The sequence below is a fragment of the Aeromonas sp. 62-46 genome, from assembly GCF_001898585.1.
GTDB classification, from domain to species: Bacteria; Pseudomonadota; Gammaproteobacteria; order Enterobacterales; family Aeromonadaceae; genus Aeromonas; species Aeromonas caviae.
Window position 1 is genome coordinate 56,510 of record NZ_MKUI01000019.1, and the last position, 55,716, is coordinate 112,225.

The window sequence follows — 55,716 nt, forward strand, 5'->3', positions numbered from 1 at the left end:
GCAGGTTGATAGACCGGCAGATCGTGGGCCAGCGCCAGTTCCTTGACCGGGCTGGCAGTGAGCTTCTGGCCGCGACCGGCGGGCTTGTCCGGCTGGGTATAAACGGCGACGACCTCGTGGCCGGAAGACAACAACGCCGCCAGATGACGGGCGGCGAAGTCGGGGGTACCGGCAAAAATCAGTTTCAGCTTGTTCAATGGAGCGGATCCTCAGAGGACTTTGCGATCTTCACGGGCCATCTTTTCCAGCTTCTGACGAATACGCTGGCGCTTGAGCGGGGACAAGTAATCCACAAACAGCTTGCCGACCAGATGATCCATCTCATGTTGTATGCAGATGGCGAGCAGATCGTCCGCTTCCAGCTCGAAGGTGTTGCCGTGGCGATCTTGCGCCCTGACCTTGACCCACTCGGCGCGCGGAACCAGAGCACGGTTGCCGGGCACGGAGAGGCAGCCCTCTTCGATGCCGGTGCTGCCGGACTGCTCCAGGATCTCCGGGTTGATCAACACCAGCTGTTCTTCGCGGTTCTCGGAGACATCGATGACGATGATGCGCTGATGAATGTCGACCTGGGTCGCGGCCAGGCCGATGCCTTCCTCCGCGTACATGGTTTCGAACATATCATCTACAATGTGTTGTAACTCGGGTGTAAAGGCTTCGACAGGGGCCGCGACTGTGCGCAGACGCTCATCGGGGAAACGCAATACATCTAGAATGGCCATAATTTTTTCTTTAGTTTCATATAAACGCAGTCAATATTGACGTAATTCTAGTCATTTACGCCGACAAAAAACAGCAACACTTTGCGTGCAGAAGTAACAGGGAGTGTTATGTATCTGAAGCAAATCGTCGTCGCCTGCCTGGCGACAGCCCTGGCCGGTGGCGCCATGGCACAGCAGTTGACGCTCAAATCCGGTTACCCCGAGACTTATGTGGTGCAAAAAGGGGACACCCTCTGGGATATCTCGGGCCAGTATCTGGCCGAACCCTGGCTCTGGCCACGCCTCTGGAACATCAATCCGCAGATCGCCAATCCCCACTGGATCTATCCCGGTGACGTGCTGCACCTGAGCTGGGTCAATGGTGAGCCTCGGCTCGGCAAAGCCAGTCAGGGGGGCAAGCAGGTTATCCGTCTTTCGCCCAAGAACCGCTATGAAAACAAGGCCAATCCCATACCGACTCTGCCTCTGAGCGAGATAGCGCCCTTCCTGCAGACCGACCACATTCTGGCCAACAGCCAGCAGAGCAAGGACCTGCCCTATGTGCTCGGCAACAATGACAAGCATGTCGGGATGCTGGAGGGCGACATTCTCTATGTGAAAGGAGCCCTGAACCCGGGCCAGAGTTATGGCCTCTATCGCCCGGGGGTGGCATACAAGGACAAGCATACCGGCGAGTCGCTCGGTCAGGAGGCGATTTTTGTCGGCACGGTGCGGGCAGAGGAGTACCTTGCCCACGACACCACCAAAGTGACGCTGACCCATAACCGGCGTGAGGTGTATCAGGGCGACAAGGTGATGCCGCTGCCATCGCAGGAGAGCATTTCTGCCGTGTTCATGCCAAAGGCGGCACCCTCCATTTCCCCCGGCTATGTGATCGAGCTGCCGAGCAAGGTACATGGTGGGGGCAAATTTGATGTGGTACTCATCAACAAGGGGGCGCGTGATCAGGTGGCCCCGGGCGATGTGCTCGAGATCCTGCGCCCGGGAGCCGAGATGGTGGACAAGAATGGCAAGGTGTCATACCGGGAATATTCATCCGTCTATGACAAGGCGTTCTATTCTGCCGGCAAGTCATCGCTGCCTGCCGAGGCCGTTGCCAGAGTCATGTTGTTCAAGGTCTACGACAAATTGAGTTACGGTCTTATCCTGCAGAGTCAGGATCTGGTCGGCTCTGGTTATCAGGTCAGTAATTTCTGACGTGTCCTTGCCACTGGAGCGGTTGTCGCTATGGCTGACGCTGGATGCCGTTACAGGCATAGGCCCGGTCACCGCCGCTCGCCTGCTGGCTCATGTGGGTGGTGACATCACAACTCTGTTTGACTCAGATGATGGCGCCCTGCGAGTTCTTGGTCTGCAGAGTGCCCAGATTCAGCAGATGAGATGGCCTCTTCCTGTCGTGGAGCAGGGATTGAGCTGGGCCGCCGAGCCCGGCAATCACCTCCTCTGTCCCGATGACCCCGCATATCCTGCCCTGCTCAAAGAGATCCCCGGCGCCCCGCTCTTGCTCTACTGCCGCGGGAACGTCTCATCCCTCTCCCTGCCACAGTTGGCGATGGTGGGTACCCGCCATCCCACCTATGCCGGCAAAGACAATGCGACACGCTTGTGTGCCGAGTTGGTGGGCTGTGGTCTGGCGATCACCTCCGGCCTCGCGTTGGGCATCGATGGAGTCTGCCATCAGCAGGCGCTGGCATCGGGCGGAATCACCCTGGCGGTGCTGGGATCCGGTCTGGATTGTCTCTACCCCAAGCGTCATCAGGGGTTGGCGATGCAGATCCTCGAGCAGGAAGGTCTGCTTGTCTCCGAGTTGGCGCCCCAGCAAGGCCCCCTGGCTGAACACTTCCCTCGCCGCAACCGTATCATCAGTGGTCTGTCGCTGGGGACACTGGTGGTGGAAGCGGCAGAACAGAGTGGTTCGCTCATCACGGCCCGTTATGCGCTGGAGCAGGGCCGCGAGGTCTTTGCCGTTCCCGGCGCCCCGCAAAATGCACAGGCAGCAGGGTGCAACCGTCTGCTTCAACAGGGTGCCAAGCTGGTCTTGAATGCCGCCGATATCCTGGAAGAGTTTCCAAGGCTGGTCTTGCCCCCCGGACCCGCCAACGGTTCTTCCGAGGCGCAGCATAATAGCGAATTGCCTTATGCCGATTTGTTGGATAACGTAGATTATGAGACCACGAGCGTGGATACCGTTGCCGAACGGGCCCGGCTTCCTGTCGATGTCGTACTGGGCAGGTTGGTAGAGCTGGAGCTGGTTGGTGCAGTGATGGCGGTAGCCGGTGGATACGTCAGAGCGAGGAGGGCGAATCATGTTTGATGTATTGATGTACCTTTTCGAGACCTACATCCACAGCGATGCAGATGTGATGGTCGAGCAGGATGAACTCACCGACGAACTGAGCCGGGCCGGTTTCGACAAGGACGAGATCGAGAAAGCGCTCAACTGGCTGGAGCGACTGGCCAACCTGCACGACAGCGAGCGGGAAGTCTATGTCACCGCAAGCCAGCAGGGCTCTATGCGGATCTATGCGCCGCAGGAGCTTGTTCGCCTCAGTACTGAATGTCGCGGTTTCCTGCTGTTCCTGGAGCAGGCGCAAGTGCTGAATGCCGAAACCCGTGAAATCTGCATCGAACGGTTGCTCGAGCTGGACAAGCCGGACATCGAGCTGGACGATCTGAAGTGGGTCGTCATGATGGTGCTGTTCAATGTGCCAGGCAGCGAAAACGCCTACCAGCAGATGGAAGAGCTGGTGTTTGACGAGTCGGACGGCGTCATCCACTGACAGCCCGGTGCCGCGCTGGTAGAATTCAGGCCATCTGGATTTCAAGGCGCGGCCCATGTCAAAGATCGATCACCACCTCTTCTCTGCCCACGAACATGCCTTCGAGCGCGAGCCGTGCCCGCAGTGTGGTGCTGAACTGGTGATCCGCCAGGGCAAACACGGTCCCTTCCTTGGTTGTTCAGCCTATCCCGCTTGCGATTACATTCGCTCCCTCACCCCCTCTGGCCGCGATATAGAGAAAGTGCTCGAGGGGTCGTCCTGTCCGGATTGTGGCCATCCACTGGCCATCAAGAAGGGTCGTTACGGTCTGTTTGTGGGATGTACCCAGTACCCGGCCTGTCAGCATATCGAATCCCTTCAGGAGAGTGACGATACCCAAATCCTCTGCCCGGAGTGTGGCAAAGGTCATCTGGTGAGCCGCACGTCCCGTTATGGCAAACAGTTCTACTCGTGTGACGCCTATCCTAACTGCAAGTATGTGGTGAATGACAAGCCGGTTCCCATGCCCTGTCCCGAGTGTGGCTGGGGCATCATGATCGAGAAGAAGGTGCGGGGAAACCTGCGCTGGGTCTGCCCGCAAAAGAAATGCTCCCACCAGATTGAGCGGGTATAATCTCGCCGCCCATGATCAGGCAGGCGGATTGCTGGTCAGCGTGAGGTTGTGAGCCGATGCACATCGCCCAACTTGCCCTGATCCTGACCTGGTCGCCATCTCAAGCTCCCTGCGGTTGCTCGGTTCACTGATGCACTCAAGCGTTGAACCGAAATGCATGACTGAAGAGGAGCAGGGATATAGCCCATATCGCAGCAGTGATGGCCCCGATGCCGTCATGTCGGTTCAACATACAATCCAGTGATGAGAGGCGGCAGCGTGGCTGTCGCATGTGCTTATGCCAAATGAATTTGAACAAGCGGTTGCCGCCCTTCAAGGAGAAGGGGTTATCGCCTATGCCACCGAAGCCGTGTTTGGTCTGGGGTGTGATCCTGATTCCGAAGCCGCCGTGCAGCGGCTGCTGGCCATCAAGCAGCGGCCGGTGGAGAAGGGATTGATCCTGATCGCGGCAGATCTGGCGCAATTGCAGGACTACATCGACCTGAGCCAGCTCAGCGATGAGCAGCTTGCTCGCGTGCAGGCGAGCTGGCCTGGTCCCTTCACCTGGATCATGCCCGCTCGCGCGACGACGCCGTCCTGGTTGACCGGTCAGTTCGAGACCCTGGCGGTGCGGGTCACAGGCCATCCCCAGGTGCAAGGGCTTTGCCGGGCATTTGGCAAACCGCTGGTGTCCACCAGTGCCAATCTCACCGGTGAGGAACCCGCTCGCCGGGTGGCTGATATTGGCGATCTGCTGGCAAGCCAGCTGGCTTACATTCTGCCCGGCGAAGTCGGGGGGCAAGCCAACCCGTCCGAAATCAAGGACGCCCGCACCGGGGCCATCATTCGCCCATCCTGAGTTGGGCACGACCCTGTTTCATGCAGGTTGTGCGATGAGGTCATGACAATACGAGAAGTGCAGGCAGTGCATGCATGATGCCTGTCTGACAGGAGATAAAATGAGCAAACCGGATGTGGCCCAGGTAAAAGCCTTCCTGCTGCAATTGCAGGATGATATCTGCCGTGGCCTGGAGCAGGCCGATGGATGCGGGCGCTTTGTGGAAGATGCCTGGAGTCGCGAAGGTGGTGGTGGCGGTAGAACACGTGTGCTGCGTCAGGGGGCGGTGATCGAGCAAGGTGGGGTCAACTTCTCCCATGTCTATGGCGATGCCATGCCGGCATCCGCGACCGCACATCGTCCTGAACTGGCTGGCCGCAGGTTTGAGGCCATGGGGGTATCGCTGGTGATCCACCCGCATAATCCCTATGTACCGACCAGCCATGCGAATGTGCGGTTCTTCATCGCCGAGAAAGAGGGGGAGGAGCCGATCTGGTGGTTTGGTGGCGGCTTCGACCTGACGCCCTTCTATCCGTTCGAAGAGGACGTGAGGCATTGGCACCAAGTCTCCCATGAGCTCTGTCAGCCGTTCGGCACCGACATTTATCCCGAGTTCAAATCCTGGTGCGATCGTTACTTCTTCCTCAAGCATCGGGGCGAGACGCGCGGGGTGGGTGGTCTTTTCTTCGATGACCTGAACCGCTGGCCATTTGCCGACTGCTTTGCCTTCATGCGTGCAGTGGGTGAGGGTTACCTGGCGGCCTACTTGCCGATTGTCGAGCGACGCAAGGAGCTTGCTTATGGGGAGCGGGAACGGGCATTCCAGCTTTATCGCCGTGGCCGCTACGTGGAATTCAATCTGGTCTACGACCGCGGGACCCTGTTCGGACTGCAGACGGGGGGGCGCACCGAATCCATTCTGATGTCGATGCCGCCGCTGGCGCGCTGGGAGTACGACTGGCAGCCGGAGGCTGGCAGCCCGGAGGCATTGCTCCACAGCGACTACCTCAAACCGCGCGAGTGGCTGTGACCAGAGGGGCCATGATGGCCTCTTCTTATTGGCCGATATTCGGCTTGTTCCTTCATGAGAAAACCCGTTAAATCGGGATATTGCTCTCAAAAGGAACGCCTTGATGGATCGTTATCTGGTTTTTGGCCACCCCGTGCGCCACAGCAAATCTCCCTTCATTCATACCCTGTTTGCCAGGCAGACCCAGCAAGCGCTGGAGTATGGTCTGGCAGAACCTGCAGTCGATGAGTTTGCCAGCGCTCTGAACCACTTCTTCGCCGAAGGAGGGAAGGGGTGCAACGTGACCGTGCCTTTCAAGGAGCAAGCCTTCGTGCTGGTGGAGCGGCTGAGCCCCAGGGCCAAGCGGGCGGGAGCGGTCAACACCATCAAACTGACTGATGATGGTGTGCTGCTGGGTGACAATACCGACGGCGCCGGGCTGGTCGCCGATCTCAAGGCTCACGGAGTGAACCTTGCCGGTAGCAGGATCCTGCTTCTGGGGGCCGGTGGCGCAGCTCGTGGTGCCCTGGCCCCCCTGCTGGCGGAAGCGCCGGGCGAGATCGTCGTGGTCAACCGTACCCATGCCAAGGCGGAACAGCTGGCTGTGGAGTTCAGGGATCTGGGCAGCATCACTGCTCAACCCTATGAACAGCTGGTGGGGCCGTTCGATCTCATCATCAATTCCACCTCAGCGAGTCTGCAAGGAGAGTTGCCACCTTTGGCGCCAACCCTCATCCACCCGGACATCGCGATCTACGACATGATGTATGGCGCAACGGATACAGCCTTCATCGGCTGGGCCAAACAACATGGCGCGCGCCATACCATGGATGGATTGGGCATGCTGGTCGAGCAGGCTGCTGAGGCCTTTACCGTATGGCGAGGGATCCGGCCCGGCACCAAGCAGGTATTGAGAGAGTTGCAGCGCAATCTGGGCGTCGTGTGAACCAGCTTGTGCGTTCTATTGGGCTGTCGGCAGGTCTGATGTAGAGATTCTGCATCTCTGGATAAGGGCTCCCTCGTGATGCGGCACGGCACGTGTGATGTGAAACGGTCGTTCTGCGGTGGGTGTGTGGCAGAACAGGTAACATTTTTATAAAACCATTGCATAACAATAAGTTACTTTTACTTTGCCGTCACTCGCAGAATTTTTTTGAGTTTTTTCTCAAAGCAGCGGAACTTCTGTAACGGACTGCTGACTAACTGGATAGTTGAGGAAGTGCTAGCTAGTCACCTTTATAACTCCCCGGTATTCGTACTGGGGATTTTTTTATCTGCATGAAAATTATGAATATTTTTTTCCTTCCCTATCTTTGAAACTAAATTACATAAATTACTTTCACTTTCTGCTGCTTTGCTGTACAGTTGTCGGCGTAGGGTACAGAGGTAAGATGTTCTATCTTTCAGACCTTTTATTTCACGTAATTGAATGTGGCTGAATAGCAGCCCCGATGAGTCATCGTCGGGGCGTTTTTTTATGCGCAACATTTAGAGTAAATGCTTTAATCGTTGCCGTTCTTTGTTAGAATGAAGGCGTTTCTTGAGAAAAACCAATCGTCTTTGTTCTCGAGAACTCGCTTTTTCCCAAATTTTTGAACTCTTTTCTTCAGGCCGGTTTGCAATGGCAAGACCGGCCTCATTTTTATCCCTATATTGCCTCATCGTGTAATTAAATTTCAGTTTCGTTTGTTACAGCCTTCAATTCTGATTTTTTACTCGATATCCATGAAAACGGTATCATGTTGATGATTAGTTAATTCTTTTCGCGTCGAAATATGCTATCAGTATGATTTAAATATATTTTTTGAGGTTATTCTTCAGAGATGGCGAAGGCGGGGAGGAAGGGCTCGGAGATGGGGGGATCATGAAAGCCTTTCAATCAGCGGAGGTCCAACTCCGCCAATTGCAGCCAGGGAGAGGAGTCGTTTATTCCTCGTTCTGATGATCTTCGTCGTTTGCCTGGGCGTTGTCTGCTTCGGACAGGTACCAGCCGCTCAGGGTCTGGGCCAGCTTCTCGACGCCGATATTGGTCAGAGAAGAGAATGCTTCAACCTGGATCTGCGGGCCCAGTTCTGCCACCGCCTGACGAACCTTGATCACCTGGTTGTTGCGGGGCCCCGGGCTTAACTTGTCCGCCTTGGTCAGCAACAGCATCACCGGCAGCTCACGGTGTGAACTCCATTCCAGCATGTTCATGTCGGTTTCCTTGAGCGGATGGCGGATGTCCATCAGGATTACCAGCCCTTTCAGGGACTCCCGTCGCTGCAGGTATTCAGCCAGTGACTTTTGCCACTTGAGCTTCATTTCCAGCGGAACCTGGGCATATCCATAGCCAGGCAAGTCAACCAGGCGTTTGCCCGGTTCCAGCTCAAACAGGTTGATCAGCTGAGTACGGCCAGGGGTCTTACTGGTACGCGCCAGGTTCTTGTGTTTGGTCAAGGTATTCAATGCAGACGATTTGCCAGCGTTGGAACGACCGGCAAACGCAATCTCGACACCCCCATCATTTGGCAGGTGGCGGATGTCGGGTGCGCTGGTCACAAAATGCACCTTATTGAAATTCAGAGTTTGTGTATCCAACGTAAATTCCCCATAGAGATAGAGGGTTATAGAGTTACTTTTTTGTGAAATAGTGTAAAATGGCGTCGCTTGAACGCGTTTATTTTAACATGCCTTCAGCGGCATGGGATCTGGAAGCCTAATAACGAGAAAGTTGGAACGCCATGAAGAACCTAGTCATTACACTTGCTCTGATGGTTGGCGTAACTGGGATGGCACAAGCCAAGGGCGATGCCGCTGCGGGACAAACCAAGGCTGCCGTCTGTGCGGCCTGTCATGGACCGGACGGCAACAGCCCAGTCGACATGTATCCCAAGATTGCTGGTCAGCACGCATCATATATCAAAAAACAATTAGTTGAACTGAAGGCTGCAGCTTCTGGCCAAACTGGTCGGGTTGCGCCCGTCATGGGACCCATGGCGTTGCCGTTGTCCGAGCAGGATATGGACGATCTTGCCGCCTATTTCTCCAGCCAGAAGGTGACGCCGGTTGCCGTGCCCGATGAGGTGGTTGCCGCAGGCAAGGCGCTTTATATGGGGGGAGACATAGGGCGAGGCCTGGCCGCCTGTACCGCCTGTCATGGCCCACGGGGTTCCGGCGTCGAGCAAGCGAAGTACCCCAGCCTGTCAGGGCAGCATCCCGCCTATATCAAGGCCCAGCTCACCGCTTTTCGTTCGGCGACCCGCGACAACGATCCCAATGGCATGATGCGGGATGTGGCCAAGAAGCTGACGGATCAGGACATCGAGGCGCTCTCCAAGTATGTGGCGGGACTTCACTGATATAGCCTGTTAGTTATCTTGTTGAAAAGAACAGGGAACCATTGTGTTCCCTGTTCTTTTTTGAGGTTGTCGCGATCGCCCGTAAACAGCCTGCATTGCTGTAAGAGATCTTCTATATACGGGGCTGGTTGTGTCTGAAAAATTGCTCACATACATTTTTTTATGTTTTGTTTTTCAATGAATTAAGAAATAGAACATCACTTTGTACCAGTTCGAAATGTGCTTTGGTTGATTGAGTCATCCAGCGAAGAAGTTACAGTAGGCAATCAGGATTGGCCGGAGAGAGGGGGCAAGACCCGTTTTCGGTTTGACAGGATGTCGGCTCGGAGCATGCGATGAGCAACAGATGCAAAAAGCCAGGATGGTGACCGCCAAGGATGAGCGGGGCTGCGGGAGGCAACCACCCCGATGGGAGGCAGGATGTCGCCGGTTTGGGTTAGACAAACAAACACACGCACACTCAGGACTGGTCAATAAGGATCAGGATGATCCAACGAAATGATGCGCCGTGGTTCGCCCAGGGATAAGGCGATTGGCTACCAGGGAATGGCACTCGCATGATGGAAAAAGGCAGCTTCGGCTGCCTTTTTTCTATTGGGTCATTAACCCGCCAAGACATTCTGTGTCAAAATACCAGCAACATGCCCAGAGGATGCCGATCCTGCGGTGTTCAGCGACCCAAAGTGGTCGAATTGGTGCGGGATCCCACTCTTGTTCCATATTTACTGTTCCCCGCTTCAGCATCCTCCCCGGACGACACGCTCCGGGGGTTTCCATTCAGTTATTTGTCGGAGTCATTCATGTCGGCCAAACAACCCAACCGCAAGCCTACCGGCAAGCGCAAAGAATCAGATGCCAGTGCCCAGGAAGGTCGTGAGCGCAAGCGCGCCGCCAAGCGCAAGGGCCTGAAGGCGGGCTCCCGCCAACAGGTCGAGCAGGCGGGCAAAAAGAGCGGCTCCAAGCAGGCCAAGGATCCACGCATCGGCTCTCGCAAGCCCATCGCGCTGATTGCCGACGAGAAGGGCAGCAAGCCGGTGGCGACCAAGCCTGCGAAAGAGAAGCGGGTGGTGATGACCCCCGAGCAGGAGCTTGCGTCCATCGAAAATGATGATCGCCTCAATGCCTTGCTGGATCGTCTGGATGCCGGTGAAACCCTGGAGGCCGCAGAGCAGGCATGGGTCGATCAGCGGGTTGACCGTTATCAGGAGCTGATGGACGAGCTCGGCATCATCGACAACGACGATGACGAAGATGGCGACATGGATTTTGATGATGCCGATTTTGACGAGCCGAGTCAGCCTGCCTCCGAAGAGGAGCTGTGGGAGCGTTTCTCTCAGGCAGACTACCAGCCTGAAGCCAAACCCGAGCCGAAGAAAAAGTGATGAGTGGATGGATGCTGGCCGCCCTGTTGGGTGGCCTGATTTTGCTGGGGCTGGCCGTCTATGCCGGCACCCTGATGGCGCGTCTCAAACGCCAGCAAGAGATGCAGCAGCACGCCATTACGGCCCGCAACGAGCGGATCCTGGAGAGTGTCAGGGTGATCGCCCACGCGGTACGAGATGGTCAGTGCGACTACTCAGAAGGTGCCATCCGGCTGACCAATCTGCTGGATGCCTTGCAAATAAAGGGGGGCCGCGCCTTTGCCACCGAGTTCCCGGGGCTCTACGGCCTCTATGAGAAGGTGAAGGAGATGCCGACCCATGAGGCGAGGCGGGCACTCAAGCGCAATGAAGTGATGAAGATGGATCTCGAACGCAGCGGCTACGAGGCCGAGCTGGAGGCGCAGATCCTTGAGGATGTCGCCAGACTGAAGGATTTTCAGTTAAGCCGGTGAGCCCATAACAAAGACAGAGGAAGCAAGCGTGCAAGCAGAACAGATTGTGTGGGATCAGGCCCTGATCGAAAAATACAACTACAGTGGTCCGCGTTACACCTCCTATCCCACTGCGCTGGAGTTCAACGAGGGGTTCGGCTATCCGGACTTTGTCCAGGCAGCGGGCCAGTATCCTGCACGCAATCTGTCGCTCTACGTGCATATCCCCTTCTGTCACAAGCTCTGCTACTACTGCGGTTGCAACAAGGTCATTACCCGGCACCAGCACAAGGCAGATCAATACCTCGACTACCTCGAACAGGAGATCAAGGCCCAGGCCCCCCTGTTCAAGGAGAGACTGGTCACCCAGCTGCACTGGGGTGGCGGCACACCCACCTATCTGAGCGAACCCCAGACTCGTCGCCTGATGGCCATGTTGCGGGAGCACTTCCACTTCGCCGAGGAGGGGGAGATCAGCATCGAGGTGGATCCCCGCGAGATCGAATTGTCCATGCTGGATGTGCTGCGGGAGCTCGGTTTCAACCGCATCAGCCTTGGCGTTCAGGACTTCAACAAGGCGGTCCAGGTCGCGGTCAATCGGGAGCAGGACAACGACTTCATCCGCGCCATGCTGGTCCGTGCCCGCGAGTTGGGGTTCCGCTCCACCAATCTGGATCTCATCTACGGTCTGCCGCACCAGAACCGGGAGAGCTTCCATCACACCCTGGAAGAGGTGCTCAAGACCGACCCGGCTCGCCTCTCCATCTTCAACTATGCCCACCTGCCGAGCCGTTTTGCCGCCCAGCACAAGCTGAAAGAAGCGGACATGCCGGCGCCGCAGGAGAAGCTGGCCATGCTGCAGGACACCATTGCCTTCCTGACCGGCCAGGGTTATCAGTTCATCGGCATGGACCACTTTGCCAAGCCCGATGACGAGCTGGCCGTCGCCCAGCGCGAGGGCAAGCTGCATCGCAACTTCCAGGGCTATACCACCCAGGGGGATTGCGATCTGCTGGGGCTGGGGGTCTCTTCCATCAGCATGATGGGGGATGCCTATTCCCAGAACCAGAAGGATCTCAAAACCTACTACGCCCAGGTCGAGTCACTGGGCCATGCCCAGTGGAAGGGGTGCTCCCTCAATCGGGACGATCTGATCCGCCGTGAGGTGATCAAGCGCCTCATCTGCGATTTTTCCCTGAACTTCGCTGCCGTCGAGCAGGCCCACGGTCTGGTGTTCAAGGAGTATTTTGCCGAGGATCTCAAGCTGTTGCAGACCTTCATCGATGACGGCCTGGTGCGCATGACCGAAGAGGGGCTGGAGGTGGTCTCCACCGGTCAGCTGCTGATCCGCAACATCTGCATGTGCTTCGATGTCTACCTGCGCAACAAGGCACGCCAGCAGCAGTTCTCCCGGGTGATCTAGGCCGGGCAATGTCGTTGGACAATAAAAAACCGCCTTTCGGCGGTTTTTTATTGGGTTTTACCCCTGCTCAGCGTTGAGCCGCGCGGGCACTCAGCTCGGCCTTCTCGGCTTCGCTCAGGAAGGCCAGGGTCAGGCCGTTCTGCTGGGCGGTGCGGATCTCGCTCACCGTCATGCCGGCAGCAGGGGCCGCCACCTCGTATTCATGGGGCAGGTCGATCCCCTCCACCGCCGGATCGTCGGTATTGAGGCAGGCCAGCACGCCGGCTGCCAGGAACTGGCGGATCGGGTGATCGGGCAGACTCGCCACCGTGGTGGTCTGGAGGTTGGAGGTGAGGCAGGACTCGATGCCGATGCGGTGTTCGGCCAGATAGGCCATCAGGGCCGGATCCTGGATGGCCTTGACACCGTGGCCGATGCGCTCGGCTCCCAGCTCGCGAATGGCCTGCCACATGCTCTCGGGGCCGGCGGCTTCACCGGCGTGCACGGTGACCCGCATGCCTGCATCCCGCACCCGGCGGAAGTGGTCGGTGAAGAGTTCGCCCGGGAAGCCCAGTTCGTCGCCGGCCAGATCGATGGCGACCAGGCGATCGCGATGAGCCAGACAGGCATCCAGCTCCTGCTTGCACTGCTCGGTGCCGAAGGTACGGCTCATGATGCCGATGAGATTGGTCTTGATGCCGAAGTCACGGCTGCCTGCGGCCACGCCGTCGATGATGGCTTCGACCACACCCTGCGGGTGCAGTTTGTGGGTCATCGCCATGTAGGCCGGGCTGAAACGCAGCTCGGCATAGTCGATCCCGGCACGCAGCAGATCTTCCACGTTTTCGTAGGCGACCCGGCGGCAGGCATCGTAGTCGGCCAGCACGGCCACGCCCCAGTCCAGTTTCTTCAGGAAGGCCACCAGACTCGGCTCGTTCTCGACGATCTGCACGTGCGGGCGCAGGGCCTCCAGTTCATCGGCTGGCAGTCGGATGTTGTGCTGACGTCCCAGCTCGAGAATGGTCTGCGGGCGGATGTTGCCATCCAGATGGCGATGCAGGTCGGTCAGGGGGAGGGATCTGTCAATCATGGGGCACCTTCTGCGAGTCGGGTTGGAAAGCCTGCCATTCTAGGCGGGGCGCCTGAAAAAGATACCCCGTTTGCAAGCAAACGGGGTGTGATTGGTCAGGCTTTCCCTCAAGGCGTGATGGGAATCGTTTTTCCCGCAGGCTCAGGGAATGTCGAGCTCCTTGAGCTTGCGGGTCAGGGTATTGCGGCCCCAGCCGAGCAGGCGGGCAGCCTCCTGCTTGTGACCGTGGGTGTGATCCAGTGCCGTCTCCAGCATGATCCGTTCGAACTGGGGCATGGCATCCGCCAGGATATCGGTCTCCCCCAGGGCCAGCTTGGCGGCCACCCAGTCCTGCAACTGCTGCTGCCAGCCACCGGTCAGGGCGGACTGGCCCGGCTCGGCGGTGCTGGTGATGGGAGTCAGCAGCTCGGTGGGCAGATCGCCTACCAGCACCTCCTGGCCCGAGGCCATCACCGTCAGCCAGCGGCAGACGTTCTCCAGCTGGCGCACGTTGCCCGGCCAGGGCAGGCGGCTGATGTAGGTCTGGGTATCCGGGTGCAGGCTCTTGGCCTCCACGTTCAGCTCCTTGGCGGCTCGCAGCAGGAAGTGCTGGGCCAGCTGGGGGATGTCCTCCCGGCGCTCCTTGAGGGCCGGAATATGGATGCGGATGACGTTGAGGCGGTGGAACAGGTCTTCCCGAAACTCGCCGTCGGCGACCCGCTTCTCCAGATTCTGGTGGGTGGCGGCAATGATCCGCACATCCACCTGCACCGGTTGGTGGCCGCCAACCCGGTAGAACTGCCCGTCCGCCAGTACCCGCAGCAACCGTGTTTGCACGTCCAGCGGCATGTCGCCTATTTCGTCGAGAAACAGGGTGCCACCATCGGCCTGTTCGAAGCGGCCGTGACGAATGTTGTTGGCGCCGGTGAAGGCTCCCTTCTCATGACCGAACAGCTCGGATTCGATGAGATCTTTCGGGATGGCCGCCATGTTGAGGGCGATGAAGTTCTTGTGGGCCCGGGGGCTGTGCTTGTGCAGGGCATGGGCAACCAGCTCCTTGCCGGTACCGCTTTGACCGTTGATGAGCACCGAGATGCTGGAGCGCGACAGCCGGCCGATGGCGCGGAACACCTCCTGCATGGCAGGGGCTTCGCCGATGATCTCCGGGGTGGTGGTGGCTTCCTGTTGGCGAGCCTTGCGCTTGGTACGTTGCTCCTTGAGGTGGTTCTCGGCCCGGCGTACCAGGGTGACCGCCTCGTCGATGTCGAACGGCTTGGGCAGGTATTCGAAGGCACCGCGCTGGTAGGCGTTGACCGCGCTGTCGAGGTCCGAGTGGGCCGTCATGATGATGATGGGCAGATCGGCCTGGCGGCGATGGATCTGCTCCAGCAGGCTCAGGCCGTCGATGCCCGGCATGCGGATATCCGAGAGGATCACGTCCGGTGAGCGCATCTCCAGTGAACTCAGCAGAGCTTCGCCGTCGGCGAAACTTTCGCATTCGAAGCCTTCGCTGCCAAGGGTGCGCTCCAGAACCCACCGGATGGAGCTGTCGTCATCGACGATCCACACTTTTGCTGTCATGAGGTTCCCTTATTTGCGAAGTGGTAGATAAATGGTGAATTCGGTGTGGCCCGGCCAGCTGATGCAGTCGATGCGACCCTTGTGCTGATCGATCAGGTTTTGGGCGATAGAGAGGCCCAGGCCCGTTCCCCCTTCCTTGCCGGTGATCATGGGGTAGAAGAGGGTGTCGCGAATGGCGTCGGGAATGCCGGGGCCGTTGTCGATGATCTTGATTTCGGCCGCCAGGCGATAGCGCTGGCCATGGATGGTGATCTGGAAGGCGGTGCGCGTCTTGATGCGGATGAGGCCGTCCTGATCCCCAAGGGCCTCGGCGGCGTTGCGCACTATGTTCAGGAACGCCTGTTGCAGCTGGTCCGATTCCATCTCGAATTCGGGGATGCTGGGGTCGTAGTCCCGCTCGATGCGGATCTGCGGCGGCAGCTCCAGGTCCACCAGACGGCGCACCTGTTCCAGCACTGAGTGAACATTGTGCATCTGGTGACGGCCGGGACGCTGGGGGCCGAGCAACCTGTCGACCAGCACCCGCAGGCGATCGGCCTGCTCGATGATGATGCCGGTGTATTCACGCAAGGCCGGGTCGGGCAACTCCTTTTGCAGCAGTTGGGCCGCGCCGCGCAATCCCCCCAGGGGGTTCTTGATCTCGTGCGCCAGGCCGCGCACCAGCTCCTTGGCGGCCTGCTGCTGGGCGTGTTGCTGCAGCTCCTGGCTGATCTTCTTCTGCTGATCGATCTTGCGCAGTTCTACCACCATCAGTCGCTGTTCATGATCGGCCATGGGACTGACGCTGATCTCCACCAGCCTGGGCTCCCCCTCCACCACCAGGGTGACTTCGCTGTCGGTGAAGCCCTGCCCCGAAATGAGGCACTGTTTGAAACGCTGCAGATCGAGAGAGATGTGTTCCAGCAGGTGGGGCAGTTCGATGCCGATCAGCCGTCGTTCGCTGAGGGAAAGCAGCTGCTCTGCCGCCGGGTTGACGAATTGAATGCAGAGACGTTCATCCATGAGAATGACGGCGGTCAGCAGGTTGTCCAAGAGTGTCTTGGCGTTGTCCGAGCGGGTTGGCACAGGTTTCTCCCTAAAACGGTGCTGTACACCTAGAATGCACCAATATAGTGCATCAAGTTTACCCGCATCGGTGCGTCACATCACCCCTAATTGGCCTTGGGGGCGGCTCTGGGAGCCTGATTCACCGACGCCCTGTGCAGGTAAAAGGTGGTTGGCTTAGATTTAGCAAGGATCGTACCGTCTTTGGCGAGCAACTCGAGCCGTGCCTCGTAAGCGCCCCTATCGAGGTTTTCCACCCGTATGGCCAGGCTGTTGTGAACCAGGGGCACCGCCTTGCCGTTCAGGATCAGGCGAACATCGTATTGCACCGGGACCTGGGGAGAGATCTCGCCCTTGAAGACGATGTTGCCGGTATTGTCGCGCAATGTACTGCCCGGTTCCGGAGAGATGAGATCGATCTCCAGGGGAGCCGCCTCCAGGGCTTTCCTGGCATCGACACCGGTCAGGCTGTTGAAGTTGTCCACCTGGACCGAGTGGGGGGCTGTGCCGATGAGCGGCGAGACCCGCAGGTCCACCTCTTTTGCGCTCTTGCCGGGAGGGGGGGCATCGGTGTAGTGGGTCACCCCCTGGGGATCGACCCAGGAGTAGACGCGGGCGGCCTGTGCGGAACAGGAGGCCATCAGCAGGAGGCTCAGCAGCCAGGGTACAGTGTTCATCCATCTCTCCTTGACGGGGTTCACCTTAATCCTATCAGAGAAAAACCACGGGGTCGGGGTGTGAATAGCCGAGGGTGGTACGGCTCCGTGAACGGGATCATCTTTCTGCATGATCGTGCCCGTTCGGCGGTATTTCCGTTGCCAGAATGAAAAAAAACCCGCCAGATGGCGGGTTTGTCATGGGAAAGCGGATTAGACGGAGTAGTACAGCTCGAACTCCAGCGGGTGCGGGGTCATGCGCACGCGGTCAACATCCTGCTGTTTCAGTTCCAGGTAGGAGTTGATGAAGTCATCGCTGAACACGCCACCACGGGTCAGGAACTCACGGTCTGCATCCAGTGCGGACAGCGCTTCGTCCAGGGAACCGGCAACGGTCGGCACTTCAGCGGCTTCTTCCGGCGGCAGATCGTACAGGTTCTTGTCCATGGCATCGCCCGGATGGATCTTGTTGATGATGCCGTCCAGACCGGCCATCAGCTGGGCAGCGAAGGCCAGGTACGGGTTGGCAGCCGGATCCGGGAAGCGTACTTCGATGCGGCGGGCTTTCGGGCTCGGCACGACCGGGATACGGATGGAGGCAGAACGGTTGCGGGCGGAGTAGGCCAGCATGACCGGTGCTTCATAGCCCGGCACCAGACGCTTGTAGGAGTTGGTGGTCGGGTTGGCGAAGGCGTTGATGGCCTTGGCGTGCTTGATGATGCCGCCGATGTAGTGCAGTGCCATCTCGGACAGACCGCCGTACAGGTCGCCTGCGAACAGGTTGACGCCGTCTTTGGCCAGGGACTGGTGGCAGTGCATGCCGGAGCCGTTGTCACCGAACATGGGTTTCGGCATGAAGGTGACGGTCTTGTTGTAGGCGTGGGCCACGTTGTGGATCACGTACTTCAGGACCTGTACTTCGTCAGCCTTCAGGGTGAGGGTGTTGAAGCGGGTTGCGATCTCGTTCTGACCGGCGGTCGCCACTTCGTGGTGGTGAGCTTCGACGACCTGGCCCATCTCTTCCAGCACCAGGCACATGGCGGCACGGATGTCCTGGGAGGAGTCAACCGGGGCAACCGGGAAGTAACCACCCTTGACGAACGGACGGTGACCCTTGTTGCCGTGCTCGTAGTCGGTACCGGAGTTCCAGGCAGCTTCTTCGGATTCGATCTTCACGAAGCTGTGGCCCATGGTGTTGGAGAAGGTGATGTTGTCGAACATGAAGAATTCCGGCTCCGGCCCGAACAGCACGGTGTCAGCGATGCCGCTGGACTTCAGGAAATCTTCGGCACGCTTGGCGATGGAGCGCGGATCGCGGTCATAGCCTTGCATGGTGGCGGGTTCAAGCACGTCACAGACGATGTTCAGAGTGGTCTCTTCGGTGAACGGGTCCAGTTTGGCGGAAGCCGGGTCCGGCATCAGCACCATGTCAGACTCGTTGATGCCCTTCCAGCCGCCGATGGAGGAACCATCGAACATCTTGCCGTCTTCGAAGAAGTCTTCGTCAACCTGGTGGGAAGGGATGGATACGTGCTGCTCTTTACCCTTGGTGTCGGTAAAACGCAGATCAACAAACTTGACTTCGTGTTCCTGGATCAGGGCCAAAACGTTCTGGGCTGACATGCTAAGTAACCTCCGGTGTTAAAACTCTTTGGGTGAATGCGTCGTCACATTCACATAAGCCAGTATCGTGCCAAGTTTGTGACAGCTTGATTTCAGGGCACTTGCACCGTTTCAGGCTGTCGAGAAACCCGTTCTCATGCCGGTTGCTGCATTAAAGTGGTGCAACCTTGGATCGTTTTGGTGCACCGAGATGGTGCGCCAGCGTATCCAGGCCATCTAAGCAGCCTTTTGCTGCGGGGTCCATGATCCTGATCCTTTGTTGTGTGTGAATGTGTTGCAATTCTGCTAGGCAGATCACAAAGGCGAGAGTACAATTAGCGCCCAATTTTACCCGGTGATTTGAGGCGAGAATGTTAGAGAATTTACGCAATATTGCGATTATTGCGCACGTTGACCACGGCAAAACGACTCTGGTTGATAAGCTGCTGCAGCAATCCGGCACTCTGGATCGCACCAGCGAAGGTCAGGAACGGATCATGGACTCCAATGATCTGGAACGGGAACGTGGCATCACCATTCTCGCCAAGAACACTGCGATCCGCTGGAACGACTACCGCATCAACATCGTGGATACCCCGGGTCACGCCGACTTCGGTGGTGAAGTTGAGCGCGTGCTCTCCATGGTTGACTCCGTGCTGCTGCTGGTCGACGCCGTTGACGGCCCGATGCCGCAGACCCGTTTCGTGACCCAGAAGGCGTTCGCCCAGGGTCTGAAGCCCATCGTGGTCATCAACAAGATCGACCGTCCGGGTGCTCGTCCTGACTGGGTAATGGATCAGGTCTTTGATCTGTTCGACAACCTGGGTGCCACCGATGAGCAACTGGACTTCAAGGTTGTTTACGCCTCTGCACTGAACGGTTGGGCCACCCTGGATCAGGACGTCCCGTCCGAGAACATGGAACCCCTGTTCCAGGCCATCGTCGACAACGTGGAAGCCCCGAAGGGCGACGTTGACGGTGCCTTCCAGATGCAAATCTCCCAGCTGGACTACAACTCCTACGTGGGCGTCATCGGTATCGGCCGCATCACTCGTGGTCGCGTCAAGACCAACCAGCAGGTCACCATCGTCAGTGCCAACGGCAAACCGCGTACCGGCAAGGTCGGTCAGGTGCTGGGCTACCTGGGCCTGTCCCGTACCGAAGTGACCGACGCGCAAGCGGGCGACATCATCGCCATCACCGGTCTGGGCGAGCTGAAGATCTCTGACACCATCTGTGACAACAGTGCCGTCGAAGCCCTGCCGCCTCTCTCCGTTGACGAGCCGACCGTGAACATGACCTTCCAGGTCAACACCTCGCCGTTCGCCGGTAAAGAAGGCAAGTTCGTCACCTCCCGCAACATTCTGGAGCGTCTGAACCAGGAGCTGGTTCACAACGTGGCCCTGCGCGTGGAAGAGACCGAAGATCCGGACAAGTTCCGCGTCTCCGGCCGTGGTGAACTGCACCTCTCCATCCTGATCGAAAACATGCGTCGCGAAGGTTACGAACTGGCGGTATCCCGTCCGGAAGTTATCCTGCGTACCGTGGATGGCGAACTGCAAGAACCGTTCGAAACCGTTACTGTGGACGTGGAAGAAGCGCATCAGGGTTCCGTGATGGAGCAGCTCGGCCTGCGTAAAGGCGAGATGACCAACATGACCCCGGATGGCAAGGGTCGCGTCCGTCTGGACTTCATCATCCCGAGCCGTGGCCTGATCGGCTTCCAGACCGAGTTCCTGACCATGACCTCTGGTACCGGTCTGCTGTATCACACCTTCGACCACTACGGTCCGCACAAGGGTGGCAGCATCGGTGAGCGTCAGAACGGCGTGCTGATCTCCAACGCCACCGGCAAGGCCCTGACCTTCGCCCTGTTCGGTCTGCAAGATCGTGGTCGTCTGTTCATCGGTCACGCGACCGAAGTGTACGAAGGCCAGGTGATCGGGATCCACTCCCGCTCCAACGACCTGACCGTCAACTGCCTGAAAGGCAAGCAGCTGACCAACATGCGTGCCTCCGGTACCGACGAAGCCCAGGTGCTGACTCCGCCGATCCGCATGACCCTGGAGCAGGCTCTCGAGTTCATCGACAACGACGAGCTGGTCGAGATCACCCCGAAAGCCATCCGTATCCGCAAGAAACTGCTGACCGAGATGGATCGCAAGCGCGCCGGTCGTGCTTGATCGATAGCTGTTCATCGACAGACCAAAGAGAGGCCTTATGGCCTCTTTTTTTATGGGCTCGACATGAGGGCGCATGGTGCCTGAGCCCGATGGAGGCGCATCCGGCCGGTCTGCGGGTGGCCAAATGACCACCCTATCTGACACAATATCTGCATGATCACGCTTACGAGAAACAAGATGCAGCAGCAGATCCGCGGCCGTCTGGCCCATGCACTCTCCTTCTTGCGCCACGATGGTGCCCACTTCGCCCAGTTTGTCTGGGGCCGCTTCCAGCAGGACAGATTGACGGTGACCGCCGGTTACCTGGCCTATGTCACCCTGCTCTCCCTGGTGCCCATGATCGCCGTGGTGTTCGGTATGATGTCGGCCTTTCCGGTGTTCCAGAGCCTGAAGCAGGCGATGGAGCAGTTCGTCTATCACAACTTCGTCCCCACCGCCGGCGAGATGCTCAAGGAGTACATCGACGGTTTCGTGGCCAACGCCACCAACACCACGGCCGTCGGTATCGGTGCCCTGATCGTGGTGGCCCTGATGCTCATCTCGGCCATCGACAAGAACCTCAACTACATCTGGCGGTCCACCCGAAGCCGGCCCTTGGCCCAGGCATTCGCCATGTACTGGATGATCCTGACTCTGGGCCCCGTGCTCATCGGGGCCAGCATCGCCATCTCCTCCTACATTCTCTCGCTCAGGTTGTTCGCGGCTGACAGCCTGTTCGGTATCGGCTATCTGCTGCTGCGCAGCCTGCCGTTCCTCTTCTCCGTGCTCACCTTCCTGCTGATCTATACCGTGGTGCCCAACTGCCGCGTGCGGCTGACCCACGCCTTCATCGGTGCCCTGGTGGCGGCCACCTTGTTCGAGCTGGCCAAGCGCGGCTTTGCCATCTACATCACCAACTTCCCCTCCTACCAGGCCATCTATGGCGCCCTGGCGACCATTCCCATCCTGTTCGTCTGGGTGTATCTGAGCTGGCTGGTGGTGTTGCTGGGGGCCGAGACCACCGCCTGCCTCGGGGAGTACGAGAAGCCCGGTGCAGAGGAGCTGGCCTGACGCCGGCCGGCCATCACACCGGATCCCGACACAAAGGCGTTGGCCCGGGCAGGGCATTTATTGGTAGCATCGACGACCGCTCATCCCGCAGGATGGGCGGTCGTGCTGTTTTGAGAGGAGAGGGATGTGATTGCACTGATTCAGCGGGTCAGCGAGGCCAGCGTAACGGTAGAGGGAGAGGTGACCGGGGCCATCGGCCAGGGGTTGCTGGTGCTGCTCGGGGTGGAGCAGGGGGATGACGAGGCCAAGGCCGACAAGCTGCTGCACAAGGTGAGCGGCTATCGCATCTTCTCTGACGAGAACGGCAAGATGAACCTCAACGTGAGTCAGGTGGGTGGCAGCCTGCTGGTGGTCTCCCAGTTCACCCTGGCGGCGGATACCGGCAAAGGGATGAGACCCAGCTTCTCCGGTGGCGCCCATCCCGCAGATGCCGAGCGACTCTATGAGTACTTCGTGGCTCGCGCCAGGGAGAGCGGCGTGCCGACCGAAACCGGCCGTTTTGCCGCCGACATGAAGGTCAGGCTGCTCAACGACGGCCCCGTCACCTTCTGGCTGCAGGTATAAGGGTGGCAGGCAGGGCAGGCCTCACCGGAGGGCAGGACGCGATGCCTGCACACTTCGCAGGTTCTTCACCCTGCCGGTGCTCGCCCGCCCTGGCCATGCTGACGGGTCGCGTGCAGGATGACGTTGCGGTAGCCGGGCACGTCGTGGACGTGGGTCGGGCCTATCCACTCCTCTGCCAGTCGCAGAGCCTGTGTCTGTTCGAGCCGGGTGCGGGGCAGCAGATTGATGATGAGGGTTCCGCTCAGGCGGCTGGCCAGCGCCTGATAGAGCGGAGCCTGGAAGAGCAGCAGGGGGTTGCCGTCCTGGCTGAACAAATCCAGCAGCACCAGATCGTAGCTCTCCTGGCTCTGGTGCAGGAAGTGCAGCGCATCGGCGTGATGCAGTCGAGGCGAGCCCCCTGACGAGGGGAGAAAGAACTGCTGGAACAGGGTGAGGATCTCGGCATCCAGATCCACGCAGTCGTGGCGGGCATCGGGCCAGCGTGCCGCCAGGTGACGGGTGAGATCCCCTCCGCCCAGCCCCAGCTCCAGGATCCGGCTTGCCTGCTTTGGCAACTGCTCCGCGATGCTCCGTTGATGAGGCAGACAGAGGCGGGCCGGCTGGTGGAGGCTCATGGCGGATTGCACCACGCCGTCCATTTCCAGCCAGCGATGACGGGCATTTTCAAGCACCGAAACGCGGCGTTCGGGTTTGGCACTGAGGTGCAATAAGTGATCGGCTTGGTACGCTTGCAGATTGAAGTCCATGAATTTGCACGGCAAGATGGCTTTCGACCAGTGTAACTCAAGGATGTTGTTATGTACCGGGTGGTCACCCCCCAAACGGCAGCCGAGCTGGATACCTACTACAGGCTGCGCCGGGAGAAATGGTTGCGTCAGTCCTTCCATCTGCCAGTCGGCGCACACTCAAGGATCGCTTTATGTACCGGGTAGTCACCCCAGAAACACCAGCGGAGCTGGATGCTTACTATCAGTTGCGCTGGGAACTACTGCGCAAACCCTTCAATCTGCCCCTTGGCTCCGAGCGTGACGAGTACGATACCGTTGCCATTCACCGGCTGATGCTCTCCCCCGACGGAACGCCCATCGCCGTGGGTCGCCTCTTTGTGGGCGGCGATGAAGCCCAGATCCGCTTTATGGCGCTGCGACCCGAATTTCGCGGCCAGGGGCTGGGCGCCCGCATGGTGGAGGATCTCGAACAGCTTGCCCGCGACGAGAAGGTGAAACGGCTGGTGATGAACGCCCGCCAGGAGGCGGTGGAGTTCTATCGCCGCTGCGGCTTCCTCGAGGTAGGGGAAGGCCCCGTCTCCTTCGGCCGCATCCCTCACCGCCAGATGATCAAGTCCCTGAGTCCCATGCAGACCATCCAGTACCGTCCGGAGTGGTGCCAGGATCTCACCACCCGCTGGTCGCGGGGTATTCCCATCAGCGAGAAGATGGGGGTGCACATCACCCACTACGATGGCCAGACCTTCCACCTCAAGGCCAACCTGGCGGCCAATCTCAACGTCCACGACACCATGTTCGCCGGCAGCATCTACAGCCAGTGCGTGCTGGCGGGCTGGGGTCTCATCTGGTTGCAGCTCAAGGAGGCAGGGCTGGGAGGGGATACCGTGCTGGCCGAGGGCAACATCAAGTATTACCGGCCGGTGAGCGAAGAACCGGAGGCTCGGGTGGCCCGGGAGGGCATGCCCGCCGTGCTCGAGCCGCTGAGGGGCGGAGAGTCCGCCAAGTTCAGCCTGCGGGTGCAGCTGTTCAGTGGCCGCAAGCTGGCGGTGGAGTTTGTCGGTCAGTACGTGGTGCTGCCCATCAAGCGCGGCGCACGCTGATCCCTGATGTTCACAGCAACAAGGCCTCTTCGCGAGGCCTTGTTCGTTATTGGGCGGCGGGTGGCCGTGGGCGCCAGAGCGGGCCGCTTCGTCCCTGGGCGGGGTAGCGCACACCCGCCTCCCAGCCGCAGGCGTCCTGTCCCGTGGGGAAACTCCAGCCCAGGTCGGGCGCATTGAGGGGGCCGCGCCAGCGGGCGAGCAGCTCGGCGCAGCGCCCCTTGTTCAGGACCCCGAGGTCGAGCTGCCACTGGTCTGCGGCCAGGTCGACACCCCCTTGCAGCGCCAGCAGGTGGGTGATGGTGGAGGCGCCACCTTGCTCGATCCGCACCTTGCCCTGCTCCGCCCTGGCATCCAGCCTGATCTGATAGAAGGGGGTGTCTCCGCGCTGCATCGCCTGCCACAGCGTCTGCGGTGTCAGATCGGGGGGGGTCTGCTCCCTGAACCAGTCATCCAGCAGGGGGTCGATGCCGACCTTGTCCCAGAAGGGATCCTTGCTCTCCAGGCTCAGGCTGCCCTGAAGGGTCCGGCGCCAGTTGGCCGTCTGCTCGCCGGGCTGCCCGTTGAGGTCGGCTTGCAGATCTGCCGCCAGATCCACCTTGCCCGCGAAGGAGACGGGGGAGCGCAGCAACTTGCCCCACTGCTCCAGATCCAGCTGCTTGCCCTGCAACTGCAGGCGGCTCTCCTGCCCGGGCGTCCTGCCCCACTGGCCGCTCAGGTTGAGGGAGCCCTCGTCGGGCAGGGAGGTGGCGAGGGTGTTGAGCTGCCAGGAGCTGGGGGTCAGCTCGCCATCCAGGGTGCCGTTGCGAGCACTGAGACCGTCCCACACCAGCTCGAACCACTTGCTCTCGATGCGGGCGCGCCCCAGCAGGGGGCCTGGCTGGTTGCCCCGCAGGGCGAGATCGTTCAGGTAGAGTTGCCAGCCGGTCAGGGAGAGGGGCAGGGTGTCGTCGAAAGAGAGTACCTTGAGCTTGTCGAAGGCCAGTTTGCGGATGTCGATCTGTTGCGGGCGCCAGCCCTGCCAATCCTGCCACCACCCCTGGGGCAAACTGATGTCCATGCCGCTCAGGGCCAGATCCTTCAGGGTGAGCTTCTGCTGCTGGGTGTCGAGAGCCAGCTCGACGTTGAACTCCCCTTCGTATGCCTTGCCCCGCAGCTCGGCATCCAGCTGCCGGGGGGAGAAGGCGAGCTTGCCCTCGACGGCCTCAAGCTGGAACAAGCCGCGGCCCATGTCGCCCAGGGTGCCCGCCAGATAGCCGCTGGGCTGGCTGCCCGCCTGCCAGTCGAAGGCGGTGAGCTGGCCGTTGAAGTTGTTGAGGGAGAGCTCCTGATCGATGGCATTGATGCTCATCTGGGCAAGCTGACCCCTGTCCAGGGTGATGCGGCGCAGGGGGAACTCGCCAGGGGGTATGTCACCAAGCTCGAGGCGCATGGCGCGGGCCTTGAGACCGTGCAGTTGCAGGCTGCGCTCTGGCCAGTTCAGCACCATGCCGGTCTCGAGCAGGCCGTCGAACAGGTTGGTGGTCAGTCTGTCGGTGCTGAGCACCTGCCCCTCCAGCCGCCCCTTGAGGCTGAGACGGGCCAGGGTGAACATGGGGCTCTCCAGCTGGTTGATGCCCAGGGTGAGGTTGGCCTGGGGCTGGCGTCTTGGGTCGATCAGTTCCCAGTCACTCAGGGACGCACTGAGGCCGCGCAGGGTCAGGGCCTCGCTCTGCAGGCTCAGGTTGTCGATGGTGCTGTCGCTGATGGTGAGGGAGTGAACCGGCAGGCTTGGCAACTGGTTGGGGAGCGGCAGCTTGATAACGGGACGGATGAGGTCCAGGTGGGCGATGCGCACATCCCGGTTCAACCAGTCGATGTGCTCGATCTCCAGATAGAGTTTTTCCAGCTGTACCGCATCCCCATAGCGCACCTGTTCCGCCAGCAGGGTGTAGGGGTGCAGCGGATTGAACACCAGCCGGCCTATGGTGACGGGCACCCCGGTCTGCTGGCTGAGCCAGTTGGCGATGGGGCCTTTGGCGCGCTCGGCATCGAACAGGCCGAGACCGACCCAGACAAAGAGCAGCAGGAAGGCGAGGGTGTAGAGCAGGCCGCGCAGCCAGGAATTCATCAGTGCTTTCCTCCTGTTTCTGTTGCTTGGTCAGGCATTCGAGTAGTGATCCCGTAGACCGAGCCAGCATCGTACCAAGGGTTCGACATGGCTCGGGTGTTTATTCATCAGGCAAGGTGACCCTCTTCTGCATCTGCCTTGGTCAAGCATTGGAGTAGTGGTCCCGCAGGCCCAGCCAGCGGCGGATCAGGGGCTCGACATGGCTCGGGTGTTTATCCATCAGGCAAGTTGACCCTCTTCTGCATCTGCCTTGGTCAAGCATTGGAGTAGTGGTCTCGCAGGCCCAGCCAGCGGCGGATCAGGGGCTCGACATGCGCCGGGTGTTTGTCCATCAGGAAGCGCGCCATCTTCTGCACCTGAGGGATGAGCGGCTGGTCGCGCACCAGATCGGCGATCTTGAGATCGGCCAGACCGGTCTGGCGGGTACCGAGCAGCTCGCCTGGGCCGCGCAGTTCCAGATCCCGCTGGGCGATGAGAAAGCCGTCATTGGTCTCCCGCAGTACCCCGAGGCGGCTCTGGGCGGTCTTGGACAAGGGGGCATGATAGAGCAGCACGCAGTGAGAGGCGACCGACCCCCGCCCGACCCGGCCGCGGAGCTGGTGCAACTGGGCCAGCCCCAGTCGCTCCGGGTTTTCGATGATCATCAGGCTGGCATTGGGCACATCCACCCCCACCTCGATGACGGTGGTGGCGACCAGCAGTTGCAGTATGCCCGCCTTGAACTCCTCCATCACCCGTTGTTTCTCGACGGGGCGCATCCGGCCGTGTACCAGGCCGATGTGCAGGCCGGGCAGCAGGGTTTGCAGCTCGGCGGCAGTGTCTTCGGCGGCCTGGCACTCCAGCACCTCCGACTCCTCGATCAGGGTGCAGACCCAGTAGGCCTGCTTGCCCTCCTCGCAGGCGAGCCTCACCCGCTCGATCACGTCCTGGCGGCGACTGTCCGGCAGGGCGACCGTGGTAATGGGAGTGCGGCCCGGCGGCAGTTCGTCGATGACCGAGGTGTCGAGGTCCGCATAGGCGGTCATCGCCAGGGTGCGGGGGATGGGGGTGGCGGTCATGATGAGCTGGTGGGGATGCACCCCTTCCCGCTCTCCTTTTTCTCGCAGGGCGAGGCGCTGATGCACGCCGAACCTGTGCTGTTCATCGATGATGACCAGGGCGAGGCGCTGGAATACCACCTGCTCCTGGAAGATGGCGTGGGTGCCCACCACCATCTTGACGCTGCCGTCCGCAATGGCGGCCAGCGCCTCTTCCCGCGCCTTGCCCTTCTGCTTGCCCGCCAGCCAGCCCACCTTGATGCCGAGCGGCTCCAGCCACCTGGCGAAGTTGATGGCGTGCTGTTCGGCCAGCAGCTCGGTCGGTGCCATCAGCCCCACCTGGCAGCCGTTGCCGATGGCCTGCAGGGCGGCCAGCGCCGCGACCAGCGTTTTACCTGAGCCCACGTCCCCCTGGACCAGGCGCATCATGGGGTGGCTCTGTTGCAGATCCCTGGCTATCTCCGCCACCACCCGGCTCTGGGCACCGGTGGGGGTGAACGGCAGGGCGCCGAGCAGCTGCCGGACCAGCTCGGGAGCGGGCTTGAGGGCACGGGCCAGCTGGGTCTGTGCCTGGGCCCGCACCTTCAAGACCGAGAGGTTGTGGGCCAGCAGCTCTTCCAGTACGAGCCGCTGCTGTGCCGGGTGCTGGCCGCTCTCGAGCAGGGCCAGCGCCACCGAGGGAGGCGGGCGGTGCAGCAGCTTCAGGGCGGCGGCAAGATCGATCTGCTGGGGATAGAGGCCGGCAGGCAGCAGCTCCTCGACCCCGTAGAGGTCGAGCTGGGCCAGGGCCTGATCCGTGAGGCTACGCAGGGTGAGCTGGCGCAGCCCCTCTGTGGTGGGGTAGACGGGGGTGAGGGCCTCTTCGGTCTGGCCGGCCTGCTCCTCGCCGAGCAGCTTGTACTCGGGGTGGGCCATCTCCAGGCCGTACTTGCCGGGACGGGTCTCGCCGAAGCAGCGGATAAGGCGGCCCTGGGCCAGGCTGTTTTTCTGGGCAGCGGTGAAATTGAAGAAGCGCAGGGTCAGGCTGCCGGTGCCGTCGCTGATACGGCACACCAGCATGCGGCGGCGCCCCATCACCAGCTGGGTGTCCTGGATCTCGCCCTCGACGGCACCGTGCAGGCCGGGCGGCAGATCGCCGATGGGCCACACCTGGGTGCGGTCCTCGTAGCGCAGGGGGAGGTGGAACAGCAGATCCTGTACCGTGGCCAGCCCCAGCCGCTCGAGTTTCTCCAGCATCTTGCTGCCGACACCCTTGAAGCTGTCGAGGGAGATTTTATCCAATTTCATCAATTAGATGCCCGAAAACACTGTAAATATGTCCAGATGATAGGGGTTGTTGCGGCCTCGATGCAAGCCGCGTTGTGCCGTTCCGGGCTGGTGGGCAAGGGAGCGGGGGAGGGCTATCCATGAAAAAGGCCTGCCGGAAACGGCAGGCCTTTTCACTGACGGGGCGTCCTGGCGGTCAGATGATGCGCTTGAGCAGGAGGTGAGCCTTGACCCTGTGGATCCGGGCCAGCAGCTTGCGCACCTGATCCGGGTAATCCTTGATCTGCTCTATCTGGTCGAAGTGACTGATGCGGCGGGTGTGGGCCAGGATGTTCTCCCGCTCCGCACTGAACTGCTCGCGCAGGTGATGGTGCTGGTCGTGTACCAGCAGGCCGTTCTCCAGATCCAGCGCCCAGGCTCGGGGATTGAGGTTGTTGCCGGTGAGCAGGGCCCACTCCTCATCCACGAAGATCCCCTTGAGGTGATAGGAGTTCTTCTCGCAGCACCAGAGCATGAGGTTGAGCCGGCCGTTGTCGATGTGGTGCTGGTTGCGCTCGGCAAACTTGCGCAGGTTGGTCTCGTAGAGATAGGGCAGACCGCCGATGGTGGAGAACTTCTCCTCCGGGGGGATGAAGAAGTCGTTGGCGGTCTTGTCGCCCACGACGATGGTCACCTTGCAGCCGCGTTTGAGCAGTGCCTCCACGTCCTTGTTCAACTCCTTGGGGGGGTTGAAGTAGGGGGTGCAGATGAAGATCTCCCGCTCGGTGGCCCGCACCAGGTTGCGGATCATCCGGTTGAGCTGGTTGCCCCGCTTGCCCAGGCCCACCATGGGGGTCACGGCGATCTCCCGATCGTTGGGCTGGATGCTCTCGAAGCGGTACTGGCATAGGCGCAGGCGCTGCTTGAAGCGGCGGATCGGTCCCTTGAGCTGCTTGGCGCCGGGGATGCCGGTGCGATCCAGCCGCTGGACGGCCTCGCTGCCGAGGAAGACGTCATCCACGTAGTTGACCATGCTGCGGGTCAGTGCCGGGCTGTGGATCTGGTGATAGCGATCGAAGCGGTAGCGCTCCTGCTGGTGCAGGTAGATGTCGTTGAGGCTGGCGCCGGAGTAAAGCAGGGTGTCGTCGAAGATGAAGCCCTTGAGGTGCAGCACCCCGAGCAGCTCGCGGCCCTTGACCGGCACGCCGTAGATCTCGATCTGGTGTTGGTGGCTGGCGGCCATGGCCTGGTACATCAGGTGGTTGCCCCCCTGCTTGCCCTTGCCGATCAGGCCGCGCTGGGCGCGGTGGAAGTCGACGAACACCTTGATGTCGAGAGAGGGATTGCGCTGCTTGGCGGCATAGAGGGCGGAGAGGATCTCCCGTCCCGCCTCGTCATCCTGCAGATAGAGCGCGATCAGATAGATGCGCTGTGTCGCATGGGCGATGAGCGACAGGATCCGGCTCTTGAAGTCTTTGGCGCTGCTGAGTATCTGGAACTGATCCGCGGCAACCGCGATCTGGGGTAAGCGGGTCAGCAACTGTCGATAATGTGCCGATGAATGCATAGAGAAGCCTGAAATCACGGGATGAAGCGTTCCACTCGGGGCGAAGAATAGGCAATTCTAGCAATCTGTGGCGATGGGCCCAAGCAAGAATCCGTAAAAAGTCGGTGCAATATCACATCGGGGCCGACGGATGCGGCCCCGATGTGTTTCCGTCAGAGGATGGCGCTGGCCGTGGCCACGATGAGGAAGGCGATGGTACCGAGCAGGGTCTCCATCACGGTCCAGGTCTTGAGGGTGGTCTTCTCGTCCATGTTCAGGAAGCGGCTGACCAGCCAGAAGCCGGAGTCATTGAAGTGGGAGAGCACGGTGGCGCCCCCGGCGATGGCGATGACGATGAAGGTCAGGTCCAGCTCGCTCAGGCCGGTGGTGGCGGCCACGGTCGGCGCCATCAGGGCGGCGGTGGTGGTCAGGGCCACGGTGGCGGAACCCTGGGCGACCCGCAGCGCGGCGGACACCAGGAAGGCTGCGAGGATCACCGGCATGCCGGTATCGGAGAGCACGTCGGCCAGCGCGGTGCCGATGCCGCTCGCCCGCAATACGCCGCCGAACATGCCGCCGGCACCGGTGACCAGGATGACGGCGCAGACCGGGGCCAGGGCGTCGTTGCAGAACTTCTCGAGCTGCACCTTGCCCTGGCTCTGGCGGAACATCCAGAGGGCGTACAGCACGGTGATGAGCAGGGCGACCGGGGTCTTGCCGACCATGCGCAGCACGTTGACCCAGTCCGCACCCTTGTCGATGACGCCCATGACGCTCAGGGTATTGAGGCCGGTATCCATGAAGATGAGCACCAGCGGCAGCAGCAGGATGGAGATCACCTGGCCGAAGCTCGGCGCCTTGTCGGAGAGCTGCTCGGCACTGGCAGTGAAGCTCGGGGGCAGGGGCAGCTCAAACTTCTTGCCGGACCAGAGCCCGAACAGGTAAGCACCCAGATACCAGGTGGGCAGCGCGACCAGCAGGCCCACGATGGTGAGCAGACCGATGTTGGCACCCAGCAGCTCGCTGGCGGCCACCGGGCCCGGGTGGGGCGGCAGGAAGGCGTGCATCACCGCAAAGGCACCGGCGGAGGGCAGGGCATACTTGAGGACGGAGCCGCCGAACTGCTTCGCCACGCTGAAGATGATGGGCAGCATGACGATGAGACCGGCGTCGAAGAAGATCGGGAAGCCGAACAGCAGGGAGGCCACACCCAGCGCGAAGGGGGCGCGGTGGGAGCCGAAGCGGTTGATCAGGGTATCGGCCAGTACCTTGGCGCCCCCCGTCATCTCCAGGATCCGGCCTATCATGGCGCCGAGGCCGACCAGCAGCGCGACCGAGGCCAGGGTGCCGCCGAAACCGGTCAGCATGGTGGGGATCACCTGGTCATAGGTGACCCCGGTGGCCAGGGCCGTCAGCATGCTGACCAGGGTCAATGCCACGAAGGCATGTACCTTGAATCGCATGATCAGCACCAGCAACATGACAATGGCTCCGCCCGCTACCGAGAGCAGATAGGCGACATCGGGTGTGTTCATTGCTCCGTCCATAAAATTGTCCTCAAATGGTTCTAGTTGTTGTTCTGCACATTTCTGTGCTGCACTTCACATTGCGAAACGTTACCGGTAACATGTTACCGGTAACGTGGTAGCTTAGAACCCATCAGGCGAACGTTTTTTGAAAAGTGAGAGAGAGGTCAAATAATGGCGGGCAAGTGCATTATCGTGATGGGTGTGTGTGGCAGCGGCAAGTCCAGCATCGGCCTCAAGGTGGCCAATGCCCTGGGGGCCAAGTTCATCGACGGCGATGATCTGCACCCTCGCGCGAACATCCAGAAGATGGCGGCGGGCAACCCGCTCAACGACGAAGACAGGGCCCCCTGGCTGGAGCGGATCCGCGATGCGGCCTACAGCCTGGAGCGCAAGAACGAGCTCGGCGTCATCGTCTGCTCGGCCCTCAAGAAGCAGTACCGCGACCAGATCCGCGAGGGCAACGACTCGGTGAGTTTCCTGTTTCTGGATGGCAGCCAGTCCCTCATTCTCGAACGGATGCGGGCACGGCAGGGCCACTTCATGCGCGAAGCCATGGTACAAAGCCAGTTTGATACCCTGGAGCGACCGGATGGCGAGCCCGGCGTGTTTCGCATCGATATCGACGGGACCTTCGAACAGGTGGTCGACCGTGCCGTCACCGCGCTGACGCAGGCGCAATGAGCCATGTCGCGCGCCCGGCTGCGGCCGACCGCGCCCGTATATAGAGTTGGAGAGAAAGCTATGACCCATCCCGTGATCACCCAGGTGACCAACCGCATCCGCGAGCGCAGCACCGCCCGCCGTGCCCGCTTCCTGGCCCGCATCCAGCGCCAGGCCGATCAGGGCAAGACCCGCGCCTCCCTCTCCTGCGGCAACCTGGCCCACGCCGTGGCCGCCTCGAGCTGTGACGAGAAGGGGCGCATCCTCGACATGACCCGCGCCAACGTGGCCATCGTCACCGCCTACAACGACATGCTGAGTGCCCATCAGCCCTATCAGGGCTACCCGGACATCATCAAGGGCGCCCTGGCGGAGCTCGGCCACAGTGCCCAGGTTGCCGGCGGCGTGCCCGCCATGTGCGACGGCGTGACCCAGGGTCAGCCGGGGATGGACATGTCCCTCTTCTCCCGGGATCTCATCGCCCAGGCCACCGCGGTCTCCCTCTCCCACAACACCTTCGACGCCACCCTGCTGCTCGGCATCTGCGACAAGATTGCCCCGGGCCAGATCATGGGGGCGCTTTCCCACGCCCACCTGCCCACCGCCTTCGTGCCTGCCGGCCCCATGGCGAGCGGCATCAGCAACGACGAGAAGGTAAAGGTGCGCCAGCAGTACGCTGCCGGTGAAGTGGGCCGCGACGCCCTGCTCAAGATGGAGTGCGGCGCCTACCACGCGGCGGGCACCTGCACCTTCTACGGCACCGCCAACACCAACCAGCTGGTGTTCGAAGCCATGGGCCTGATGCTGCCGGGCTCCGCCTTCGTGCATCCGCACAGCGAGCTGCGCCACGCCCTCACCGAGGAAGCGGCCCGCCGCATCAGCGCCATGATCCCGGGCTCCCCGGCCTATCGTCCCCTGAGTGCGGTGATCGACGAGCGCGCCCTGGTCAACGGCCTGGTGGCCCTGCTCGCCTCCGGCGGCAGCACCAACCACAGCATCCACATGGTGGCGCTGGCCCGCGCCGCCGGGCTGGAGCTGACCTGGGACGACCTGAGCGATCTCTCCGACGTGGTGCCGCTCCTGGTGCGCATGTACCCGAACGGCCCGGCGGACGTCAACGCCTTCGAACAGGCGGGGGGCGTGCCCGGCCTGATGCGTCGTCTGGCCGAAGAGGGGCTGATCCACCTGGATGCCACCCCGGTCTTCGGCGAGATGCAGGACTACCTCAGCCGTCCGGCACTGGTGGATGGCAAGCTGGTGTGGCAACCGGTGGGCGAGAGCGCGGATCCGAGCGTGCTCTCTCCCTCTGGCAGCGAGTTCCAGGCCACCGGCGGCACCAAGCTGCTGGCGGGCAACCTGGGCCGCGCCGTGGTCAAGGTTTCCGCCGTCGCGCCCGAGTATCGGGTCATCGAGGCCCCGGCCCGGGTCTTCTCCTCCCAGCATGCGGTGGAGGCGGCCTACAAGGCCGGTGAGTTGAACCAGGACGCCGTCATCGTGGTGCGCCACAACGGCCCGGCCGCCAACGGCATGCCGGAGCTGCACAAGCTGATGCCGGTGCTTGGCAACCTGCAGAAGGCGGGTCACAAGGTGGCCCTGGTCACCGACGGCCGCCTCTCCGGCGCCTCCGGCAAGATCCCGGCCGCCATCCACGTCACCCCGGAAGCGCTGCACGGCGGGGCCATCGGCCTGCTCGCCGATGGCGACCTGCTGCGGGTGGATGCCGAGTCTGGCCGCCTCGACTGCCTGACCGATTTGAGCGGCCGTACCCAGGCCGAGATCGACCTCACCCTGGAACAAGAGGGGTGGGGCCGTGAACTGTTCAGCGTGATGCGTCGCGCGGTATCGAGCGCCGAGTGCGGCGCCACCATCTTTGACTAAGGAAGAGCTATGCAGAACTGGAAAGTGACCCCTGCCGAGGTGTTTGCCGCCTCCCCCCTGGTACCCGTGATGGTCATCAACGACCTGGAGCAGGCCCTGCCCATGGCCAAGGCCCTGCTGGATGGCGGCATCTCGGTGTTCGAGATCACCCTGCGCACCCCGGTGGCGCTGGACGCCATCGCCCTCATCGCCAAGGCGATGCCGGATGCCATGGTCGGTGCCGGTACCGTGCTCAACTGCGCGCAGTTTGATGCCGCCGTCGCTGCCGGTGCCCGCTTCGTCATCTCCCCGGGCATGACCCCGGCCCTGCTGGCCCACGCGGCCAAGAGCACGGCGCCGCTGATCCCGGGCGTGGCCACCCCGTCCGAGGTGATGCAGGCGCTGGAAGCAGGCTACGACCACCTCAAATTCTTCCCGGCCGAGGCGAACGGCGGCACCAAGGCACTCTCCGCCATCGCGGCGCCCCTGCCCCAGGTGAAATTCTGCCCCACCGGCGGCATCGGCCCGAAAAACGTGGCCGACTACCTGGCGCTGAAATGTGTGGCCACCGTCGGCGGCTCCTGGATGCTGCCGGCAGACGCCGTCAAGAGCGGCAACTGGGAGGAGGTGACCCGCTTCTCCCGGGAAGCGGTTGAATTGGTTAAACGCTAAGCAAATATCGTTTAGAAAAATTAAACAGGCCACCCCCGGGTGGCCTGCTGTTTTTCCGCCCCCGGAGGGGGTGGGCCGTTTGCTTCCGGCCTCGCCCTGGCTTAAGGTCGGGGGCCGCCCCTCTCCCCTGGAGCCTTCATGTCCTGTCTGCATCCATCCTACCCGCAAGGGCACTTCACCGCGCTGCACTGCCACCCCCATGCCCAATACTGCTATCTGCACGACGGGGGCGGCATCATCACGGGGCGAGGGGAGGGAGAACTGCTGGTGGCGGGCCAGATCTGCTTTATTCCGGCGGGGTGGGAGCACGAGTTTCGCGTGCTGCGCCGCTCCCGGCTCTCCCTCCTCTATGTGCCGACGTCGGCCCGCACCGCCTTCGGCCCCTTGCAGGCCAGCCCGCTGCTGGCGGGCCTCTTCGCCCGCCTGCCCGAGCTGGCCGAGGAGGAGGTGAAGGGAGCCTATCTGACGGTGCTTGGCCAGGAGCTGGAGCGCGCCGACCCGCTCGCGGCGCGCATTCCCCTCACCGGTGAGCTGGACCCGCGCCTGTTGCGGGTGCTGGACAGGGTGTGCCAAGCGCCCGCCATCCATCTGACGCTGACGGCGCTGGCGGCAGATTGCGGCGCCTCGGTGCGCACCCTCAACCGGCTCTTCCTCCAGCAGCTGGGGTGCAGCTTTCGCCAGTGGCGGGAGCTGGTGGTGCTGGGACGGGCGCGCCAGTTGCAGCACCGGGGGCTCACGCTGGCCCAGATCGCCGATCGGCTCGGCTACGAGGATCCCGGTGCCTTGTCCCGCGCCCTCCAGCGCCTTGCCCGGCGCGAACCGGCGGCCTGAGGGCGCATTGTCTGCCTTCCTGCTCGCCATGGCGGTGTCTGCGGGTTGCCGGCAGTCAGCGCCGCGAGCCGATATCTGCATCCTCCTTGCTGCCTGCCAGCAGACAGGTCACCTCGTCGGTGTGGCAGATCCGATCGCCGCGAAAGGTGAAGAGGCCGCTCACCTTGCAGACCAGGGTGCCGCCGTCCTGGCGGGTGGCCCGTACCACATGGGTCGAGTGCACCCGCTCCCCCTGCGCCAGGGTGGCGACAAACTCGATGCTCGCCCCGGCCAGATGGCGGCGCAGTGTGGCGATGTGCTGGTGAAACGCCGGGTAGTCGAGCCGCTCGCCGTTCACCTCCTGGCAGTAGTCGGGGGTGAACCAGGCGTCGAGCTCCGCCAGGGGGAAGGCGGGATCACAGATGACGCGCTGCAGGCAGGCTTTCAATCGTTCGGTGTGGTGCATGGTCTGCTCCTGACAGGGGGGATGGAGGAGCCAGCATAGGCCAGGGGACGGCGAGGGGAGAGGGGAGAAGGCGCCATCATGGCGGTCGAACGCGCCATGATGGCCGGGGATCAGCCGAGGCTTTCCCCCTCATAGAGGGAGAAGCCGATGTCCTTGCACCTGGTCGCCAGCGGCTGGCCGCCGAGGCGGGCCAGCAGCATGATGGCGGCTTCGCGACCTATGGTCTCGCGGGGGGTAACGATGCTGGCGAGCTTGGGGGTCATGGCGTGGCCGATGTCGAGGGCGTTGCTGCCGGCGATGGCCACCTGCTGGGGCACCGGGATCCACCTGGCCTGGCATTGCAGCAGGGCCCCCACTGCCAGGTCGTCGTTGGTGCAGAACAGGCCGTCGAGATCGGGGAAGCGCGCCATGGCCTGGGCCAGCAGCTCTCCCCCCAGGGTGAAGCTGGAGGATTGCTCCGTCAGCAGGTGCTGGCCGGTCAGACCGAAATCGGCCATCGCCTGGTAGTAGCCTTCCATTCGCAACTGGGTGCGCACGTCGAGCCGGGCGCCGAGGTAGATCACCTTGCGCCGTCCCCGGCGCAGCATCTCTGTTACCATGGCCCGGGCGGCGGCCCGGTGATCCATGCCCACCACCATGTCGATGGGGGAGAGGGGCAGATCCATGGTCTCCACCACCGGGATGCCGGCGGTGGCGATCATCTTGCGGGTGCGCTCGGTGTGCTGGGTGTCCGAGAGGATGAGCCCGTCCACGTTGTAGGAGAGGAGCGAGGCGACCTGCTCCTCCTCCCGCTCCGGGCTGTAGCCGTAGTGGGCGAGCAGGGTCTGGTAGCCGGCGGGCCGGGTCACCGCCTCGATGCCGTGGATCACCGCCGAGAAGACCTGGTTGGAGAGGGAGGGGATCAGGATGCCGATCGCCTTGCTGGTGGCGTTCGACAGCATGTCCGGCGCCCGGTTCGGGATGTAGCCGAGCTCCTCCACCGCGGCGGCGATGCGCTCGCGGGTCCCTTCGGCCACGGCGGACGGGTCGCGCAGGTAGCGGCTGACGGTCATCTTGGTGACACCGGTCAGGTCGGCAATGTCCTGCAGGGTAGGGCGGCGCTTGCGGGTGTCGTTCATCTGGGGATCCGGCAAAAAATGTTACACGTAACATTACCGTTTTTGCACGGCAATGTCAGCATATGACGCCATCAACAGGGGGCAGGGGATGATCAAGGGCAGGTGTTTCGAGGGGATCCACTTCGAGCAGCAGGAGGTGGAGGGGGAGCAGTTCCAGGGGTGCCGCTTCATCGGCTGTCACTTCTCTTGGCTCGATCTCGGGGAGTGCCGCTTCGTCGACTGCAGCTTCTATGACAGGGAACGGGAATTGGGATGCCTGTTTCAGGGCTGCGATCTGCGGGAGGCGAGCTTCCTGCGCTGCGATCTCACCCTGGCGGACTTCGGCCGCAGCCAGTGTCTTGGGCTGGAGATGCGCGACTGCCAGGCCATGGGGATCAACTTCGCCCATGCCAGCTTCGCCAACCGGATCACTGCCAAAAGCTATTTCTGCGAGGCCCACCTCACCGGCAACAACTTCAGCTACGCCAACTTCGAAAGCTGCCTGCTGGAGCGGTGCGAGCTTGCCGGCAACCGCTGGCAGGGGGCCAACCTGCTGGGCGCCTCCCTGGCGGGCTCGGATCTCAGCGGCTCCGAGTTCGGGCAAATCGACTGGACCAGCTTCAACCTGCAAGGCTGCGATCTGCGCCAGTGCGATCTGCCCGGTCTGGATCTGCGCCGGGTCAACCTCGCCGGGGTGCAGATCAATGAAGATCAGCAGCAGGGGCTGCTGGAGCAGATCGGGCTGGTGGTCTTCCCCTGAGCGGGGTGGAAAAGAGGTAAGTTTTCATCATCGGGGCGGGCGGTGTGGTGCCCCCCCTGGCAAGCAAAAGTCTGCGCGATGCAGACTTTTTGTCAGGTGAAGTGGTAAACGACGCGGTGTTGCTGTCTTTTGCTCCCTGCTCCCCTCGCGGGAGAAGGGCTGGGGATGAGGTAGCGGACTCCGATCGGGCACCGCCAAGGCGGGCTTAGCGTCTGGCCAGCCACTTGGTCGGGTTGATGGCCTCGCCCTGATAGCGGATCTCGAAGTAGAGGCCGGAGCGCTCCTGTCCGCCGCTGTCGCCGACCAGGGCCACGGGCTCACCCTGCTCCACCTTTTGTCCCACCTGTCGCAGCAGCGACTGATTGTGGCCGTAGAGGCTCATGTAACCCTTGCCGTGGTCGATGACCAGCAGCATGCCGAAGCCGTCGAGCCAGTCGGCGTAGACCACCTGTCCCGGTGCCACCGCCTTGACCTGGGTCCCTTCGCTGGCGCCGATCAGGGTGCCCTTCCACTTCAGCTCGGCGGTACGTGGCGAGCCGTAGGAGATGAGGATGGGGCCCTGCACCGGCCAGCGCAGGTTGCCACCCGTGCTCAGACCGCCGTAGCCGTTGCTGCTTGCCTTGGCGCTGTTGCGGGCGGCTGCTTGCTGCTGCGCCACCTTGGTCTGCTGTTCGGCGACGCGTTGCTGCTGGGCCGCCAGCCGCTGCTGTTCGCCGACCTGGCGCTGCTGGGCGGCGATCCGCTGCTGCTCCTCGATGCGTTTCTGTTCGGCTGCCAGGCGCTGGGCCTCCAGACGGCGCTGGCGCTCCTGCTCGGCCTTGATCTTGGCAAGGCGCTCCCGCTCGGCCCGTTCGCGGCGTTCCTTTTCTTCCTGCTGACGACGCAGCTCTTCCAGCCGTGCCTTGAGCGCCTTCTCCGCCTTGACCAGCTTGTCGAGCTTCTGCTCGTCGGCCTGCACCGATTGCTGCAACTGGTTGCGCACCTTGGCACGGCTCTGCTGGCTGGCCAGCAGGCTCTGGTGATGTTCCTGCTGCTCGCCGAGCAGGGTCTGGAGGCGGTTCTCGGTCTCCCTGGTGGCCTGCTGGTTCTTGGCCAGCTTGTCACGGGTGGCGCGCAGGGCTTCAATGGCCTCGATACGGGCCTTGTTGAGGTAGTCGAAATAGTCGAGGGCGCGGCTCAGCTTGGCCGGATCCTGCTGGTTGAGCAGCAGTTTGAGGTAATCGTGGTTGCCCGCCTGGAAGGCGCTTTCCGCCTGCTTGGCCAGCAACTGCTTCTGGTGTTTGGCTTGTTGCTCCAGTGCCAGCTTGTCCTGCTGCAGGGACGCCAGCTTCTGCTGGTTCTGCCGGAGTTGCTGTCTGGTCTGCTCGAGTTTGGCGGCGGCAGCCGAAATGGCCTGCTCGTCAGCCTTGAGCTGGGTGTTGAGCTTGGCAAGCTCCTGCTTGCTGAGCTTGAGGGTCTGTTGCTGTTCCTTGATCTGGGACTGCATGGCCCCCAGCTGCTGGTTCGCAGCCTGGGCTGTGCCGGTACCGCCGATCAGGCAAAAAAACAGCGCGCCGGCCAACAGGCCGACGCGACTGGTTTTCTGTGAAATAATTTCGCATCCCCGCATGGGGCAGGATTATTTCAGAATCATCAGGGGCTTGCCAGTCATTTCCGGCGGCACCGGCAGACCCATCAGGGTCAGCATGGTGGGGGCCAGGTCGGACAGTTTGCCACCTTCGGCGACCTCGGCTTTACGACCGAAGTAGATGAGGGGAACCGGCAGATTGGTGTGGGCGGTGTGGGCCTGACCCGTCTCTTCGTCCATCATCTTCTCGGCGTTGCCATGGTCGGCGGTGATGAGGCACTCGCCACCCACTTCCGCCAGGGCGTCGGTGACGCGACCGATACAGTGGTCGACCGCTTCACAGGCTTTGACGGCCGCATCGAACACGCCGGTGTGACCGACCATGTCGCCGTTCGGGTAGTTGCAGATGATGACGTCGTACTTGCCGCTCTTGATGGCCGCAACCAGCTTGTCGGTCAGCTCTTCGGAGCTCATCTCCGGCTGCAGGTCATAGGTAGCCACTTTCGGGCTCGCCACGATTTCGCGATCTTCGCCGCTGAAGCAGGCCTCTTCGCCACCGTTGAAGAAGAAGGTGACGTGGGCGTACTTCTCGGTCTCGGAGATGCGCAGCTGGGTCTTGCCCTGCTTGGCCAGCCACTCACCCAGGGTATTGACCAGGGCGGTGGGCGGATAGGCACAGGCGGTTTTGATGTCGGCCGCGTATTCGGTCAGCATCACGAAGTGCAGGGCCGGGGTGGCGGTGCGGGCGAAGCCGGTGAAGTCGCTGTCGACGAAGGCGCGGGTGATTTCGCGGGCGCGGTCGGCGCGGAAGTTCATGAAGATCAGCGCATCGCCGTCGATCATCGGTACAGCGTCGCCGATGCGGGTGGCTTTGACGAACTCGTCGTTCTCGTCGCGGGCATAGGCGGCGGCCAGCGCGTCGGTGGCGTTGTCGGCGGTGAATTCGCCCTTGCCCTGGGTCATCAGGTCATAGGCCTGCTGCACGCGATCCCAGCGGTTGTCGCGGTCCATGGCGTAGTAACGACCGATCATGGAGGCGAAACGACCCTTGCCCAGTCGGGCAAACAGGGCGTCGAACAGCTCGATGGAGGACTGGGCACTGCGCGGCGGGACGTCGCGGCCATCCAGGAAGGCGTGGAAGTAGATCTGCTCGGCGCCACGCTTGGCGGCCATCTCGATCATGCCCATGATGTGCTCTTCGTGGCTGTGTACGCCACCCGGGGACATCAGCCCCATGATGTGCACGGCCTTGCCCTTGGTCACGGCAGCGTCGACAGCCTTGGCCAGCTCGACGTTCTGGAAGAAGTCGCCGTCCTGGATGTCCTTGGAGATGCGGGTCAGCTCCTGATAGACGACGCGACCGGCACCGATGTTGGTGTGGCCGACTTCGGAGTTGCCCATCTGGCCGTCCGGCAGACCCACGTCCAGGCCGGAGCCGGAGATCAGGGTGCTGGTGTAGTCACGGGCCAGGCGATCCAGGTTGGGGGTCTTGGCAGCAGCAACGGCGTTGTACTCTTGCTTGGTGCTGTAGCCCCAACCGTCCATGATGACCAGAACCAGCGGTTTCTTAGCTGTTGACATAAGGCTATGTCCTCTCGGATAGGAATGAATTGCGGGAAGTGAAACTAGCGTAATATTACTACATCTGCCGAAATAGTCACCTGATAGCCAAGTCCCTCTCCAGCCTCGCTTTTTAACTGTTATCCCGCTGTTTTAGGCATGTTGCCGGCTTGTCTGCCTCGGCGGGTTTTCCTCTGTTTCCCCCCTCTTTTCGGCATGGCGCATCCTCTCGTTCGGCCCGGTTGGAGGAGGAAGAATCGGCAGCCATCCCTGATGGGAGCTTGCTCTCGCTTTGCCGCCAAGATGGCTGATCTTATGCAGGGCCCCATGTATACTCGGGCCCTTGTCTTGGTCCCTGGATAGTAGAAGATGCAAGAGTATTTGGATTTCGCGGCCCGCAATCCGCTGCTGACCGCAGCCTGGTTGGGCCTGGCAGGCACACTGGTGTATACCACTGTGCGTGCTCGTTTTTCTCCGGTGAAGGCGGTCAACAACCACGCCGCTACCCTGCTTATCAACCGTGAAAATGCCACCGTCGTGGACATTCGCAGTCAGGATGAATTTGCCAAGGGCCATCTGGCCGGGGCCCATCACCTGCCGCTCGCCCAGATCCAGGCGAATAATCTGGGCCCGGTTGAAAAGCACAAGGATGCCCCCATCATAGTGGTGTGCGAGTCGGGGATGACCGCTGGTGGCGCGGGTCGCCAACTGAGCAAGGCCGGTTTCAAGCAGGTGTATGTGCTCAGCGGTGGCATGGCCCAATGGCGTGCAGACAATCTGCCGGTGACCAAAAAACGCTGATTTAAGGGCCTGCGCCCACTCATTATCTTAAAAAGGAATCAAACGAAATGGCTGACGAAATCAACAACCAGGAAGTGCAACCGGAATTCCACATCCAGCGTGTCTACACCAAGGATGTCTCCTTCGAAGCCCCGAATACCCCGCACATCTTCCAGAAAGAGTGGCAGCCGGACGTCAAGCTGGACATGGACACCAAGACCAATGTCCTGGCCGACAGCGTCTATGAAGTGGTGCTGACCCTGACTGTCACCTGCAAGCTGGAAACCGAGACTGCCTTCCTGTGTGAAGTGCAGCAAGCCGGCATCTTTACCATCGGCAACCTGCCGGAGCCGCAACTGGCCCACTGCCTGGCGGCCTTCTGCCCGAACATCCTGTTCCCGTATGCCCGCGAAGCGGTGTCCAACCTGGTGAGCAAGGGTTCCTTCCCGCAACTGAACCTGGCTCCGGTCAACTTCGACGCCCTGTTCGCCCAGCACATGGCGCAGGTACAGGCCCAGCAGGCGACTGCGGAAGCCTGATAATGGCCGACCAGATCGCAATCTCGGTCCTGGGGGCGGGGTCTTATGGCTCCGCCCTTGCCATTTCTCTGGCGCGCAATGGTCATCCGACCCTGCTGTGGGGTCACGACCCTGCCCATGTCGCCGAGCTGGAACAGGATCGCTGCAACAAGGCATTCTTGCCGGATGTCCCCTTCCCGGCCGATCTGCAACTGACGTCGGATCTACAGGCGGCGGTGCAAGCCGCTCCCGTGCTGCTGCTGGTGGTGCCGAGCCATGTGTTCGGCCAGGTACTGGCCCGGGTCAAACCCTTCCTGCGCCCGGATACCCGGATCGCCTGGGCCACCAAGGGGCTGGAGCCGGATAGCGGCCGTCTGCTGCAAGAGGTGGCGCGGGAGGTGCTGGGGGATGCCATTCCACTGGCGGTCATCTCGGGCCCGACCTTCGCCCGCGAGCTGGCCGCCGGTCTGCCGACCGCCATCTCGGTGGCCTCGACCCACGACGACTTTGCCGACGATCTCTCCCACCTGCTGCACTGCGGCCGCTCGTTCCGGGTCTATACCAATCCGGACTTCATCGGTCTGCAGCTGGGCGGGGCGGTCAAGAACGTCATCGCCATCGGTGCCGGTCTCTCTGACGGACTCGGCTTTGGCGCCAACGCCAGGACCGCGCTCATCACCCGGGGCCTGGTAGAGATGCAGCGTCTGGGCGCTGCGCTGGGTGCCGACGCCAAGACCTTCATGGGGATGGCGGGGCTCGGGGATCTGGTGCTTACCTGTACCGACAACCAGTCGCGCAACCGTCGCTTCGGGCTGGCCCTCGGGGCCGGCAAGGATGTGAACACCGCCATGACCGAGATAGGCCAGGTGGTGGAAGGCTATCGCAACACCAAGGAGGTGCATCTGCTGGCGGCCCGCTGTGGCGTCGAGATGCCCATCTGCGAGCAGATCTTCAAGGTGCTGTACGAAGGCAAGAATCCGAAAGAGGCGGCCATCGCCCTGCTGTCGCGAGACAAGAAGGACGAGTGATCCGCCCGCTGCAGAATGCAAAAGGCCCCGCCAGCTGGCGGGGCCTTTTCTTTGCCGCATGTCTTTGCGACAGCGGCAGCAAATCAGTAGTAGGAGTGATCGCCGCGCTGGTGCTCGGTGGCATCCTTGACGCCGTTGAGTTCGCCCGGGAATTTCTCCAGCAACTGCTTCTCGATCCCCTCTTTCAGGGTGTAGTCGACCATGGAGCAACCGTTGCAACCGCCGCCGAACTGCAGGATGGCCAGTTTGTCGTCGGTCAGCTCGACCAGGGTGACCTTGCCGCCGTGACCGGCCAGCATGGGGTTCACCTCGGACATCAACACGTATTCGATACGGTCGATCAGCGGGGCGTCGTCGGCCACTTTGCGCATCTTGGCGTTGGGGGCTTTCAGGGTGAGCTGGGAGCCCATCTGATCGGTGACGAAGTCGATGGTGGCATCCACCAGGAAGGGGGCGCTCAGGGGATCGACCAGGCAGTCGAAGCCGCTGAAGGGCAGGTGCTGATCTTCCGGATCGACCGCGTCGGGTGGGCAATAGGATACGCCGCACTCGGCATTCTGGGTTCCCGGATTGACCACAAACACCCGGATGTTGGTGCCATCAGGCTGCTTCTCCAGCAACTTGCGGAAGTGGGCCTGGGCGGTGTCGGAAATGCTGATCATCACTATCCTCATAAACCTGAGTGTACGACTAGGGTATTCATGATAACTCGCTTGGCGGGGCTTGGGTAGCGTGCCGATGGCGAGCCTGTGAGCCCGGGCGTATCGGAATCATGCCGCCAGCGGACTCCCGGGCCGGATCCCTGCCCGGTTATTTCAGGTGTCGGAGGGTACGGCAGATGGCCCACACCTCTACCGTAGTGACGCCGTGCTCATGAAGCAACCGGGTGAGCTGACCTGCGGTGGCGCCCGTGGTGACCACATCATCGAGCAGTGCCACATGCCGGTAGTGGTGAGGTGCCATTTCGAAGGCGCCACGCAGATTGCGTCGCCGCTGGCCGGCACTGAGCCGGGTCTGTTGCGGGGTCGACCTTGTCCGGCACAGTACGCGGGTGTCGCAAGGAATGCCGGTGAGTGCGCTCAGGGCATGGCCGATTTCTTCTGCCTGGTTGAAGCCTCGCCACCACTGGCGCCACCAGTGCAGGGGAACCGGAATGATGACCTGCGGCGGGTTGGCGAGATCCAGATGGTCTGCCAGCAGGCGGGCAAGCAGCGGCGCGAGCAGGATCTGACCGGAATACTTCAGCCGGGGGATGAGTTGGGTATAAGGTGCCTGATAATCGCCGATCACCTGCAAACGCTCCCAGGGGGCGGGTCTGCGCTGGCAGCGTCCGCACAGCAGTTCGCTCTCGCGATGTTGCTCCGGCAGCGGTGCTGCACACATCAGGCATCGTCTGTCGTGTTGGCGCTGGGCGTGGCGGCACCAGGAGCACAACAAGGGCGTGTCGTCACAGGGTTGGCGACAGAGCAGGCACAGACCGAGCCAGTCGGACTGGGTGCCAAGGATCGGACTTGCTTTGGCGAGCAGCCGCTTTAACATGCAGGCTCCAAGCAGATAAACAGGGATCTTGAGTCTAGATGAGCGTATCGGTTGAGCGGTTTGGCCAGGGCCCGGACCTGGTGTTGTTGCATGGCTGGGGCATGAACGGGGCCGTCTGGCACGGTATTGCCCAAGAACTGGCTGCCCACTATCGGCTGCATCTGGTGGACCTGCCCGGCTTTGGCAACAGCCCCCTGCAAGCAGGGACAGACTACACCCTGCCCTGGCTGGCAGAGCAGGTGGCGGCCATATTGCCTGAAAAATGCCATCTGCTCGGCTGGTCCCTCGGTGGTCTGGTGGCGAGTCAGTTGGCGCTGACCATGCCTGAACGCCTTCACTCTCTCATTACCGTAGCCAGTTCTCCCTGCTTCATGGCCCGCGACGAGTGGCCCGGGATTGCCCCCAAGGTGCTGGCGGGGTTCAACCAGATGCTGGCCGGCGACTTCATGCAGACCATAGAGCGCTTCCTCGCGATCCAGGCCATGGGCAGCGAGCACGCCAGAAATGACATTCGCCAGTTGCGTCACTGGCTGGCGGAGCGACCCGCTCCCCGGCTTGCGGCCTTGGAGGCGGGTCTGGGCCTGTTGGCCGAGGTCGATCTGCGGGATGAACTGATCGGCCTGGATCTGCCCTGGCTGCGTCTTTACGGCAGGCTGGATACCCTGGTGCCGAAGGCCGCCATTCCCTTGCTGGATGCGCGTTACCCTGCCAGCCACAGTCTGGTGCTGGAGAAGGCATCCCATGCCCCCTTCATCTCCCATCCAGAGCAGTTCATCACCCTCCTGCGGCAGTTCATTGACTGAGATTTGAGCGGCAGGCTTCAATAACTCGTCAGGTTGATGGATAATTAGCCAACCCTACAGAGGAGTGTGCCAATGCGTATCGAATCAGCCATGACGGCGGGCGTGCAGGGGTTCCAACGGGCCGAGCAGTTGGCGGGCCAGGCTTCCAGCCAGATCGCCCGTCTCAATACGCCAGCGGGTGATCAGGTGCAGTTGCCGGATGAACTGGTGAATCTCAAGGCGGCCGAGCTGCATGCCGGGGCATCCGCCAAGGTGATCCAGACGGCCAGCGACATGCTGGGCACCCTGATCGATATCCGGGTGTGACATGAACATCAACGTCAGTCTGCCGACCATCATTCCGAATCAACTGCAGCCGCAGACGGAATCGGCACAGACTGACAACCGCCGCGCAGAACTGGTGCCCCCCAGCCGCCAGAGCGAGGCGTCCAACGCCGAGTCCGGAGTCGGCTCCCAGAAAGAGAGATCCCGGGCCGCCCAGGCCAATCCCGCCGCCCCATCCTCGTCCACGAAAGAGAACGGCCAGACCGGCCCCGTGATGGTGGCGCACCGTTTTGTCGAGGCAACGGGGGAGGAGGGGGAGCGTCGACAACGTCAGGAGGGTGAACAGCAGGAGCAGCAAAAGCAGCAGCGTCAGGTGGCTGCGCTGGTCGAACGGGATCTCGAAGTTCGCAAGCACGAACAGGCTCACCAGGCAGCCGGCGGCGAGCATGCGGGGAGCCCTACCTACCAGTTTTCCCGTGGGCCGGATGGCAAGCGTTATGCCACCGGGGGGGAGGTGGTCATCGACACGGGGACCATTCCCGGGGATCCCGCCGCGACCATCGCCAAGATGCAGCAGGTGCGTGCCGCTGCACTGGCTCCCGATGAACCATCGTCACAAGACATGAGTGTGGCCCGCGCCGCCTCTGGCAAGGAGGCACAGGCCCGCAAGGATCTGATGACCCTCAGGCAGGAAACCACAGGCCCGCTCGGTGCTTATATGGACAATCGAAACCAGGTGATTGCCAGGCACTATCAGCAAGCGGTGAGGCCAGCCTCCCCGCATAGCCTGAGTCAGGACGTTTGATCCCGCTCAGTACAGGCATGAAAAAGCCCCTTTCGGGGCTTTTTTGCATTCTGGGGGCTTATTTCTTCAGTTTCGACAGGGCAGCCGCGAAGGCGTTGCCCATGGCACCCTCGGTCGGAGCGCTCTGACGGGGCGCCTGTTTCGGTCGGGCGTTGCCAGTGTGACGCGGCTCGGCCGTTTTGCGTGCAGGCTGGCCGGCTTTTTCATCCAGACGCATGGTCAGACTGATGCGTTTGCGCGGTACGTCGACTTCCAGCACCTTGACCCGGACGATGTCACCGGCCTTGACCACCTCGCGGGGATCCTTGACGAAGCGATCGGTGAGGGAAGAAATGTGCACCAACCCGTCCTGATGGACGCCGATGTCGACGAAGGCGCCGAAGTTGGTGACGTTGGTGACCACACCCTCCAGCACCATCTCGGGCACCAGATCGCTGATTTTCTCCACCCCTTCCTTGAAGGTGGCGGTCTTGAACTCGGGACGCGGGTCGCGGCCGGGCTTGTCCAGCTCGCCAATGATGTCGGTGACGGTAGGCACCCCGAACTGATCGTCGGTGTAGTCGGTGGGCTTGAGGGTGCGCAGCAGGCTGCTGTTGCCGAGCAGGCTGTCCACGGTCTGCTCCAGCTTGGCGAGGATCCGCTCCACCACCGGGTAGGATTCCGGGTGCACCGCCGAGCCGTCCAGCGGGTTGCTGCCGCCCCGAATGCGCAGGAAGCCGGCGCATTGCTCGAATGCCTTGGGCCCGAGTCGGCCAACTTTCAGCAACTGCTGACGACTCTTGAAGGCGCCGTTCTCGTCGCGGTAGGCGACGATGTTCTGGGCCAGGGTCTGGGAGAGGCCGGAAACCCGGTTGAGCAGGGCGACCGAGGCGGTATTCACATCCACCCCCACCGCGTTCACGCAATCCTCGACCACCGCGTCGAGGCGGCGGGCCAGCTGGCTCTGGCCGACATCGTGCTGGTACTGGCCCACACCGATGCTCTTGGGATCGATCTTGACCAGCTCGGCCAGGGGATCCTGCAACCGGCGGGCGATGGAGACGGCGCCGCGAATGGAGACGTCGAGATCCGGGAATTCCTGGGAGGCGAGCTCGGAGGCGGAGTAGACCGATGCCCCCGCTTCACTCACTACTATCTTCTGTGCCTTGGCGGCCGGGTAGCGCTCGAACAGATCGCTCACCAGGCGGTCGGTTTCCCGGGATGCGGTGCCGTTGCCGATGCTGATGAGCTCGACCTTGTGCTTCTGGCACAGCTCGCTCAGGGTCTTGAGACTCTGGTCAACCTGGCGTTTGGGTTCGAACGGATAGATGGTCGCGTGATCGACCAGCTTGCCGGTGGCATCCACCACCGCCACCTTGACCCCGGTGCGAATGCCGGGATCCAGCCCCATGGTGCAGCGCATGCCGGCCGGTGCCGCCATCAGCAGATCCTTGAGGTTCATGGCGAACACCTTGATCGCCTCCTCCTCCGCTGACTCGCGGATACGGCCGATCAGCTCGGTTTCCATCTGCAGGGAGAGCTTGATCTTCCAGGTCCAGCTCACCACCCCCTGCAGCCACTTGTCGGCCGGGCGGTGTTGCAGGTTGAGTCTGAGGTGATGGGCAATGATCCCTTCGCAGGGGCTGGTACCCTCATCCTCGCCGGTGACCAGCGCCAGGTTGAGGATCCCCTCGTTGCGGCCGCGCAACATGGCCAGCACCCGGTGGGAGGGGGCCTTGTGCAGGGGTTCGTCGTGTTCGAAGTAGTCCTTGAATTTGGCCCCTTCCTGCTCCTTGCCGGCCACCACGCGGGCACGCAGGGTGGCGTTGTGCCACAGGTAGTCCCGCAACTTCTCAAGGAGATCGGCCTGCTCGGCGAAGCGCTCCATCAGGATGTAACGGGCACCGTCGAGGGCGGCCTTGCCGTCGGTGATCCCCTGCTCGGCATTGAGGAAGCGAACCGCCTCTTGCTCGGGATCCTTCATGGGGTCACCCAGCAGCAAATCCGCCAGTGGCTCCAGCCCCGCCTCGATGGCCATCTGCCCCTTGGTGCGCCGCTTGGGCTTGTAGGGGAGGTAGAGGTCTTCCAGCCGGGTCTTGCTGTCGGCATCGTTCAGCTCGCGGGCCAGCTCGGGGGTCAGTTTGCCCTGCTCTTCAATGGAGCGCAGGATCACCTGGCGGCGATCCGCCAGTTCACGCAGGTAGCCGAGGCGGCTCTCCAGGGTACGTAGCTGGCTGTCGTCCAGACCGCCGGTCACCTCTTTGCGGTAACGGGCGATGAAGGGAACGGTCGCGCCTTCGTCCAGCAGGCGAACGGCTGCCTGCACCTGTTCCGGGCGGGCATTCAGCTCACCGGCGATCTGATGTTCTATTACGTGGCTTTGCATCGAGGGTCTCTTGGTCGGGTCCTGTCTAACTGGCCAGCGTGGGGCTATGTCGCCGAACAGGGGGTCTGTCCTGGCGATAGTTTAGATACCTGCCAGGCCACTGCCGCGCGGGCCGGTTCGCGCCGCAAGGCGCCGGGTGTGAGCACTATATGGGGTCGGGCAGCGGGATGCCACCCCGGCAGAAATGACGTTTCTCATACCCGGTGGGCGGACATGCTCGGTCTCTCCTGGCCTTGTCAGCCGATTTGGCAGTGAGGCTAGGCCTGGCTTATTTGGGATAGCTGATCTCATTGATGTACCAGCAGGCGTCACCCACTGGCGTTTGCACCATGGCTTCATCGCCCACCTCTTTCTTGAGCAGGGCGCGGGCCATGGGGGAGTCGATGGAGATGTAATCCTTGCGGCCGAAGATCTCGTCATAGCCGACAATGCGAAAGCGCTTGGTCTCACCCTCGTCGTTTTCCACCTCGACCCAAGCGCCGAAGAAGACCTTGCCCTCCTGGGAGGGGGAGTAGTCGACTATGGTCAGCTCTTCCAGGCACTTGCGCAGGTAGCGAACCCGGCGGTCGATCTCCCGCAGGCGTTTCTTGTTGTACTGGTAATCGGCATTCTCGCTGCGATCACCCAGGCTCGCCGCCCAGGCCACTTTTTTGGTGACATCGGGCCTCTCCTCCCGCCAGAGCATGTCGTGCTCCTGCCGGAGCCTGGTGTAGCCTTCACGGGTAATGAGTTTGGTTTTCATGGAGTTATCACTCCCTCGCCAATTGCATCCGGTTGCTCGGGATCTTAGTCATTGTCGCCGCGCTGTCGAGCAAAAAGCAGAGCTGGTCATCCGTCCTTCCCGGCTCCGGGGCCGAATGAGGGCAATAACCGGTAACATATTTATGCTTTGTGGTTGCAGGGGGCGGCTCTAGTATGAGGGGAGACAGAAAAGAGAGGTGGCAATGAGTCAGCAATACAAGGTCCTGGTGGTGGACGACGATCTGAAACTGCGTTCCTTGCTGGAGCGCTACCTCACCGAGCAGGGGTTTGTAGTGCGAGGTGTCGCCAACGGGGAGCAGGCCGATCGCCTGCTGACGCGTGAAAACTTCAGCCTGATGGTGCTTGATCTGATGCTGCCGGGGGAAGACGGCCTCTCCATCTGCCGCCGCCTGCGCGAGGCCGGCAACCAGATCCCTGTCTTGATGCTCACCGCCAAGGGGGACGAAGTGGATCGCATCGTCGGTCTGGAGATGGGGGCCGACGATTATCTGCCCAAGCCGTTCAACCCCCGTGAGCTGCTGGCCCGGATCCGCGCCGTGCTGCGCCGCCATACCGTGGAGCTGCCCGGCGCCCCTTCCGCGGCGGAGAAGATGGTGAGTTTCGGGGCCTACCAGCTCAATCTGGCGACCCGTGAACTGAGCCGTGATGGCGAACCGGTTGCCCTGACCAGCGGGGAGTTCGCCGTGCTCAAGGTGCTGGTGAGTCATCCTCGCGAACCGCTCTCCCGTGACAAGCTGATGAACCTGGCCCGTGGCCGCGAGTACACGGCCACCGAGCGCAGCATTGATGTGCAGGTCTCCCGCCTGCGCCGCCTGCTGGAACAGGACCCGGCCCAGCCTCGCTATCTGCAGACCGTCTGGGGTCTGGGGTATGTGTTCGTACCGGACGGTGAGAACGCATGAAGAAAGTGGGCAGCATGTTCTCCCGCATGCTCTGGTTTCTGGCTGCCGTGCTGGTGGTCTATCAAGTCGTCTCCTACGTTACCTTCTACAACTACCTGCTGGCGCCGACCGTCAAGCAGATCAGCCACCTGCTGGCAAACCAGGTCAAGCTCATCTTTCCGGTGGACAACAACCAGCTGGCGCTCAGTGAAGATGCCGAGGCGCTGGTCTATGTGACCACTGGCAGCGACATCTATACCCAGAGCGAGGCGGAGCAGCACGGGCTGAATGATTCCAAGCCCTACCCTTATCTGGAGCAGAGCATCAGCCGCGAATTGAAAGGGGATACCAGGGTCAGAGTTGAAATCCAGGATCACTACATCATCTGGATCCAGCCTCCCCAGGCCAGCCAGATGTGGGTGCGCATTCCCCTGACTGAAATTGAAGATGACGACATCGAACCGCTCATCCTCTATATGAGCGTCTTGCTGGTGGTGACCCTGTTTGCAGCCTGGCGTTTTGCCCGTCAGCTGGTGCGACCGCTGGAGGATCTGGAAGCGGGGGCCGTGGCGGTGGCGCGTGGCAACTTTCCCGATGCCCTGGGGGAGCAGGGCTCGCGGGAGGTGCGCCGCCTGACCCGCACCTTCAACCACATGTCGAGCTCCATCAAGGGGCTGATCGAGGAGCGCAACCTGATGATGGCCGGGGTATCCCACGATTTGCGCACCCCTCTCACCCGCATTCGTCTCGCGACCGAGATGATGTCCTCGGGGGATGAGTACCTCAAGGAGAGCATCAATGCAGACATCGATGAGTCGAACGGTATCATTGATCAGTTCATCGACTACATTCGCCCGAACGAGGGGCTCGATGCCCGGCCCGTCGACCTGACCCAGCTCATTCACGATGCGTTGCTGATGCAGACCGATCAGGGACTGGAAGTGGAGCTGCTCCTGCCGGAGGAGGCGGTGCGTGTGGCCTGCCATCCCATCAGCATTCGCCGTATCCTCAACAATCTGTCGGGCAACTCCCTGCGCTATGGCGCGACCCGGTTGCAGGCCGAGCTCAGGGATGATGGCCACTGGGTGCGGCTGCGACTCTCCGACAATGGCCCGGGGATTGCAGAAGAGGACTACTCCCGGGTGCTCAAGCCCTTCACCCAGGGCAATGTGGCGCGCACCGGTGGCGGCAGCGGGCTGGGGTTGGCCATCGTTGCCAAGATAGTCTCCCAGCATCACGGCACCATCAGGTTGGGGCGCTCCGAACTGGGGGGCTTGCAGGTGGAGATCCGGCTACCCAAGAACCAGCCGCTAGAGTGGATGGATTGAAAGCAGGGCGTATCGAGAGATGCGCCCTTTTGTCTGTCAGGCGTGGGGGTCGCTCACCTTGCGGTAGCGCTTGCCATATTTGAGTTGCTGGATAAGCAGGGCGGCGACGATGAGAGCCAAGCCGATGGGGGTTGCCGGGTGAATGGTTTCGCCGATCAACAGGTTGAGCAGCACCAGAGAGGCAAACGGCGAGATGAAGATGAGGTTACTGATGGGGGCTGTGTTGGTGGCGTGGCGCAGGGCCATCAGCCAGAGCACGAAACCGAAGCCCATCTCGAACAGCCCCACATAGATGGCGCCAGCCCATCCCTGCCAGGCGGTCATGGCAAAGTCCGAGAGCAACCAGGTCGCCACGATGATGAAGGGCAGGCTGATGAGGAAGCCGAGCAGCAGGCTGACGACGGGATCCCCCTGATTGCGGGTGTTGAGGATCCAGTAACCGGCCCAGATCAGGGTCGACACCAGCGCCAGCGTGACGCCGAGGGGGCTGTCGAACTGCAGACCGAACACGTCCCCCCTGGTGGCGATCACCAGGGCGCCGAAATAGCCGAGCACGATGGCGACGCCATCGCGGCGGCGCAGCTTTTGACCGAGGAAGGGAACGGCCAGCAGGCTGAGGGTGATGGCCCAGGTGTAGTTGAGAGTCTGTGCCTGCTGGGCGGGCAGCAGATCATATGCCTTGAACAGCAGCAGGTAATAGAGGAAGGGGTTCAGGACCCCGAGAGCGAGGTAATAGAGGGGGCGACTCTTGATGTAGTCGAGCAGTAGCGGCAGTTTGCCCTGACAGGCCACGATGCACCCCAGGGTCAGGGTCGAGGTGCAGGCCGCGACCAGCAGCAGCTGTACCGGTTCAAAGTAGGCGAGGGAGATCTTGAAGGCGCTGGCCACCGTGGACCAGAGGGCGACGGCACAGAGCCCGTACTGGTAGGCTTTCTTCTGATTCTTGAGCATGGGATGCGTTCCGCAAACTGGGGCGAGGGCGCAGTCTATCAGCCTGTTTGCAACATTGTCGTTACCGTCTCGCCGATGGCGATGATTTGATCGCCTGGAGATCCATCTGCCACACAACATTGCGCACAATCTGTCCGCCTTCACTTGCGTGAGTGGAAAAAATCCGTATAATCACCTCTGCTTGCCCATGAGGCAGCCAGACGATATGTCTGCTTGCTGAGCTTCCCGTTTACGAGTTGCCAGCCATACAGTCCTCCCGATATGGGAGGAAACGTGAAAAATCACACCTCTGGCGGGAGTAGTCCCGGTCGGGCGGTGTTGATTTATGTTCTTTTATCTATTGGAGCTCTGTCAATGCAGAACCAAAGAATCCGTATCCGCCTGAAGGCTTTTGATCATCGCCTGATCGATCAATCCACTGCGGAAATCGTTGAAACTGCTAAGCGCACTGGCGCGCAGGTTCGCGGTCCTATCCCGCTGCCGACTCGCAAAGAGCGTTTCACCGTTCTGATCTCCCCGCACGTCAACAAAGACGCGCGTGATCAGTACGAGATCCGCACTCACAAGCGTCTGGTAGACATCGTTGAGCCGACTGACAAGACCGTAGACGCTCTGATGCGTCTGGATCTGGCAGCTGGTGTAGACGTCCAGATCAGCCTGGGTTAATTACGGAAAGAGGTTGATAACAATGACAATCGGTCTTGTAGGTCGCAAAGTGGGTATGACTCGCATCTTCACTGAAGATGGCGTTTCTATCCCGGTGACTGTTATCGAAGTTGAAGCTAACCGTGTAACTCAGGTCAAATCTGTAGAAACCGACGGCTACAACGCTATTCAGGTTACCACTGGCGCCAAGAAAGCCAGCCGCGTAACCAAGCCGGAAGCTGGCCACTTCGCCAAAGCTGGTGTAGAAGCCGGTCGCGGTCTGTGGGAATTCCGCCTGAACAACGGTGAAACTTTCACTGTTGGTAGCGAGCTGAAAGTAGATCTTCTCGCTGACGTTAAGCTGGTAGACGTTACCGGCACATCCAAGGGTAAAGGTTTTGCCGGTACTGTTAAGCGCTGGAACTTCCGTACCCAGGATATGACCCACGGTAACTCCCTGTCCCACCGTGTACCTGGCTCCATCGGTCAAAACCAGACCCCGGGCCGTGTATTCAAGGGCAAGAAGATGGCTGGTCACATGGGTGCTGAGCGTGTAACGACTCAGAACCTGGAACTGGTTCGTGTTGACGCTGAACGCAACCTGCTGCTCATCAAAGGCGCAGTACCGGGTGCAACCAACGGCAACGTGATCGTTAAACCTGCCGTCAAAGCGTAACGTCTGAGGAGATAGTAATGGAATTGGTAATGAAAGACGCCAAGAGCGCTCTTGAAGTTTCCGAGACTACCTTCGGGCGCGAATTCAACGAAGCTCTGGTTCACCAGGTTGTCGTTGCATATGCCGCTGGTGCCCGTCAGGGTACTCGTGCGCAGCTGACTCGCTCTGAAGTGTCTGGTGGCGGCAAAAAGCCGTGGCGTCAGAAGGGTACTGGTCGTGCCCGTGCTGGCTCCATCCGTTCGCCCATCTGGCGTTCCGGTGGTGTGACCTTTGCTGCTAAGCCGCAAGATCACAGCCAGAAAGTAAACAAGAAGATGTACCGCGGCGCTATCCGTAGCATCCTGTCCGAGCTGGTACGTCAAGAGCGCCTGATCGTTGTTGAGAAGTTCGGCATCGAAGCGCCGAAGACCAAAGAACTGATCGCCAAGCTGAAAGAAATGGAACTGACTGACGTTCTGATCGTGACTGCTGAAGTCGATGAGAACCTGTTCCTGGCTGCTCGTAACCTGTACAAAGTTGACGTGCGTGACGTTGCCGGTATCGACCCGGTCAGCCTGATCGCTTTCGACAAGGTTCTGATGACTGCTGACGCAGTTAAGCAAATCGAGGAGATGCTGGCATGATCCGTGAAGAGCGTCTGCTGAAAGTTCTGAAGGCTCCGCACATCTCTGAAAAGAGCACCATGGTCGCAGAAAAGCAGAACACTATCGTGTTCAAAGTTGCTGTTGATGCCACCAAGGCGGAAGTCAAAGCTGCAGTTGCGAAACTGTTCGAGGTCGAAGTTGAGACCGTCCGTACCCTGAACATGAAGGGTAAGACCAAGCGCGCAGGTGCACGCGTAGGCCGTCGTTCCGATTGGAAAAAGGCTTATGTGACCCTGAAAGCTGGTCAGGACATCGACTTCATGGGCGCAGCCGAGTAAGAGGAGTTCTGAAAAATGGCAATCGTTAAGTGCAAGCCTACTTCTCCGGGCCGCCGCCACGTCGTCAAGATCGTCAACCAAGAGCTGTACAAGGGCAAGCCCTTCGCCGCTCTGCTGGACAGCAAAAGCAAGTCCGGTGGCCGTAACAACAACGGTCGTATCACCACTCGTCATATCGGTGGTGGTCACAAGCAACACTACCGTCTGATCGACTTCAAGCGCGACAAAGACGGCATTCCGGCCAAAGTTGAGCGTCTGGAATACGATCCTAACCGTACCGCAAACATCGCCCTGGTGCTGTATGCAGACGGTGAGCGTCGTTACATCCTGGCCCCGAAAGGCCTGAAAGCTGGTGATGCAATCGCCTCTGGTGCTGATGCTGCCATCAAGGTAGGTAACACCCTGCCGATGCGCAACATCCCGGTCGGTTCTACCGTTCACGCCGTTGAGATGAAGCCTGGT

At 61.3% G+C, this 55,716-nt stretch carries 55 protein-coding genes (2 of these 55 only partly in view); 33 read left to right on the top strand and 22 right to left on the bottom strand.

The window, feature by feature from the left end; translation table 11 throughout:
* Together fmt and def are read right to left on the bottom strand one after the other, a co-directional pair.
* Positions 1-197, bottom strand: partial view of a methionyl-tRNA formyltransferase gene (fmt, locus tag BGO64_RS06980; protein ID WP_286700391.1) — the 5' end (the start) only. 748 nt of this gene lie to the left of the window's left edge; 197 of the gene's 945 nt are visible here — the first part of the coding sequence; it begins with the start codon at positions 195-197; its stop codon lies beyond the left edge, outside the window.
* A gap of 12 nt (positions 198-209) precedes the next feature.
* The gene (def, locus tag BGO64_RS06985; protein ID WP_010672507.1) at positions 210-722 is read right to left on the bottom strand and encodes a peptide deformylase; all 513 of its coding nucleotides are present in this window, start codon (positions 720-722) and stop codon (positions 210-212) included.
* A gap of 108 nt (positions 723-830) precedes the next feature.
* Between def and BGO64_RS06990 the strand changes: the two genes are divergently transcribed.
* From BGO64_RS06990 to aroE, 7 genes are all read left to right on the top strand, one after another.
* Entirely contained in the window at positions 831-1,919 is a 1,089-nt protein-coding gene (locus BGO64_RS06990; protein ID WP_041212157.1) for a LysM peptidoglycan-binding domain-containing protein, read from the top strand.
* 1 nt (position 1,920) lies between these two features.
* Positions 1,921-3,036: a DNA-processing protein DprA gene (dprA, locus tag BGO64_RS06995; protein ID WP_134996691.1), complete on the top strand. Its 1,116-nt coding sequence runs from the start codon at positions 1,921-1,923 to the stop codon at positions 3,034-3,036.
* Positions 3,029-3,502 carry a DUF494 family protein gene (locus tag BGO64_RS07000; protein WP_010672510.1) on the top strand — a complete coding sequence of 158 codons (474 nt, stop codon included), beginning with the start codon at positions 3,029-3,031 and terminating at the stop codon, positions 3,500-3,502. Before dprA ends, BGO64_RS07000 begins: the two co-directional genes overlap by 8 nt.
* A 55-nt stretch (positions 3,503-3,557) precedes the next feature.
* Complete coding sequence (locus BGO64_RS07005) at positions 3,558-4,115, top strand: DNA topoisomerase family protein (RefSeq protein WP_049636717.1); 558 nt, start codon at positions 3,558-3,560, stop codon at positions 4,113-4,115.
* A 277-nt stretch (positions 4,116-4,392) separates the two neighbouring features.
* On the top strand, positions 4,393-4,953 hold the full coding sequence (tsaC, locus tag BGO64_RS07010) for an L-threonylcarbamoyladenylate synthase type 1 TsaC (protein ID WP_039039520.1): 561 nt from the start codon (positions 4,393-4,395) through the stop codon (positions 4,951-4,953).
* Positions 4,954-5,053: 100 nt separating this feature from the next.
* Complete coding sequence (gene hemF / locus BGO64_RS07015; protein ID WP_286700392.1) at positions 5,054-5,962, top strand: oxygen-dependent coproporphyrinogen oxidase; 909 nt, start codon at positions 5,054-5,056, stop codon at positions 5,960-5,962.
* A 103-nt stretch (positions 5,963-6,065) separates the two neighbouring features.
* Entirely contained in the window at positions 6,066-6,887 is an 822-nt protein-coding gene (gene aroE, locus BGO64_RS07020) for a shikimate dehydrogenase (RefSeq protein ID WP_286700393.1), read from the top strand.
* 980 nt (positions 6,888-7,867) lie between these two features.
* On the opposite strand, the gene yihA is transcribed toward aroE, so the two are convergent.
* Positions 7,868-8,521, bottom strand: coding sequence for a ribosome biogenesis GTP-binding protein YihA/YsxC (yihA, locus tag BGO64_RS07025; RefSeq protein WP_286700394.1), 654 nt, complete (start codon positions 8,519-8,521; stop codon positions 7,868-7,870).
* A gap of 143 nt (positions 8,522-8,664) precedes the next feature.
* Between yihA and BGO64_RS07030 the strand changes: the two genes are divergently transcribed.
* From BGO64_RS07030 to hemN, 4 genes are all read left to right on the top strand, one after another.
* Positions 8,665-9,282, top strand: coding sequence for a c-type cytochrome (locus tag BGO64_RS07030; protein WP_286700395.1), 618 nt, complete (start codon positions 8,665-8,667; stop codon positions 9,280-9,282).
* Between the two features lie 800 nt (positions 9,283-10,082).
* The gene (gene yihI / locus BGO64_RS07035) at positions 10,083-10,664 is read left to right on the top strand and encodes a Der GTPase-activating protein YihI (RefSeq protein WP_039039515.1); all 582 of its coding nucleotides are present in this window, start codon (positions 10,083-10,085) and stop codon (positions 10,662-10,664) included.
* 11 nt (positions 10,665-10,675) lie between these two features.
* Entirely contained in the window at positions 10,676-11,116 is a 441-nt protein-coding gene (locus tag BGO64_RS07040) for a DUF2489 domain-containing protein (RefSeq protein WP_043153541.1), read from the top strand.
* Between the two features lie 28 nt (positions 11,117-11,144).
* Complete coding sequence (gene hemN, locus BGO64_RS07045) at positions 11,145-12,518, top strand: oxygen-independent coproporphyrinogen III oxidase (RefSeq protein WP_041212163.1); 1,374 nt, start codon at positions 11,145-11,147, stop codon at positions 12,516-12,518.
* Between the two features lie 67 nt (positions 12,519-12,585).
* On the opposite strand, the gene add is transcribed toward hemN, so the two are convergent.
* The 5 genes from add to glnA all read right to left on the bottom strand — a co-directional run bounded on the left by add (position 12,586) and on the right by glnA (position 18,470).
* Positions 12,586-13,587, bottom strand: a complete 1,002-nt coding sequence (gene add / locus BGO64_RS07050; protein WP_124244936.1) for an adenosine deaminase — start codon at positions 13,585-13,587, stop codon at positions 12,586-12,588.
* 141 nt (positions 13,588-13,728) lie between these two features.
* Positions 13,729-15,147: a nitrogen regulation protein NR(I) gene (gene glnG, locus BGO64_RS07055; RefSeq protein ID WP_286700396.1), complete on the bottom strand. Its 1,419-nt coding sequence runs from the start codon at positions 15,145-15,147 to the stop codon at positions 13,729-13,731.
* 9 nt (positions 15,148-15,156) lie between these two features.
* Positions 15,157-16,212, bottom strand: a complete 1,056-nt coding sequence (glnL, locus tag BGO64_RS07060; protein WP_010672524.1) for a nitrogen regulation protein NR(II) — start codon at positions 16,210-16,212, stop codon at positions 15,157-15,159.
* A gap of 86 nt (positions 16,213-16,298) precedes the next feature.
* A complete protein-coding gene (locus BGO64_RS07065; RefSeq protein ID WP_286700397.1) occupies positions 16,299-16,868 on the bottom strand; it encodes a DUF4124 domain-containing protein in 570 nt (189 codons plus the stop codon).
* 192 nt (positions 16,869-17,060) lie between these two features.
* Positions 17,061-18,470: a glutamate--ammonia ligase gene (gene glnA, locus BGO64_RS07070; protein WP_010672526.1), complete on the bottom strand. Its 1,410-nt coding sequence runs from the start codon at positions 18,468-18,470 to the stop codon at positions 17,061-17,063.
* Positions 18,471-18,820: 350 nt separating this feature from the next.
* On the opposite strand from glnA, the gene typA reads away from it, so the two are divergent.
* The 3 genes from typA (at position 18,821) to dtd (ending at position 22,246) form a co-directional block, all read left to right on the top strand.
* Positions 18,821-20,632, top strand: coding sequence for a translational GTPase TypA (gene typA, locus BGO64_RS07075; protein WP_043153538.1), 1,812 nt, complete (start codon positions 18,821-18,823; stop codon positions 20,630-20,632).
* Positions 20,633-20,809: 177 nt separating this feature from the next.
* Positions 20,810-21,682: a virulence factor BrkB family protein gene (locus BGO64_RS07080; RefSeq protein WP_039039511.1), complete on the top strand. Its 873-nt coding sequence runs from the start codon at positions 20,810-20,812 to the stop codon at positions 21,680-21,682.
* 126 nt (positions 21,683-21,808) lie between these two features.
* A complete protein-coding gene (gene dtd / locus BGO64_RS07085; protein ID WP_039039510.1) occupies positions 21,809-22,246 on the top strand; it encodes a D-aminoacyl-tRNA deacylase in 438 nt (145 codons plus the stop codon).
* 65 nt (positions 22,247-22,311) lie between these two features.
* Here dtd and BGO64_RS07090 read toward each other — a convergent pair whose 3' ends face one another.
* The gene (locus tag BGO64_RS07090) at positions 22,312-22,992 is read right to left on the bottom strand and encodes a methyltransferase domain-containing protein (protein ID WP_113978098.1); all 681 of its coding nucleotides are present in this window, start codon (positions 22,990-22,992) and stop codon (positions 22,312-22,314) included.
* A 173-nt stretch (positions 22,993-23,165) separates the two neighbouring features.
* Here BGO64_RS07090 and BGO64_RS07095 point away from each other — a divergent pair, with 173 nt between their 5' ends.
* A complete protein-coding gene (locus BGO64_RS07095) occupies positions 23,166-24,074 on the top strand; it encodes a bifunctional GNAT family N-acetyltransferase/hotdog fold thioesterase (protein WP_010672532.1) in 909 nt (302 codons plus the stop codon).
* Positions 24,075-24,120: 46 nt separating this feature from the next.
* On the opposite strand, the gene BGO64_RS07100 is transcribed toward BGO64_RS07095, so the two are convergent.
* The 4 genes from BGO64_RS07100 to BGO64_RS07115 form a co-directional block, all read right to left on the bottom strand.
* Positions 24,121-26,181 (bottom strand): AsmA family protein, encoded by a 2,061-nt coding sequence (locus BGO64_RS07100; protein WP_286700398.1) that lies wholly within the window; start codon positions 26,179-26,181, stop codon positions 24,121-24,123.
* Between the two features lie 254 nt (positions 26,182-26,435).
* On the bottom strand, positions 26,436-28,505 hold the full coding sequence (recG, locus tag BGO64_RS07105; protein WP_221436186.1) for an ATP-dependent DNA helicase RecG: 2,070 nt from the start codon (positions 28,503-28,505) through the stop codon (positions 26,436-26,438).
* 175 nt (positions 28,506-28,680) lie between these two features.
* Positions 28,681-30,030, bottom strand: a complete 1,350-nt coding sequence (gene pssA / locus BGO64_RS07110) for a CDP-diacylglycerol--serine O-phosphatidyltransferase (protein WP_041212167.1) — start codon at positions 30,028-30,030, stop codon at positions 28,681-28,683.
* 152 nt (positions 30,031-30,182) lie between these two features.
* Positions 30,183-31,544, bottom strand: coding sequence for a GntP family permease (locus BGO64_RS07115; protein WP_223918078.1), 1,362 nt, complete (start codon positions 31,542-31,544; stop codon positions 30,183-30,185).
* 165 nt (positions 31,545-31,709) lie between these two features.
* Here BGO64_RS07115 and BGO64_RS07120 point away from each other — a divergent pair, with 165 nt between their 5' ends.
* The 4 genes from BGO64_RS07120 to BGO64_RS07135 all read left to right on the top strand — a co-directional run bounded on the left by BGO64_RS07120 (position 31,710) and on the right by BGO64_RS07135 (position 35,558).
* Positions 31,710-32,219 (top strand): gluconokinase, encoded by a 510-nt coding sequence (locus BGO64_RS07120; RefSeq protein WP_039039504.1) that lies wholly within the window; start codon positions 31,710-31,712, stop codon positions 32,217-32,219.
* 60 nt (positions 32,220-32,279) lie between these two features.
* On the top strand, positions 32,280-34,076 hold the full coding sequence (gene edd / locus BGO64_RS07125; protein WP_042015255.1) for a phosphogluconate dehydratase: 1,797 nt from the start codon (positions 32,280-32,282) through the stop codon (positions 34,074-34,076).
* A 9-nt stretch (positions 34,077-34,085) separates the two neighbouring features.
* The gene (locus BGO64_RS07130; protein WP_286700399.1) at positions 34,086-34,727 is read left to right on the top strand and encodes a bifunctional 4-hydroxy-2-oxoglutarate aldolase/2-dehydro-3-deoxy-phosphogluconate aldolase; all 642 of its coding nucleotides are present in this window, start codon (positions 34,086-34,088) and stop codon (positions 34,725-34,727) included.
* Between the two features lie 138 nt (positions 34,728-34,865).
* Positions 34,866-35,558 (top strand): helix-turn-helix domain-containing protein, encoded by a 693-nt coding sequence (locus tag BGO64_RS07135; RefSeq protein WP_286700400.1) that lies wholly within the window; start codon positions 34,866-34,868, stop codon positions 35,556-35,558.
* A 55-nt stretch (positions 35,559-35,613) separates the two neighbouring features.
* On the opposite strand, the gene BGO64_RS07140 is transcribed toward BGO64_RS07135, so the two are convergent.
* Together BGO64_RS07140 and BGO64_RS07145 are read right to left on the bottom strand one after the other, a co-directional pair.
* Positions 35,614-36,003, bottom strand: coding sequence for a nuclear transport factor 2 family protein (locus BGO64_RS07140; protein ID WP_041214080.1), 390 nt, complete (start codon positions 36,001-36,003; stop codon positions 35,614-35,616).
* A gap of 110 nt (positions 36,004-36,113) precedes the next feature.
* Positions 36,114-37,121 (bottom strand): substrate-binding domain-containing protein, encoded by a 1,008-nt coding sequence (locus tag BGO64_RS07145; protein ID WP_039039499.1) that lies wholly within the window; start codon positions 37,119-37,121, stop codon positions 36,114-36,116.
* 88 nt (positions 37,122-37,209) lie between these two features.
* On the opposite strand from BGO64_RS07145, the gene BGO64_RS07150 reads away from it, so the two are divergent.
* Positions 37,210-37,860, top strand: coding sequence for a Qnr family pentapeptide repeat protein (locus tag BGO64_RS07150; RefSeq protein WP_214003614.1), 651 nt, complete (start codon positions 37,210-37,212; stop codon positions 37,858-37,860).
* A gap of 205 nt (positions 37,861-38,065) precedes the next feature.
* Here BGO64_RS07150 and BGO64_RS07155 read toward each other — a convergent pair whose 3' ends face one another.
* Both BGO64_RS07155 and gpmM read right to left on the bottom strand, forming a co-directional pair.
* On the bottom strand, positions 38,066-39,469 hold the full coding sequence (locus tag BGO64_RS07155; RefSeq protein ID WP_274798926.1) for a peptidoglycan DD-metalloendopeptidase family protein: 1,404 nt from the start codon (positions 39,467-39,469) through the stop codon (positions 38,066-38,068).
* A gap of 9 nt (positions 39,470-39,478) precedes the next feature.
* Positions 39,479-41,008 carry a 2,3-bisphosphoglycerate-independent phosphoglycerate mutase gene (gene gpmM / locus BGO64_RS07160; RefSeq protein WP_266142615.1) on the bottom strand — a complete coding sequence of 510 codons (1,530 nt, stop codon included), beginning with the start codon at positions 41,006-41,008 and terminating at the stop codon, positions 39,479-39,481.
* A gap of 348 nt (positions 41,009-41,356) precedes the next feature.
* Here gpmM and BGO64_RS07165 point away from each other — a divergent pair, with 348 nt between their 5' ends.
* From BGO64_RS07165 to gpsA, 3 genes are read left to right on the top strand one after another with little or no spacing between them, the layout of a single operon-like run.
* Positions 41,357-41,788, top strand: coding sequence for a rhodanese-like domain-containing protein (locus BGO64_RS07165; protein WP_010672546.1), 432 nt, complete (start codon positions 41,357-41,359; stop codon positions 41,786-41,788).
* Between the two features lie 47 nt (positions 41,789-41,835).
* Positions 41,836-42,306, top strand: coding sequence for a protein-export chaperone SecB (gene secB / locus BGO64_RS07170; protein WP_010672547.1), 471 nt, complete (start codon positions 41,836-41,838; stop codon positions 42,304-42,306).
* Positions 42,307-42,308: 2 nt separating this feature from the next.
* Positions 42,309-43,313, top strand: coding sequence for an NAD(P)H-dependent glycerol-3-phosphate dehydrogenase (gene gpsA, locus BGO64_RS07175; protein WP_045522395.1), 1,005 nt, complete (start codon positions 42,309-42,311; stop codon positions 43,311-43,313).
* Positions 43,314-43,396: 83 nt separating this feature from the next.
* Here gpsA and nfuA read toward each other — a convergent pair whose 3' ends face one another.
* Together nfuA and BGO64_RS07185 are read right to left on the bottom strand one after the other, a co-directional pair.
* Complete coding sequence (gene nfuA, locus BGO64_RS07180; protein WP_010672549.1) at positions 43,397-43,975, bottom strand: Fe-S biogenesis protein NfuA; 579 nt, start codon at positions 43,973-43,975, stop codon at positions 43,397-43,399.
* A gap of 148 nt (positions 43,976-44,123) precedes the next feature.
* Positions 44,124-44,852, bottom strand: coding sequence for a ComF family protein (locus BGO64_RS07185; RefSeq protein WP_286700401.1), 729 nt, complete (start codon positions 44,850-44,852; stop codon positions 44,124-44,126).
* Between the two features lie 38 nt (positions 44,853-44,890).
* Between BGO64_RS07185 and bioH the strand changes: the two genes are divergently transcribed.
* The 3 genes from bioH to BGO64_RS07200 all read left to right on the top strand — a co-directional run bounded on the left by bioH (position 44,891) and on the right by BGO64_RS07200 (position 46,724).
* Positions 44,891-45,655, top strand: a complete 765-nt coding sequence (bioH, locus tag BGO64_RS07190; protein WP_041212176.1) for a pimeloyl-ACP methyl ester esterase BioH — start codon at positions 44,891-44,893, stop codon at positions 45,653-45,655.
* A 72-nt stretch (positions 45,656-45,727) separates the two neighbouring features.
* Complete coding sequence (locus BGO64_RS07195) at positions 45,728-45,961, top strand: flagellar biosynthesis protein FlgE (RefSeq protein ID WP_286700402.1); 234 nt, start codon at positions 45,728-45,730, stop codon at positions 45,959-45,961.
* Between the two features lies 1 nt (position 45,962).
* Positions 45,963-46,724: a putative metalloprotease CJM1_0395 family protein gene (locus BGO64_RS07200; protein ID WP_103244085.1), complete on the top strand. Its 762-nt coding sequence runs from the start codon at positions 45,963-45,965 to the stop codon at positions 46,722-46,724.
* A 58-nt stretch (positions 46,725-46,782) separates the two neighbouring features.
* On the opposite strand, the gene BGO64_RS07205 is transcribed toward BGO64_RS07200, so the two are convergent.
* Positions 46,783-49,089, bottom strand: a complete 2,307-nt coding sequence (locus tag BGO64_RS07205; protein WP_286700403.1) for a Tex family protein — start codon at positions 49,087-49,089, stop codon at positions 46,783-46,785.
* A 268-nt stretch (positions 49,090-49,357) separates the two neighbouring features.
* The gene (gene greB / locus BGO64_RS07210) at positions 49,358-49,831 is read right to left on the bottom strand and encodes a transcription elongation factor GreB (protein ID WP_039039492.1); all 474 of its coding nucleotides are present in this window, start codon (positions 49,829-49,831) and stop codon (positions 49,358-49,360) included.
* Between the two features lie 202 nt (positions 49,832-50,033).
* On the opposite strand from greB, the gene ompR reads away from it, so the two are divergent.
* Both ompR and envZ read left to right on the top strand, forming a co-directional pair.
* Complete coding sequence (gene ompR / locus BGO64_RS07215; RefSeq protein WP_010672556.1) at positions 50,034-50,753, top strand: osmolarity response regulator transcription factor OmpR; 720 nt, start codon at positions 50,034-50,036, stop codon at positions 50,751-50,753.
* On the top strand, positions 50,750-52,060 hold the full coding sequence (envZ, locus tag BGO64_RS07220) for a two-component system sensor histidine kinase EnvZ (RefSeq protein WP_010672557.1): 1,311 nt from the start codon (positions 50,750-50,752) through the stop codon (positions 52,058-52,060). Before ompR ends, envZ begins: the two co-directional genes overlap by 4 nt.
* A gap of 36 nt (positions 52,061-52,096) precedes the next feature.
* Here the strand turns inward: envZ and BGO64_RS07225 are convergent, their stop codons facing one another.
* Complete coding sequence (locus tag BGO64_RS07225) at positions 52,097-53,011, bottom strand: DMT family transporter (protein ID WP_048209251.1); 915 nt, start codon at positions 53,009-53,011, stop codon at positions 52,097-52,099.
* A gap of 354 nt (positions 53,012-53,365) precedes the next feature.
* On the opposite strand from BGO64_RS07225, the gene rpsJ reads away from it, so the two are divergent.
* The 5 genes in view from rpsJ to rplB are tightly spaced (at most 22 nt apart) and all read left to right on the top strand, a layout consistent with a single transcriptional unit that may run on beyond the window.
* The gene (gene rpsJ, locus BGO64_RS07230) at positions 53,366-53,677 is read left to right on the top strand and encodes a 30S ribosomal protein S10 (protein ID WP_005307944.1); all 312 of its coding nucleotides are present in this window, start codon (positions 53,366-53,368) and stop codon (positions 53,675-53,677) included.
* Between the two features lie 22 nt (positions 53,678-53,699).
* Entirely contained in the window at positions 53,700-54,332 is a 633-nt protein-coding gene (rplC, locus tag BGO64_RS07235; RefSeq protein ID WP_010672559.1) for a 50S ribosomal protein L3, read from the top strand.
* Positions 54,333-54,349: 17 nt separating this feature from the next.
* A complete protein-coding gene (gene rplD / locus BGO64_RS07240; protein WP_005340616.1) occupies positions 54,350-54,955 on the top strand; it encodes a 50S ribosomal protein L4 in 606 nt (201 codons plus the stop codon).
* Positions 54,952-55,254: a 50S ribosomal protein L23 gene (gene rplW / locus BGO64_RS07245; protein WP_005307955.1), complete on the top strand. Its 303-nt coding sequence runs from the start codon at positions 54,952-54,954 to the stop codon at positions 55,252-55,254. Before rplD ends, rplW begins: the two co-directional genes overlap by 4 nt.
* Before the next feature lie 15 nt (positions 55,255-55,269).
* Positions 55,270-55,716, top strand: partial view of a 50S ribosomal protein L2 gene (gene rplB, locus BGO64_RS07250; RefSeq protein ID WP_010672560.1) — the 5' portion only. The gene runs 375 nt beyond the window's last position; only the first 447 of its 822 coding nucleotides appear in the window; it begins with the start codon at positions 55,270-55,272; the stop codon falls past the right edge of the window.

Excerpts from the sequence above, each read along its gene's own strand:
- def (WP_010672507.1), bottom strand. The coding sequence starts at position 722 with ATGGCCATTCTAGATGTATTGCGTTTCCCCGATGAGCGTCTGCGCACA.
- BGO64_RS06990 (WP_041212157.1), top strand. The coding sequence starts at position 831 with ATGTATCTGAAGCAAATCGTCGTCGCCTGCCTGGCGACAGCCCTGGCC.
- BGO64_RS07000 (WP_010672510.1), top strand. The coding sequence starts at position 3,029 with ATGTTTGATGTATTGATGTACCTTTTCGAGACCTACATCCACAGCGAT.
- BGO64_RS07005 (WP_049636717.1), top strand. The coding sequence starts at position 3,558 with ATGTCAAAGATCGATCACCACCTCTTCTCTGCCCACGAACATGCCTTC.
- tsaC (WP_039039520.1), top strand. The coding sequence starts at position 4,393 with ATGCCAAATGAATTTGAACAAGCGGTTGCCGCCCTTCAAGGAGAAGGG.
- hemF (WP_286700392.1), top strand. The coding sequence starts at position 5,054 with ATGAGCAAACCGGATGTGGCCCAGGTAAAAGCCTTCCTGCTGCAATTG.
- aroE (WP_286700393.1), top strand. The coding sequence starts at position 6,066 with ATGGATCGTTATCTGGTTTTTGGCCACCCCGTGCGCCACAGCAAATCT.
- BGO64_RS07030 (WP_286700395.1), top strand. The coding sequence starts at position 8,665 with ATGAAGAACCTAGTCATTACACTTGCTCTGATGGTTGGCGTAACTGGG.
- yihI (WP_039039515.1), top strand. The coding sequence starts at position 10,083 with ATGTCGGCCAAACAACCCAACCGCAAGCCTACCGGCAAGCGCAAAGAA.
- BGO64_RS07040 (WP_043153541.1), top strand. The coding sequence starts at position 10,676 with ATGCTGGCCGCCCTGTTGGGTGGCCTGATTTTGCTGGGGCTGGCCGTC.
- add (WP_124244936.1), bottom strand. The coding sequence starts at position 13,587 with ATGATTGACAGATCCCTCCCCCTGACCGACCTGCATCGCCATCTGGAT.
- glnG (WP_286700396.1), bottom strand. The coding sequence starts at position 15,147 with ATGACAGCAAAAGTGTGGATCGTCGATGACGACAGCTCCATCCGGTGG.
- BGO64_RS07065 (WP_286700397.1), bottom strand. The coding sequence starts at position 16,868 with ATGAACACTGTACCCTGGCTGCTGAGCCTCCTGCTGATGGCCTCCTGT.
- glnA (WP_010672526.1), bottom strand. The coding sequence starts at position 18,470 with ATGTCAGCCCAGAACGTTTTGGCCCTGATCCAGGAACACGAAGTCAAG.
- typA (WP_043153538.1), top strand. The coding sequence starts at position 18,821 with ATGTTAGAGAATTTACGCAATATTGCGATTATTGCGCACGTTGACCAC.
- BGO64_RS07080 (WP_039039511.1), top strand. The coding sequence starts at position 20,810 with ATGCAGCAGCAGATCCGCGGCCGTCTGGCCCATGCACTCTCCTTCTTG.
- BGO64_RS07090 (WP_113978098.1), bottom strand. The coding sequence starts at position 22,992 with ATGGACTTCAATCTGCAAGCGTACCAAGCCGATCACTTATTGCACCTC.
- BGO64_RS07095 (WP_010672532.1), top strand. The coding sequence starts at position 23,166 with ATGTACCGGGTAGTCACCCCAGAAACACCAGCGGAGCTGGATGCTTAC.
- BGO64_RS07100 (WP_286700398.1), bottom strand. The coding sequence starts at position 26,181 with ATGAATTCCTGGCTGCGCGGCCTGCTCTACACCCTCGCCTTCCTGCTG.
- recG (WP_221436186.1), bottom strand. The coding sequence starts at position 28,505 with ATGAAATTGGATAAAATCTCCCTCGACAGCTTCAAGGGTGTCGGCAGC.
- pssA (WP_041212167.1), bottom strand. The coding sequence starts at position 30,030 with ATGCATTCATCGGCACATTATCGACAGTTGCTGACCCGCTTACCCCAG.
- BGO64_RS07115 (WP_223918078.1), bottom strand. The coding sequence starts at position 31,544 with ATGAACACACCCGATGTCGCCTATCTGCTCTCGGTAGCGGGCGGAGCC.
- BGO64_RS07120 (WP_039039504.1), top strand. The coding sequence starts at position 31,710 with ATGGCGGGCAAGTGCATTATCGTGATGGGTGTGTGTGGCAGCGGCAAG.
- edd (WP_042015255.1), top strand. The coding sequence starts at position 32,280 with ATGACCCATCCCGTGATCACCCAGGTGACCAACCGCATCCGCGAGCGC.
- BGO64_RS07130 (WP_286700399.1), top strand. The coding sequence starts at position 34,086 with ATGCAGAACTGGAAAGTGACCCCTGCCGAGGTGTTTGCCGCCTCCCCC.
- BGO64_RS07135 (WP_286700400.1), top strand. The coding sequence starts at position 34,866 with ATGTCCTGTCTGCATCCATCCTACCCGCAAGGGCACTTCACCGCGCTG.
- BGO64_RS07140 (WP_041214080.1), bottom strand. The coding sequence starts at position 36,003 with ATGCACCACACCGAACGATTGAAAGCCTGCCTGCAGCGCGTCATCTGT.
- BGO64_RS07145 (WP_039039499.1), bottom strand. The coding sequence starts at position 37,121 with ATGAACGACACCCGCAAGCGCCGCCCTACCCTGCAGGACATTGCCGAC.
- BGO64_RS07150 (WP_214003614.1), top strand. The coding sequence starts at position 37,210 with ATGATCAAGGGCAGGTGTTTCGAGGGGATCCACTTCGAGCAGCAGGAG.
- BGO64_RS07155 (WP_274798926.1), bottom strand. The coding sequence starts at position 39,469 with ATGCGGGGATGCGAAATTATTTCACAGAAAACCAGTCGCGTCGGCCTG.
- gpmM (WP_266142615.1), bottom strand. The coding sequence starts at position 41,008 with ATGTCAACAGCTAAGAAACCGCTGGTTCTGGTCATCATGGACGGTTGG.
- BGO64_RS07165 (WP_010672546.1), top strand. The coding sequence starts at position 41,357 with ATGCAAGAGTATTTGGATTTCGCGGCCCGCAATCCGCTGCTGACCGCA.
- secB (WP_010672547.1), top strand. The coding sequence starts at position 41,836 with ATGGCTGACGAAATCAACAACCAGGAAGTGCAACCGGAATTCCACATC.
- gpsA (WP_045522395.1), top strand. The coding sequence starts at position 42,309 with ATGGCCGACCAGATCGCAATCTCGGTCCTGGGGGCGGGGTCTTATGGC.
- nfuA (WP_010672549.1), bottom strand. The coding sequence starts at position 43,975 with ATGATCAGCATTTCCGACACCGCCCAGGCCCACTTCCGCAAGTTGCTG.
- BGO64_RS07185 (WP_286700401.1), bottom strand. The coding sequence starts at position 44,852 with ATGTTAAAGCGGCTGCTCGCCAAAGCAAGTCCGATCCTTGGCACCCAG.
- bioH (WP_041212176.1), top strand. The coding sequence starts at position 44,891 with ATGAGCGTATCGGTTGAGCGGTTTGGCCAGGGCCCGGACCTGGTGTTG.
- BGO64_RS07195 (WP_286700402.1), top strand. The coding sequence starts at position 45,728 with ATGCGTATCGAATCAGCCATGACGGCGGGCGTGCAGGGGTTCCAACGG.
- BGO64_RS07200 (WP_103244085.1), top strand. The coding sequence starts at position 45,963 with ATGAACATCAACGTCAGTCTGCCGACCATCATTCCGAATCAACTGCAG.
- BGO64_RS07205 (WP_286700403.1), bottom strand. The coding sequence starts at position 49,089 with ATGCAAAGCCACGTAATAGAACATCAGATCGCCGGTGAGCTGAATGCC.
- greB (WP_039039492.1), bottom strand. The coding sequence starts at position 49,831 with ATGAAAACCAAACTCATTACCCGTGAAGGCTACACCAGGCTCCGGCAG.
- ompR (WP_010672556.1), top strand. The coding sequence starts at position 50,034 with ATGAGTCAGCAATACAAGGTCCTGGTGGTGGACGACGATCTGAAACTG.
- envZ (WP_010672557.1), top strand. The coding sequence starts at position 50,750 with ATGAAGAAAGTGGGCAGCATGTTCTCCCGCATGCTCTGGTTTCTGGCT.
- BGO64_RS07225 (WP_048209251.1), bottom strand. The coding sequence starts at position 53,011 with ATGCTCAAGAATCAGAAGAAAGCCTACCAGTACGGGCTCTGTGCCGTC.
- rpsJ (WP_005307944.1), top strand. The coding sequence starts at position 53,366 with ATGCAGAACCAAAGAATCCGTATCCGCCTGAAGGCTTTTGATCATCGC.
- rplC (WP_010672559.1), top strand. The coding sequence starts at position 53,700 with ATGACAATCGGTCTTGTAGGTCGCAAAGTGGGTATGACTCGCATCTTC.
- rplD (WP_005340616.1), top strand. The coding sequence starts at position 54,350 with ATGGAATTGGTAATGAAAGACGCCAAGAGCGCTCTTGAAGTTTCCGAG.
- rplW (WP_005307955.1), top strand. The coding sequence starts at position 54,952 with ATGATCCGTGAAGAGCGTCTGCTGAAAGTTCTGAAGGCTCCGCACATC.